This is a genomic window from Glycocaulis abyssi (genome assembly GCF_041429775.1).
GTDB lineage: Bacteria > Pseudomonadota > Alphaproteobacteria > Caulobacterales > Maricaulaceae > Glycocaulis > Glycocaulis abyssi.
On record NZ_CP163421.1, the window covers coordinates 1,522,969 to 1,570,000 of the forward strand.

At 55.9% G+C, this 47,032-nt stretch carries 39 protein-coding genes, 2 tRNA genes and 2 rRNA genes (2 of these 43 running past the window's edge); 13 read left to right on the top strand and 30 right to left on the bottom strand.

Features of this window, described 5'->3' with window-relative positions:
- A protein-coding gene (locus tag AB6B38_RS07420) for a hypothetical protein (protein WP_371392213.1) crosses the window boundary here: on the top strand, positions 1 to 111 show its final stretch. 1,668 nt of this gene lie to the left of the window's left edge; only the last 111 of its 1,779 coding nucleotides appear in the window; its start codon lies off the left edge, out of view; the stop codon is at positions 109 to 111.
- A 150-nt stretch (positions 112 to 261) separates the two neighbouring features.
- Positions 262 to 2,307, top strand: a complete 2,046-nt coding sequence (locus AB6B38_RS07425; RefSeq protein ID WP_371392214.1) for a hypothetical protein — start codon at positions 262 to 264, stop codon at positions 2,305 to 2,307.
- On the opposite strand, the gene AB6B38_RS07430 is transcribed toward AB6B38_RS07425, so the two are convergent.
- On the bottom strand, positions 2,276 to 3,163 hold the full coding sequence (locus AB6B38_RS07430) for a hypothetical protein (RefSeq protein WP_371392215.1): 888 nt from the start codon (positions 3,161 to 3,163) through the stop codon (positions 2,276 to 2,278). The genes AB6B38_RS07425 and AB6B38_RS07430 overlap by 32 nt on opposite strands.
- On the opposite strand from AB6B38_RS07430, the gene AB6B38_RS07435 reads away from it, so the two are divergent.
- Positions 3,162 to 4,339, top strand: a protein-coding gene (locus AB6B38_RS07435) for an IS3 family transposase (RefSeq protein ID WP_371392216.1) whose coding sequence is annotated in 2 segments (ribosomal slippage) — positions 3,162 to 3,414 and positions 3,414 to 4,339 — 1,179 coding nt in all. Because the reading frame shifts where the segments join, the coding sequence is not laid out codon by codon here. The two genes, AB6B38_RS07430 and AB6B38_RS07435, sit on opposite strands and share 2 nt — an antisense overlap.
- Here the strand turns inward: AB6B38_RS07435 and AB6B38_RS07440 are convergent.
- Entirely contained in the window at positions 4,265 to 4,843 is a 579-nt protein-coding gene (locus tag AB6B38_RS07440) for a hypothetical protein (protein WP_371392217.1), read from the bottom strand. The two genes, AB6B38_RS07435 and AB6B38_RS07440, sit on opposite strands and share 75 nt — an antisense overlap.
- A 449-nt stretch (positions 4,844 to 5,292) precedes the next feature.
- Between AB6B38_RS07440 and AB6B38_RS07445 the strand changes: the two genes are divergently transcribed.
- Complete coding sequence (locus AB6B38_RS07445; protein WP_371395064.1) at positions 5,293 to 6,483, top strand: IS481 family transposase; 1,191 nt, start codon at positions 5,293 to 5,295, stop codon at positions 6,481 to 6,483.
- A gap of 279 nt (positions 6,484 to 6,762) precedes the next feature.
- Here the strand turns inward: AB6B38_RS07445 and AB6B38_RS07450 are convergent.
- A tRNA-Met gene (locus AB6B38_RS07450) sits at positions 6,763 to 6,839 on the bottom strand.
- A 334-nt stretch (positions 6,840 to 7,173) separates the two neighbouring features.
- Between AB6B38_RS07450 and AB6B38_RS07455 the strand changes: the two genes are divergently transcribed.
- Complete coding sequence (locus AB6B38_RS07455; RefSeq protein ID WP_371392218.1) at positions 7,174 to 7,374, top strand: hypothetical protein; 201 nt, start codon at positions 7,174 to 7,176, stop codon at positions 7,372 to 7,374.
- A 20-nt stretch (positions 7,375 to 7,394) separates the two neighbouring features.
- Here the strand turns inward: AB6B38_RS07455 and AB6B38_RS07460 are convergent, their stop codons facing one another.
- The 8 genes from AB6B38_RS07460 to AB6B38_RS07495 all read right to left on the bottom strand — a co-directional run bounded on the left by AB6B38_RS07460 (position 7,395) and on the right by AB6B38_RS07495 (position 17,792).
- Entirely contained in the window at positions 7,395 to 9,890 is a 2,496-nt protein-coding gene (locus AB6B38_RS07460) for a S8 family peptidase (protein WP_371392219.1), read from the bottom strand.
- A gap of 9 nt (positions 9,891 to 9,899) precedes the next feature.
- Positions 9,900 to 10,868, bottom strand: coding sequence for an AAA family ATPase (locus AB6B38_RS07465; protein ID WP_371392220.1), 969 nt, complete (start codon positions 10,866 to 10,868; stop codon positions 9,900 to 9,902).
- A 418-nt stretch (positions 10,869 to 11,286) separates the two neighbouring features.
- The gene (locus AB6B38_RS07470; protein ID WP_371392222.1) at positions 11,287 to 12,597 is read right to left on the bottom strand and encodes a type II toxin-antitoxin system HipA family toxin; all 1,311 of its coding nucleotides are present in this window, start codon (positions 12,595 to 12,597) and stop codon (positions 11,287 to 11,289) included.
- On the bottom strand, positions 12,597 to 12,848 hold the full coding sequence (locus AB6B38_RS07475; RefSeq protein ID WP_371392223.1) for a helix-turn-helix domain-containing protein: 252 nt from the start codon (positions 12,846 to 12,848) through the stop codon (positions 12,597 to 12,599). The genes AB6B38_RS07470 and AB6B38_RS07475 overlap by 1 nt, the downstream gene beginning before the upstream one ends.
- 140 nt (positions 12,849 to 12,988) lie before the next feature.
- Complete coding sequence (locus AB6B38_RS07480) at positions 12,989 to 14,230, bottom strand: type II toxin-antitoxin system HipA family toxin (protein WP_371392224.1); 1,242 nt, start codon at positions 14,228 to 14,230, stop codon at positions 12,989 to 12,991.
- A complete protein-coding gene (locus AB6B38_RS07485; RefSeq protein ID WP_371392225.1) occupies positions 14,220 to 14,570 on the bottom strand; it encodes a helix-turn-helix domain-containing protein in 351 nt (116 codons plus the stop codon). Before AB6B38_RS07485 ends, AB6B38_RS07480 begins: the two co-directional genes overlap by 11 nt.
- Positions 14,571 to 14,848: 278 nt before the next feature.
- The gene (locus tag AB6B38_RS07490; protein WP_371392226.1) at positions 14,849 to 16,408 is read right to left on the bottom strand and encodes a Fic family protein; all 1,560 of its coding nucleotides are present in this window, start codon (positions 16,406 to 16,408) and stop codon (positions 14,849 to 14,851) included.
- 460 nt (positions 16,409 to 16,868) lie between these two features.
- Positions 16,869 to 17,792 (bottom strand): ArdC family protein, encoded by a 924-nt coding sequence (locus AB6B38_RS07495; protein WP_371392227.1) that lies wholly within the window; start codon positions 17,790 to 17,792, stop codon positions 16,869 to 16,871.
- 470 nt (positions 17,793 to 18,262) lie between these two features.
- Here AB6B38_RS07495 and AB6B38_RS07500 point away from each other — a divergent pair, with 470 nt between their 5' ends.
- The gene (locus tag AB6B38_RS07500; RefSeq protein WP_371392228.1) at positions 18,263 to 18,688 is read left to right on the top strand and encodes a hypothetical protein; all 426 of its coding nucleotides are present in this window, start codon (positions 18,263 to 18,265) and stop codon (positions 18,686 to 18,688) included.
- Here AB6B38_RS07500 and AB6B38_RS07505 read toward each other — a convergent pair.
- Together AB6B38_RS07505 and mobQ are read right to left on the bottom strand one after the other, a co-directional pair.
- Positions 18,683 to 19,123, bottom strand: a complete 441-nt coding sequence (locus AB6B38_RS07505; protein ID WP_371392229.1) for a hypothetical protein — start codon at positions 19,121 to 19,123, stop codon at positions 18,683 to 18,685. The genes AB6B38_RS07500 and AB6B38_RS07505 overlap by 6 nt on opposite strands.
- Before the next feature lie 87 nt (positions 19,124 to 19,210).
- On the bottom strand, positions 19,211 to 20,794 hold the full coding sequence (gene mobQ / locus AB6B38_RS07510) for a MobQ family relaxase (protein WP_371392230.1): 1,584 nt from the start codon (positions 20,792 to 20,794) through the stop codon (positions 19,211 to 19,213).
- Between the two features lie 204 nt (positions 20,795 to 20,998).
- Here mobQ and AB6B38_RS07515 point away from each other — a divergent pair, with 204 nt between their 5' ends.
- Positions 20,999 to 21,316, top strand: coding sequence for a hypothetical protein (locus AB6B38_RS07515; RefSeq protein ID WP_371392231.1), 318 nt, complete (start codon positions 20,999 to 21,001; stop codon positions 21,314 to 21,316).
- A 213-nt stretch (positions 21,317 to 21,529) separates the two neighbouring features.
- Here the strand turns inward: AB6B38_RS07515 and AB6B38_RS07520 are convergent, their stop codons facing one another.
- The 3 genes from AB6B38_RS07520 to AB6B38_RS07530 are packed head-to-tail and all read right to left on the bottom strand — an operon-like array spanning position 21,530 to position 22,319.
- Positions 21,530 to 21,862, bottom strand: a complete 333-nt coding sequence (locus AB6B38_RS07520) for a hypothetical protein (protein ID WP_371392232.1) — start codon at positions 21,860 to 21,862, stop codon at positions 21,530 to 21,532.
- Positions 21,859 to 22,083 carry a hypothetical protein gene (locus AB6B38_RS07525; protein ID WP_371392233.1) on the bottom strand — a complete coding sequence of 75 codons (225 nt, stop codon included), beginning with the start codon at positions 22,081 to 22,083 and terminating at the stop codon, positions 21,859 to 21,861. Before AB6B38_RS07525 ends, AB6B38_RS07520 begins: the two co-directional genes overlap by 4 nt.
- Entirely contained in the window at positions 22,080 to 22,319 is a 240-nt protein-coding gene (locus tag AB6B38_RS07530; protein ID WP_371392234.1) for a hypothetical protein, read from the bottom strand. Before AB6B38_RS07530 ends, AB6B38_RS07525 begins: the two co-directional genes overlap by 4 nt.
- Before the next feature lie 630 nt (positions 22,320 to 22,949).
- On the opposite strand from AB6B38_RS07530, the gene AB6B38_RS07535 reads away from it, so the two are divergent.
- The 3 genes from AB6B38_RS07535 to AB6B38_RS07545 are packed head-to-tail and all read left to right on the top strand — an operon-like array spanning position 22,950 to position 27,393.
- On the top strand, positions 22,950 to 24,974 hold the full coding sequence (locus tag AB6B38_RS07535; protein WP_371392235.1) for an AAA family ATPase: 2,025 nt from the start codon (positions 22,950 to 22,952) through the stop codon (positions 24,972 to 24,974).
- Complete coding sequence (locus tag AB6B38_RS07540; RefSeq protein WP_371392236.1) at positions 24,971 to 25,450, top strand: DNA phosphorothioation-associated protein 4; 480 nt, start codon at positions 24,971 to 24,973, stop codon at positions 25,448 to 25,450. Before AB6B38_RS07535 ends, AB6B38_RS07540 begins: the two co-directional genes overlap by 4 nt.
- A gap of 47 nt (positions 25,451 to 25,497) precedes the next feature.
- Positions 25,498 to 27,393: a DEAD/DEAH box helicase family protein gene (locus AB6B38_RS07545; RefSeq protein ID WP_371392237.1), complete on the top strand. Its 1,896-nt coding sequence runs from the start codon at positions 25,498 to 25,500 to the stop codon at positions 27,391 to 27,393.
- Between the two features lie 13 nt (positions 27,394 to 27,406).
- Here the strand turns inward: AB6B38_RS07545 and AB6B38_RS07550 are convergent.
- The 6 genes from AB6B38_RS07550 to AB6B38_RS07575 form a co-directional block, all read right to left on the bottom strand.
- A protein-coding gene (locus AB6B38_RS07550; RefSeq protein ID WP_371392238.1) for an IS3 family transposase occupies positions 27,407 to 28,584 on the bottom strand; the annotation gives its coding sequence in 2 pieces (ribosomal slippage) (positions 27,407 to 28,332 and positions 28,332 to 28,584; 1,179 coding nt in all).
- Positions 28,585 to 28,887: 303 nt separating this feature from the next.
- Positions 28,888 to 30,150, bottom strand: coding sequence for a DGQHR domain-containing protein (locus AB6B38_RS07555; RefSeq protein WP_371392239.1), 1,263 nt, complete (start codon positions 30,148 to 30,150; stop codon positions 28,888 to 28,890).
- Entirely contained in the window at positions 30,147 to 30,674 is a 528-nt protein-coding gene (locus AB6B38_RS07560) for a hypothetical protein (protein WP_371392240.1), read from the bottom strand. The genes AB6B38_RS07555 and AB6B38_RS07560 overlap by 4 nt, the downstream gene beginning before the upstream one ends.
- 14 nt (positions 30,675 to 30,688) lie before the next feature.
- Positions 30,689 to 31,528, bottom strand: coding sequence for a phosphoadenosine phosphosulfate reductase family protein (locus AB6B38_RS07565; protein WP_371392241.1), 840 nt, complete (start codon positions 31,526 to 31,528; stop codon positions 30,689 to 30,691).
- Positions 31,525 to 34,902, bottom strand: a complete 3,378-nt coding sequence (locus tag AB6B38_RS07570) for an ATP-binding protein (RefSeq protein ID WP_371392242.1) — start codon at positions 34,900 to 34,902, stop codon at positions 31,525 to 31,527. Before AB6B38_RS07570 ends, AB6B38_RS07565 begins: the two co-directional genes overlap by 4 nt.
- On the bottom strand, positions 34,902 to 35,861 hold the full coding sequence (locus tag AB6B38_RS07575) for a DUF4007 family protein (RefSeq protein WP_371392243.1): 960 nt from the start codon (positions 35,859 to 35,861) through the stop codon (positions 34,902 to 34,904). The genes AB6B38_RS07570 and AB6B38_RS07575 overlap by 1 nt, the downstream gene beginning before the upstream one ends.
- A gap of 156 nt (positions 35,862 to 36,017) precedes the next feature.
- Between AB6B38_RS07575 and AB6B38_RS07580 the strand changes: the two genes are divergently transcribed.
- Positions 36,018 to 37,208, top strand: coding sequence for a cysteine desulfurase family protein (locus AB6B38_RS07580; RefSeq protein WP_371392244.1), 1,191 nt, complete (start codon positions 36,018 to 36,020; stop codon positions 37,206 to 37,208).
- 74 nt (positions 37,209 to 37,282) lie between these two features.
- Here the strand turns inward: AB6B38_RS07580 and AB6B38_RS07585 are convergent, their stop codons facing one another.
- The 4 genes from AB6B38_RS07585 to AB6B38_RS07600 form a co-directional block, all read right to left on the bottom strand.
- Positions 37,283 to 37,729: a hypothetical protein gene (locus AB6B38_RS07585; protein ID WP_371392245.1), complete on the bottom strand. Its 447-nt coding sequence runs from the start codon at positions 37,727 to 37,729 to the stop codon at positions 37,283 to 37,285.
- Positions 37,722 to 40,475 carry a TraM recognition domain-containing protein gene (locus AB6B38_RS07590; protein WP_371392246.1) on the bottom strand — a complete coding sequence of 918 codons (2,754 nt, stop codon included), beginning with the start codon at positions 40,473 to 40,475 and terminating at the stop codon, positions 37,722 to 37,724. Before AB6B38_RS07590 ends, AB6B38_RS07585 begins: the two co-directional genes overlap by 8 nt.
- A complete protein-coding gene (locus AB6B38_RS07595; RefSeq protein WP_371392247.1) occupies positions 40,465 to 40,965 on the bottom strand; it encodes a hypothetical protein in 501 nt (166 codons plus the stop codon). Before AB6B38_RS07595 ends, AB6B38_RS07590 begins: the two co-directional genes overlap by 11 nt.
- A 294-nt stretch (positions 40,966 to 41,259) precedes the next feature.
- Positions 41,260 to 41,499, bottom strand: coding sequence for a hypothetical protein (locus tag AB6B38_RS07600; protein WP_371392248.1), 240 nt, complete (start codon positions 41,497 to 41,499; stop codon positions 41,260 to 41,262).
- Positions 41,500 to 41,934: 435 nt separating this feature from the next.
- Between AB6B38_RS07600 and AB6B38_RS07605 the strand changes: the two genes are divergently transcribed.
- Positions 41,935 to 42,126: a hypothetical protein gene (locus tag AB6B38_RS07605; protein WP_371392249.1), complete on the top strand. Its 192-nt coding sequence runs from the start codon at positions 41,935 to 41,937 to the stop codon at positions 42,124 to 42,126.
- A gap of 54 nt (positions 42,127 to 42,180) precedes the next feature.
- On the opposite strand, the gene AB6B38_RS07610 is transcribed toward AB6B38_RS07605, so the two are convergent.
- Positions 42,181 to 43,386, bottom strand: coding sequence for a tyrosine-type recombinase/integrase (locus AB6B38_RS07610; protein WP_371392250.1), 1,206 nt, complete (start codon positions 43,384 to 43,386; stop codon positions 42,181 to 42,183).
- A 284-nt stretch (positions 43,387 to 43,670) separates the two neighbouring features.
- Positions 43,671 to 43,747, bottom strand: a tRNA-Met gene (locus AB6B38_RS07615).
- 192 nt (positions 43,748 to 43,939) lie between these two features.
- Here AB6B38_RS07615 and AB6B38_RS07620 point away from each other — a divergent pair.
- Positions 43,940 to 45,142, top strand: coding sequence for a 2OG-Fe(II) oxygenase (locus tag AB6B38_RS07620; RefSeq protein WP_371392251.1), 1,203 nt, complete (start codon positions 43,940 to 43,942; stop codon positions 45,140 to 45,142).
- A gap of 120 nt (positions 45,143 to 45,262) precedes the next feature.
- Here AB6B38_RS07620 and rrf read toward each other — a convergent pair.
- Together rrf and AB6B38_RS07630 are read right to left on the bottom strand one after the other, a co-directional pair.
- A 5S ribosomal RNA gene (gene rrf / locus AB6B38_RS07625) occupies positions 45,263 to 45,377 on the bottom strand.
- Between the two features lie 92 nt (positions 45,378 to 45,469).
- Positions 45,470 to 47,032, bottom strand: a 23S ribosomal RNA gene (locus AB6B38_RS07630) (it continues 1,225 nt past the right edge of the window).

Consider the following 47,032-nt stretch of genomic DNA (forward strand, 5'->3'; position numbering starts at 1 on the left):
CCGGAAAGTGTCGATATAGCGGAGGTTCTCGCGAAGGATCGCCACCTCAAAGCCATGGCAGACCTAACTCCCAGCACGGCGGGAGCCGATGACCTTGGTGGCCTTGGCTAAATTCGTCCAGTCGGTCTGGATTGGTGGACGCGCCCTGCATGACAGGCAACTATCTGAGTTCGAGCCTACGGCGGCTTCCAACCGTCACGCAAATTGCCTAAACCCGACAGCCAGCGCAACGGAACGCGCGAACCGGAGCAAGGCTATCCAATGACGTTGAAAAGAATGGTGAATAGGGTGGGGCCTCATCCGGGCTTCAGGATAGCGAGCCGTCGGCCTTTCAACTCCAAACCGATCATCTACATCGAGCCTCAGCGCGATTACGCTCCGATATTTGATCGGATCCTGAACAAGCCAAGGTTCAAAGACGCACCCATCTACGTTCCCAGCCCGCACCACATGGAGCAAGTGATCAAGTGCGGCGAAGAACGTGGCTTGGCGATGCGTGAGCGCATGCTTCCCTATTCCACGATCAGCATGGACTTTGACGACTTCATCTTCAGTCTGGGCTTTTCGCTAGCACAGGATTTCTACGACATTGTCGTCAGCAGTTCCGGCCTGCTGTTCAACGACCGGCACCGGTTCCTGCATCCTGAAACCCGCTGGGCAACGATCATCACCTGCCTGGACCGTTTTGTGGGCCAGATGCGTCCGAGCATGGAATTCGAGCGTCTTCTGAAACTCTACGATGTCGATCACGTCTATCTCGTGCCTTCCCCGGCAGGCCGGACACCAATTCTCGAGGCAGTCGTTACAGACGTAATAGGCGATCGGCGGGTCAGTGTGCTGACCGGACACATCGTCAATTTGGCGGAGCGCAAGCATGGCCAATCCGCAGCCAATCCATTTGTGCTAAACCCGAAGCCCAGACGCTTTCCCGCTTATCAGTTCACCAGCAAGGATGTGAAGCGTAATAACATCGCCTTCATAGCCAATTTCCAAGACAAACAATACGATTACAGTCTGCTACCTATACTGCCTAAAATTTTAGAAAAATACAATGTTGTACTTATGAATTACATGATACACAATCGTCCACGCTGGATTGATCAAGAGCAATTTAAAGCAGCACTCGAAGAACGGCGCATCGAGTATTTCGAGAAAGTCGCCAAGACCTCCTTGATTAAGTTCGGAGCGCTGGAAAAAAAGTTCATGACCAGTGTCCTGCGGAGGTTCAACAGCAAGGTGCGCGCTTATGGCGATGAGGCAGCGCGCTATGCTGACCTGTTGACACTTTACCTAGCCAAAAGTGCTTTCCCGCTGCTCACGAACATCGCAGAAACCCGGACGAAAGCGCACGACATTCTGCGCCACAGCCATGCGCTAGTCCTGCTTCCTGGACGGACGCTGGAAGCGAACATCTTTACCGGATGCGCGCGGGCAAAGGGTATCCCTACTATCGAAATCCAGAGCGGCACCATCTCGCCGTTGAGACGATTCATCCGGCCACAGGCCGACGAAGTCCTCGCCATAGACCCGTTCTCACGTAGCGTGTACACGCGCTTCCTGGGCAAGGAGCCTGATAAGGTCATCGTGACCGGCGGACCGAAGCTTGAGTACGACCTTAGTCAGGTCCGGGGCATGAGCAAGCAGGAGGCACGGGCCAGCATTCCCCAACTCGCCCCGCTACAGGATGCACGCATACTTGTGCTCGCCTCCCAGCCTATCGGGGTGGATCATGCAACCACAATCGCACGGCTTGCCATCGAAGCCTGTAGCGGCACGCCTGACCTGTGGCTGGCGATCAAGCCTCACCCCAGTGAAAAAGAGAAGTATCTCAAGGCCTACCGCGAACTTGCAGAGGAAGTCGGTTTAGAGCGGTTCGTCATCCTCGAGGGCGTGCCCGTCCTGCACGCAGTCGTCGCAGCTGATATTGTTGCCACATACTTCTCGACAGTGGGCCTGGAGGCTTTTGCGTTGACCCGGGACGTCATCTGTATAAACCCTTTCGACTCCCGCCCGCCATTCGACCTGGTAGAGATCGGTGTAGCGAGCGAGGTAAAGACTGCTTCGCAGATGCATAGCCGCATCGAAGTTATGCTGGCCAATCCCGGAGAAGGCACACAAAGCGATGCGCTGCTCGACCGCATCCGCGACGGGCGCGCCATTGAGCGGGTATACGAACACATCCTGGAACGTGCGGCTGGCCATCAAACAGCCACCAGCCTTCTACGTCCACACATCTACCGGCGTAAAATGCGGTCATTGCTGAGGTTGAGTAGAATTACCGTCGGACGGCTTCTGAGCCGTAGCTGACGCAACTAGCCTGAGGTGAGCAGCGAAGAGGCGCTCTGCCACCACGCCATACACGCTCGCAAACGGATAGAGATTGGTGTCGGCAACAATCCATAAATCCCCTCACGGCATCTGGTTTGGCGGACCTCAGCGCTCTACAGGCCGCCATCAGATACCGGCTTACGAGACTCCATCCCAATGTCTCGGCGCTCAGCCCTACAGCAACGCGCCTTTTGATTGGCAGCGCTTCATCGGGGGCTACAGAGTGTGACTCTTTTTCCGCATCGCGGATGACGCGGTTGATATTCAGCAAGCTCTCGTAGAACGGAAGCTGAGCCACCGTAATGATGGTTTCCGACGCAATCCGGGTAATGGAACCGAGAAATATCCGGCCCAGCAGGATGAAGACGATCGCTTTCGCGACGACTTCCGGTGTGAGTTCGTACAGGATTATGCCCAGGGCCGCCAACAGCACGAGAATAACGGTAGCCAGATCTCCGATCAGACCTGTGCGGGCGCCCAGCATACGCCGGTGGCCATAAGTGACCGGGAAATCGGGCCCTATTTTCAGCGATACGTAGTCAGGTTGAGAGCGCCATATCTCCGCCGGATCGCTGCATAGCTCCACATCCGCGACCGCCGCCGCCGCTGCCTTGCGATGGGACGCGGCGCTGGCTCTGAGCCTCTCATTAAGTGCTACTCCGCTCATCACCATCAGCATCTGGCCAACGAAAAAGGGCAGGGTGACGCCGACGACAATAGCTGCCCAGAGGGGCTCGATCACGAACAGCGCGACACCGATTGCGATACTCGTTGACCCAGCCCCGTGAATTCCGGCCATTGAATGGTAGAGTCCATCGAAAAGAGGATGGACCATGCGCAAGAGCCGTTATTCGGAGGAGCAGATCATCGGCATGCTCAGGGAGCACGATGCTGGTGTGAGCACGAAGGAGGTCTGCCGCAAGTACGGCATCTCCGACGCGACGTTTTACAAATACAAGGCGAAGTTCGGCGGCATGACAGTATCCGATGCCCAGCGCCTAAAGTCGCTGGAGCTGGAGAACAACCGGCTGAAGCGGCTTCTGGCCGATGCGATGCTGGACAATGCGGCCCTGAAGGACCTCGCCTCAAAAAACTTCTGACGCCCGACGTCAAGCGCCAGGCCGTGCACCACATGGTGACCAGGCACGGGCTGAGCGAGCGTCGGGCGTGTGCCCTTGCAGAACTTGATCGCTCCACGTTCCAGTATCAGAAGCGTTCTGGTGGTGATGACGCCTTGCGAGCTCGCTTGCGCGATCTGGCAGGCGAGCGCCGCCGGTTCGGCTATCGTCGGCTTGGCATCCTGCTGGAACGGGAGGGTCTTTATGCGAACCACAAGAAGGTCTACCGGCTCTACCGGGAAGAAGGGCTGGCGGTCCGTCGGCGGCGTGGCCGCAAGCGGTCGGTTGGAACCCGTCGCCCGATACTGTTGCCTGCGGCGGCGAACCATCGCTGGAGCCTCGACTTCGTCTCCGACGCTCTAATCGACGGGCGGCGCTTCCGGACGCTATGCGTGGTCGACGACTTCACGCGAGAGGCCTTAGCCGTCGTGGTCGATACCTCGCTGTCAGGCGTGCGCGTGGCCCGTGAGCTTGATCGTCTGATCGAGCGGCGAGGAAAGCCGCGCATGATCGTCAGCGACAATGGCACCGAACTGACCAGTCACGCGATCCTGCGATGGCAGAAGGACAGCGGTGTGGAGTGGCATTACATCGCACCCGGAAAGCCCACCCAGAACGCGTTCGTGGAAAGCTTCAATGGCCGGTTCAGGGACGAGTGCCTGAACGAACACCTGTTCTCCTCGCTCGGCGAAGCGCGCGACCTGATCGAGGCATGGAGGATCGACTACAACACCGAGAGACCGCACACCGCACTCGGCGGGCTCGCACCTTGTGTCTACGCCGAGCGAACACGTCACCCCCGGCCCGGTTCGCTTGAGCTACGCGCAAGCGCCGCTCACCGGGCCTTGACCAACCACATCAACCCAGAAAGAAAGGCGAACAGACTCTACTAACTCACGGCCCGGATCACGGGGCTGGGTCATCGTTACCAAAGGCAACACCACGCCAAGGAGGCCCGCATACGCTAGGCTGGCATACCGGGCACCCGAACCTAGAGCGGCCACGATCGACTGGCTGGAGTAGTTGGCAAGCAGCAGACGATGGCGCGCGACGGGATTTGTCGCCGCCCGGCCGAGCTGCTTCACACCCAATTTAAAGTACGCAACGGTACGGCCAGTAATATAGCGGTCTGCAAGAAACGGCAGCAGCGCACTCGCAATAGCAAACACAATCAGAAAGCCGAATATCCAGTCGCCGGTGATACCCAGCTGTTGCAGCCGGCCTCCGCCGCCTTGCACGGCTGCGATAAGGGCCGCAGCCAGCCCGATCTGCGACGCTGATGACAGCACGCTAAACACCAGAAGAACAGCAACCACACCCTTGCTGCGCGACAATTCGCGCTGCGCAAAGCCAGCCAGCAAGCGGATCCTGTCCCCGGAAAGAAGGGATAGCTTCATTTTTCAGCGGCCTCCGGGACATCGGCGCAGATCGTGTTCAAGCAAGGCTCCTGCCAGCAGCCTTCCTGTTCCTTAGTGCCATTGTGCCGCTGTGTCGACGCTGCATTGCCAACCGCGTCGTGGCCAGAATATGGCCCGGCAGTAATACGGCCTGACGCACGGGGAACAGCCAGAAGGCGCTCTGCCGCGGCGGCGGTTAGCTCAGGAACACATAAAAATCCCGTTAGAGAGCAATAACTTGCGTGCTCGAGGCCAATAACTGCGTATAGGGCAGAGCCATTCGACCTTACCCAAAAATAAGGCATTGCTGAGGTGAACGCAAACGCCCCGGACGAGGGTCCGGGGCGTTTGCGCAAGCCGTTGGCATGGCCTGTGAGCGACCTGAGAGATAGGTGACGGAACGTACCGGACACATGGGTCACACTTTTGGCTTTGGGCTGGAGGTGGAGATGCCGTGGAAGGAGTGTTCGGTAATGGATGAGCGTGTTCGGTTTGTCGGCCGTCTTCTGGATGGCGAGAGCATGAGCGAGGTCTGCCGCCAGTTCGGCATCTCGCGCAAGACCGGCTACAAGATATGGGGCCGCTACAGGCAAGAGGGTCTGGAGGCGCTGTGCGACCGCTCGCGCCGCCCGGTGCGCTACGCCAACCAGCTGCCTGACCAGATCGAGCGGCTGATCGTGGAAGCCAAGCGCGAGAAGCCTCACTGGGGCGCCAGGAAGATCCGCGAGTTGCTGGTGCGCAAGCTGGCCGGTGATGTGCGCATCCCGGCCAGGAGCACCGTCCATGCGGTGCTTGACCGGCACGGCCTGGTCAGCCGGTCGCGCAAGCGGCGCACGGCCAACAAGGCCGTGGGCACGGCGCTGTCGCAGGCCTTTGAGCCCAACGATCTGTGGTGCGCCGACTTCAAGGGTGAGTTCAAGCTGGGCGACGGGCGCTATTGTTACCCCCTGACCGTCACCGACCAGGCCTCGCGCATGATCCTGGTTTGCGAAGCCCTTGAGAGTACCAAGGAGCGGCCCGTCATCGAGACCTTCGTGAGCGTGTTCAGGGAGCGCGGCCTGCCAGCCGCCATCAGAAGCGATAACGGCCTGCCCTTCGCCAGCCCCAACGGGCTCTACAACCTGTCGCGGCTGTCCGTGCTCTGGCTCAGGCTCGGCATCGCCATCGAGCGCATCAGGCCCGGCCATCCCCAGCAGAACGGCCGCCACGAGCGCATGCACCGGACCCTGAAGCAGGAAACTGCCCGCCCGCCGGGCATGAACGCCCTTCAGCAGCAGGCCCGGTTCGACGCATTCGTCAGCGAGTTCAATACAGAACGCCCGCACGAAGCCATCGCCATGAAGACGCCGGGCGAACTCTACACGCCCGCCTCAAGGCCATGGCAGGGACTGCAGGAGATCGACTACCCCCTCCACGACAAGGACATTCTGGTCACCGCATGCGGGCGCATCTGCATGCACCGCAAGAAGATCAACATCTCAACCGTGCTCGCCGGCCAGAAACTCGGAATCAAGGAAGTCGACGACGGCATCTGGCTCGTCAGCTTCATGACCTACGATCTGGGATATATCGACCTGGAACAGAAAACCCTGCAGACTATCGACAACCCGTTCGGCACGCGGGTGTCACCCATGTCTTAGGTACAATCCGTTACCTATGTCTCCGGGTCGTACACTGCAGTTTTTGGGTGCGGGGGCAGGATTTGAACCTGCGACCTTCAGGTTATGAGACTAAACGTGCGCATGCTATCCTGTTGTTTCTATTATTTTTCTTAGCCCATTATGGAAAAGTGTGTAAGAAAGTGTGTAAGACTATACCCACTTTCGCCCCCTGATTCGCGCCTTATAACACAGGGCTTTTCAGCGATTTTAGGCGAATGCCCGTTTCAGGTTTTGAATTATGGGAACCGAAAAAAGGCTTGGGTGCGGGGGTCGGATTTGAACCGACGACCTACAGGTTATGAGCCTGTCGAGCTACCGGGCTGCTCCACCCCGCATAAGCTCGCAAAGCTATATCCACCAAGGCTTTCGGACGCAACTCCTCATGTCATCTAATCGTCAGATAACGATGCCGGTGCCGCCTTTCCCAAAGCTTAATCGATAGCCGAATTCGTGACGGGATGCCCTCCCCTGGCCTTCCCGCCTTCGACGCCTTTTCAATTGAGCAAGCTGGCTCCAATCAGCTCAACCACGCAACGACCGCACGCGGTCGTCCTTCTCTAGCGTTTCGGTCCGAGAACAAACGGATGCATGGCGAGCCAGCCATTGGAGCGGATCGCCTTCCCATCAAAGGCCTCGATTGGCGGGGCCGGACAAACAAGGGAGGGTATCATGCCATCATATATCGACACTCAATCGCTCTACGCACTGGACGAAGCCGAGCTGCGAGCTCTTTACGAAATCATCTACGCGGAGATGCTGGCGATGCCTGAGGGCTCGCCAGCCAGATCAGATGCCCATGCGCTTCTGAACCGTATCCGCAACATGATTTTTGCCAAGCGCCGGACGCGTCACTTCTCGCCCAGCCTTTAGGCTGGGCACAGTTGTTGCGCCTAAAAATCGATCTCTACGAGCTGCGCGATGGTGTTGCTGATCGGGGTATGCAGGTCGATCTCTTGTCCACATGAATCGAGCGTGAGGACTAAGGCATAGCGAGCTCTGCGCTCGCATATCGCTGGATTAGTGCGCTCCTTCCACCAACCGGATATCGGCTTCACACAAAGAACGTTGCGAGCCGCGAGGTGGGCTCCAGTGCCTTTCCAAACATCGCAATGAAGAGAACCGGCGGAGATGCTGTTGGGGCCAAACAACCACTGCCCGGACTCGCCTGACTTCGGAACAGACTCGATGCCTGTTCGCTCCGATTTGTTGATCCTCCATTTGAACTGCCCGACCGTCTCGCTTGAACGCTTAAGATCGAACCGAAGGCCAAACGACTGGTAATTGGATGGATCAATAGCAGCCGACTTACCCGGATTGGGTTCAACAAAATATGAAAGCGCGATTTTGAGCGAAAACTCTTTATCGTAATACTCCTCGCTCTCCAGGATCGCTGATGGCCAAGGAAGGTCGAAATAATGGCATTCCTTCATCAGCCGACCTTTTTCGTGTTTCTCGAAAGGCTGGATTTCCCGTTGAGCGATGAGTGCTAAGTTGTTGGCCGCAGATGCTCGCGCACGTTCAAACGATGGAACACCGTAGCCAAACTTTCGAAGTAGTGCCTTGTGGTCTGATAAACGGTTGGAGCTTCCAAGCTCAGCAAGCATCGCAGGCGTCCACTCGGCGCTATGCACCATCAATGCCCTCAATGTCTCGGGCCATAAATCCGAATGCTCTGCGCTAAGGCGGGCAGCAAATCTCGCGGCTTGGGCGGTGGCGGCACTCGTTGCAGCAAACGTTTCTAGCGGCCTCTGATCGACATCAGCGCCGGTCGTCAGTAGCTCTAACGAGTCGCAATTGATAATTTCTCTTCCGCTGTCGGAAATAACGCGATTGCCAGCTTCAAACACGATCTCCGGCTTAATTGGCGTCTTGCTTGAGTTCCAGCCGAGCGAGGTTCTTGAGAAGGGGCTAACCTCGCCCACCGCTGCGTAAGCGCGGTGATTGGCGAAATAAGTTTCAGTGGGATCGATAACGGTTTTCTCGGTATATCCGCCAACGGTGATCGCATTCCATGCCTGAGCAGGGTCTTCGATAGGGAACTGACTGATGTCATCCAGCGCTGCTGGATCCATCGTCCGAATGTTCCCGGCTGATACAAAGACCAACCGCCGAGGGCGGTCTGCCTCATCCCCTGCAAGGCCGCCGTAAGCTGCGCGATCAATGCAGGCACTCCAGGTCGTGTTCCTGTCGCCGGAGCGGTCTTCATTGGTGATTGCGAGGGAGAAAACCCGGCTGTGCTCCGGATTCGCTGCTTCGGCAGTCGCTATTCCGTCGAGTGTGATAACGCCGTAACGGCTAGGTTCGTTTGGCGGGAAGCCGCCATCGGGAATAATCCTCACACTTTCCAGCCGGTGGCTTAACTCAATCTCCCTCTGATCTTGTAGAGCTGGGAACAAGTCGCCAAACAATGCCAAACCGGCCATGCCCGTTCCATGTGGCGCGTCAGCCAGATTGTCGGTGGTGTTCCACTCTGGCCGGACAGTCAACAATGAGGCTGCATCCAGCGCCGGTTCAATGAGGGGGTGCGCTCGATTTACGCCAGTGTCTAGCAGGCAAACGCGCGGCACATCAGTGCCTGGCCAAGTCACCCGTTCAGCGAGGTTCTCAACCCATTCGCGTTGTCGTTCGCGCTCATCCTCAACAAAAAATGCCGGCGTGTCAGAACCGCGCCGTAGTTCTTGGATGCCAGAGGAGATAATGGTGGCCAGTTCCATATCCACGCGGCGCGCGAAGACAGGGAGCACCATAGCCTCAGGAAACTGGAGCCATTGGTGATCGTCGGCAACAAAACAGTTCAAGCGCTGGAAGATTTGAGCGACTTCGCCGACGCGTTCTGGAGCACACCAAACTTCCCACCATAATTGGTCGTTTGCTGCGCGTGGCAATGCAGCGGGATCATCTGTCCAGAAATCTTCTAAGCGCGCCAAACGAATGGAATTGATTGGTGCCACAAAATCGCTCTTTGGCGGCTTTTGACCCTTTTCCGTGAGATCGCCGGTTGCGTACTCCTCGAAAATTTCCTCAACCGCTTGAACGCTTGCGTGGGGGATAAAGACAACAACCCGAACTGTGCCAGTCTCAGGATCAATCCGCACAGCGCCGATATGCATCCGGTTCGATTTACGCTCCATGATTGTCGGCTTGCTACCGGGATGGAGTGTCACCTCGTAAAATGCACCAGACGTCCGTTGCTCCTCACCTTGAATTTCGACGGATTGAGGTGCCTGGCGAAAAGCTGCTTGAATTTGCTGTCTGAGGAAACGCCCGTGTTCTTCTCGCGCAGGGGGCGTTGCACCACCAGCCATGCGCCGATCTGGCCGGGAGTAAACATTCACAGAAACATTATTGGATAGATCGATGTGCGGGCGGTCAAAATCCTGAGGCATTCAATTCTCTTACCTTGATTCAGGGTTTTTGAACGCCTCCTGCATAGAGCGTCGTTCAGATAAGCGACGCAGAAGCTGATCCGTGGTGATCGTGTCACGCTCATCAAGAATGGCAGACTTGACCGCATCCTCAGCAGCTTTGGAAAGCTCGGCCTGGCTAAGGCCTTGGGCGGCTTCAAGTACTTTTGTCCAAGACAGGCGGCCATGCTTTAACGGCCTCATGCCAGCCAAAAGAACGCGCTTAACCTCCTCATCCGAAGGCAATTGGAATGAGAGGATCGTATCAAAGCGCCGGATTAACGCGCGGTCGAGCAGTTCAGGGTGGTTGGTTGCGCCAACGATCAAGCTGTCAGTGACGCTTTCCTCTTCCATATATTGGAGAAAGGAATTCAAGACGCGCCGCATCTCGGCAACATCATTCGTGGCATTGCGCTTTCCGCCAACTGCGTCGAATTCATCAAAAAGGTACACGCCGCGCCGTTTCTGGGTTTCGTCGAATACCAGCCGCAATTTTGCGGCTGTTTCGCCCATGAAACGCGTAATGAGTGCCTCAAGCCGGATCACGAATAGCGGTAATTTTAGCTGACCGGCCAGCGCTTCGGCCGTCATTGTTTTTCCAGAGCCAGGAGGGCCGACAAACAAGACACGTCGAGCCGGACGCTTGCCGTGCTCGCGAAGCCAATCCCTTTTGGCTTGCTCCTTGACCACATCGTCAAGGCGAAGGCGGAGCTGAGCATCTAGAACGACATCCTTCAGGATATAGCGTGGCTCTTTGAGCTCAATTAGGCCTTCAAGATCACCGCGAGGCTGAGCGAATTGAATGGGGACAGGCGCACCCAGACGGGAACGTGCGGCGTCAACGGCTTTTCTAAGCGCATCCGCAGATGTTCGGCGGCCTTGCCTAGCTTCGGACGCAGCAATTTGCAGAGCAATTGAGTAAAATTGCTCGTCATCCCCCTCAGCTTTGCTATTCAGCATCGCTAGTATATGTTTAGAATTAGACATTTATTCACACTTTATTATCTTTTTATAATTGTACCTCGCCATGAATTGAGAAGAGGTTAACGGAATCATAACAAGTTTCCATTCCGTTCGCCAGAGGTTTCGCAGTTCGTGATGAACCCGCACCTCAACGGCCTCAGGCTCGAAGACTGCTTGCAGGGCTTTGTCCGCGCTAGGTGTCCAAGCCCATAACTCACTCGGACTTTTTACCGGACATGATGCCAGCCGAGGGCCTAGCGCCAAATTTATCAAGTCTATGATATATATAGCGATATTAGCGATTCAAAAGCGGACATAGAAGCGGACATGAAAGCGGCAGAATATCGGGGTGAAGGCCCAGCTGAGTCCAAGGGGTAATCCGCAGAGACAACTATGGCTCGCGCCTCGCGCCCTCTTACTGAGTTGCCCTTGTTATCCTTGTCCGCATGGCGTCACCAATCGGCTCAACAATTTCGGCTGGGAAGTTTTCTGGCATAGCTTTGATGGCACGCTCCAATGCGGCATCCGAGTGTTTGGCCAAATTGGCGAAGACCTCTTCCACCTTTTCCTCCGCTACGCCTGCGGCCTTGGCATTCTGCAAAAAATGGCGCGGGGTGATTTTGTCGAAGCGATAATAGCGATTGTCGCCTACAGCCATAGCGAGGCGAAACTCCTTCCGCTGAAGCTGCTTAGCCGCATAGTTCGGCTGCGTGGACATGATGTCGTAGAGCGGGGTCATGCGGTAACGACCACCTGGCGTAAGGAAGAGACTGAAATTCTTGGCGTGGCCGTCGGGCGCGCCAATCAGCCAGAAGACGATTTGTGCTTTAAGGAAGGCCAAGCGATCTTCGTCGGCGTAGTCACTCCCGTTGAGAAGGTTGAGGCATTCTCGAATGCCTGGACCGCCATCACTATTGTATTTGATGGTCGGCGGCACAGAGAGGGCCTGACAGAAGTCCTCCTGCGGCACGCGAAGCAAGCGGCCGTCACTGGCTTTCAACCGGTCGAACCGCTCAACCGCTAGAACACGCACCTTGTCAAAGGTGAGAATCTGGCTCTGTGCGACCTCTAAACCCAATTCCCGACACAGCGTGAGACAGAAATGCTCGTTTTCAACGCTGAGGGTCATATCGAGCCCGTTGGGCAGCTTACCGAGTTCCGGTTTCAGGATATGGGTGGTCGGTGTCGCGCCCTTTGGCAGACCCCAGCCATTATCCCAGAAAAGCGCGGTTTTCTCCTGCGCACCAGCAATCGAGATACGAAACTCGCGTTCACCATCGGGCCGAATGCCCAAAGGAGATGTGGCGAGGTTGCGAATAATGTCCGCAATATCTGCATCGCTGAGCGGCGTATATTCAGGTGCGGCTGGAGGCGCGATGTCCCCACCATCAGGCACAAATTGTAATGCGCCAACGCAGTCGCGGCCAATCTTGTTGAGTAGGCTGAAGGCATCGGTTCCTTCTGCCCCGACTTTCTCGGCGACCTTGCGCCGGATTTGGTCATTGTCAGGAAGAAGGTTATCAAAGAAAGCTGAAACCTCGGCACCCGAATAGCGCTCTTCCCGCAGCGGTAGCGAAAGCGAAACCGGAATAGCGCGCCGCTCGTCTGCGAGCCACTCCTTGCCATAGGCAAACGAAATGGCTCCATTGGCAGCGCGATCAAGAACGCCAACATGCCGCCCGTTGAGGGCGACCGAAAGGCGAGCACTCTTACGCGCGCGCGCCATTAGAAGATATCCTCAATGTCGCTGTGAGACCCTTTGGTGCGCGGCTGAATGACGGCCTCGAGGTCCAAGGCGCGCAGCAAGTCCATTACGGTGCTGAGCTTGACGGTTTCGAGGCCGTTTTCCACCTGAGAAACCGTGCCCTGCCGCACCCCGGCGCGCTTGGCCAGATCGGTCTGGGTAAGATTGCTCGCACGGCGAAAACGCCGCAATGCGACGCCCAATTGCTTCGGTGATCTGACGAGTTCCGCCATGGTATAATCCCCAATTGTTTTGAGCATTATACGTCACAGCGTATATTTCGTCAATATGCGTTATAGCGTATAAATTGGATTTATCGCCTAGAGCGTATAACTACGCGCCACAGCTAACTGGCTGACCAGATCGCTTTCAATCAAAACCCGCGCAGGGATTGAAGATGTGCCTCAATGGCTGTTCGCACCTGGGCGCTCATCGGCAGATGGGCTTTTTCCTGTGCCCAGACCTCATGAAAGCGCGCGGCGGTTTCTGTGGCCGTGTCGAGGATGAGCTTCTCTGGCAGTTCGGCCTTTGCGGCCAAATGAGCCAGCTCGTCCTTGCCAAATTCGTCAAAGCGTTTGGTGCGGCTGAATTTGAGCGCGAAACTCTCATCGCGGATATAGGGGATCGTTGACACGAAATCATAGGCGGGGGCGAGAGCCGCCCTCTTCTGATCGGGATAGATCAGCGACCAGTTTTTAATGTGCATGTCGGCATTACCGATCAGCACATTGAAGGTCAGGCGGCGAATAAACTCGGCCACATCCGCATTGCCCGCCTCAATCCCGATCACGCGCGCGATCTGCCGGATGGAGGCGCGCTTGTATTTCTCTTCTGGGTAAACGCCGAATATCTGCGCGAAATCCTCGATATGAACACGCGCGCCGTCAGCGCCCCGATCAAAGCGGGCAATGGCGAATGCCTTTCCTTTCAGGCGGCTATCACCAAGGCCAATACCGTCCGGCAAATTCCCGATATCAGCAAGATTCACCAGCTCGATGGGGGGCACGTCGATACCGATCAGCCCTGCCAACGTCATCATGGAAAACTCGTTTTCGGGCACGCCCTCAAACTCGCGTGAAGGCAGTTTGACGATCCAGTCACCGCCAAGCCCGCGCGCCGGTATGGTCAGCCCACCGCGCGCCTCCAAAAGGGCAGAGAATTTGAGTTGAACCCCTGCCAGCGAAAAACCGAAAGGCTGTGCGGCAGCCCCCGCCGTCACATCGGCGGGCTGATCCTCAACGCGAACAGGATCACCAATGGCTGGGGCGATACTGATTGCGCCGGGCAGATCAGCACCAAGAGCTTCAAGGAGCGCAAATTCGCGCACCGGATTGACGTTGGCGCGTTCGGCCAGATAGGCGCGCAAATGCCCTTCGGGCAGGAGATTCGAGAAGAAGGGAAGCGCCCGCGTCTGGGTCACCGGAAACTCGGTGGCCAATGCGCCATATTCATCCTTGAAGCCAAGGCTCAATGTCGCTCGCTCAGCGTCCTCAATATAAGCCTCATCGAAGGCAAAGAGGATCCGGTCACCGCCCAGATGGGTCAATGTACCGATCTGCTTGCCATGCAGGCTGACGCTGAGGATTGAGGGGAGTGTGCGAGCCTTAGTCATCATCGTCCCCCTCTAGCTGATAGGCGGACTTGGCACTCCACATCACATTGCGTGGCTGGTCACCGTTCTTGGCTGGCTTTTCTACCGAGCGAATGAGCGCCTGCACCGCAGGCAAGGCCTGTTTGGGCACAAGCTCTAGCTCTAGTTCCAACGTGCGTGAAATCGCAACAAGGCTCGAGAGGCGGATATCCACCGCGCCGCTCTCGATCTTCGAGATGTGGCTTTGAGGAACGCCTGTTAATTGAGCCAACGCCCTCTGGCTAAGCCCCTTATCCTCACGCGCTTGCTTCAAGCGCCCAGCGATTTTTTCCAGTAGATACGACATTTTGATCTGCTTTCTCATATCAGTTGATCGATATGATACGTTAAAGCATATCACATAAGCCGCCCGCCATCAAGAATTATATGTTTTTATGTATCATTCCCAGATATAGATATGCTATTGCATATCGTTTAGCCGCGCCCCTGTAACGACAAGTGAACCGACCCGACGGCAAGGCCGTCGGAGAGCCAATAAAAATCCAAAACCGCCTGACGATAACGTCGTTTCTGCACAATAACATCAGCATTGTTACTGTGCATTTAATTGTTAATTTTATGAATTTGGCAAAAAATCACCGATCACTTGGCTTCTGGAATTGCGGGAAGCGCCTCCCCGTTGAGCTGTGATTGCACGAGTTCAGCGATGAAGCGGCTGAAGGGTTCGATATTCTCATGCACGCTGGCTTGTTCTAGCGCTGCCATATACTCATTGCGGCGGCCGACAGGGATGACAGTCCAAGGGTAGCCGCCCCCCGCCAGCATGACATTCATCAAGAACCGCCCCATGCGACCGTTTCCGTCCATGTAAGGGTGGATATAGACGAAGATAAAATGGCCAAGCACGACGCGCACGGCTGGGCTGTCCTCGGCGCTTAAGAGCTCAAAAAAGACTGCCATGGCATCGGAGACCGCGCGCGGGGCGAGCGGCGTATGCATGGAGTTGCGGATAAAGACCCGCTCGCTCCGATAACCGGCCAGGTCAGCCGCCTCGATAATGCCAGCCGTGACACTAGGCCCGAAAAGTTCTCGGTACCATTGACTATGGTCTGCCTCCACAACATCGCCGGGTGTCGCATTAGTGAGAACGGCGCGCACGCTTTTTTTGACCGCTTCGAAGGCTTGCCAATAGCCGCGAGCGGCAAGGGCATCTTGATGCTCTCGGTCTTTGGCGATGGCGTCGGGATTCCAATCACCTGATCTGACGCGTTCGATCAGGTCGGGGCTTACACGGTATCCCTCAATGGAAAGTGAGTGATAGGCATCTGTGATGAAGGCATCTTCAACACGTTCAAGATAGGCCTCGACATCATTGGGTGTGCCAGGGCTATCTGGAAAAAGATCAACTATTGGGCTGCGTAGCTTCTGCCATAACAGCCTGATGCGGGTAGCCGCAGGAGAGACTTCCCGTCTTGGAATGTCGAAATCGAGCCGTGAGATGAAGGGATCTGTTTCGCGGACGGCGTAGCCAGCCTTCTCCATGGTGGCGATGATGTCATCGGCGAGGCGTCCACGGCCGATATTTCGGAGTGCTCCGGCGAGCCGTCCTGCGATCACGCTGTGACCACCAGCCAGCAGACGCGAAAGAATTTCTGATGAATCGCGTATCTGAGCGAGGGCAATGCGCAGGTCAGTCGCACGCTGTTCAAACACGGCAGGAGAAGCCGCAACAAGTGCCGCTGGCAAGGAGTAGAAGCGGATACCGTTTTCGGTTTCGATATCGGAGGCGGGTGGCAGCGCAACCCGCATATCATAGAGGGAAGTCTGATGCATAAGTTCGGTGGGGTTATTGCCTCCGCCGGGCGCGCGGATCACCAGTTGCTGAGGCACCGTCCAATTGCCTGCATGAAGCAGGAGCGAACTCTCTGGTGTCAGACACCAGTCATTCTTAAATCGGTCTGTTAGATAGCGAGCAACAAATTCCCAGAAGGTTGCATACCAAGCGGTCGTGTCGCCTGGGCGATCATTCGGACTCGCGGCGATATACCAGCCGCGCATCACTTCGATCAGAAAACCATTCGCGACGAGGCGCTCCCTGTGCGTGCGAGAGAGATCGGCTGAACGCACCACCATGCCTTGACGGTCTTGAAGCGCCTTGAGGGCTTCAAGGGAGCTGGCTAGTTTTTCCTGTGGCGTCGCCATATCGATATACCTGTTTTCGGGTTTCAGGGCGCACGCATTTTCGGACTTAGCGCCGCGCCTAATTTCGTATTTAATGTTGTATCATTTTTCGGTTTTAATGTCACGAAAAATTCAATATGTTGTTTTAATGTATTTTTTCTGGCAACTTGGCCTTTAGAGCTGAGGCCTGCTCGGCCTGAATCGTGCCGCAGAGTGCAACAGCCTGCCCCGCCACAAAGAACTGCTCCAAGAGCTTAATGAGCGTCAGGCACAACAGCGTCAGGATCAGGAGCGATAGATGATATGGCGCAGATGATCGCTTAGAGCGATGCCTAGCGCTAAACTATTGATTTATATAGCCATGCCCCTGCGAAATTATAAAAAACTTACCTGCGAAATTACAAAAGTTTTCCCGCGAAATTATAAAAAACATCTCCGCGAAATTACACATTTAACGCTAAAACAGCGAAAAAAGGCGGCCTCAGGCCGCCTTGGTAACGCTTTGAAGCTTCTCCAAAAATTCGCCCGCTTTCGCGGCTTGCGCGGCGGCGGTGAAGATAGCGCGGTTGTCGGCTTTGAGCACTTTGAGCCAATGATCGATATAGGCGGCGTGATCGGGACGCGGCGTTAGCGCGATCCCCAGATCAGCACACAGGAATGCCGCTCCCAGCTCGGCCACAAGCTCTTCCATCGCATAGGCCTCATCGCCGAACCGTTCTCCAAACTGGCGATCACAGCGCTTGGCATGGCCTGTCCAATGGGTCAGCTCATGCAGGAGCGTCGAGTAATAGCACTCGGTCGCAGAACTTGTCGGCGTGCCCAAGAAACGAGACGGTTCGGGCATCTGGATGCTGTCGGATGACGGGCGGTAATAAGCGCGATCTCCGCCATGGGAGATCTTCGCGCCGGTCGAGCGGATAAAGGCATCGGCTTGGTCAATCGCTTCGACGGGATTGATGGCCACGGGCGGTTCGGGACGTTCATAGCCGTCCACCTGGTCGGCATTGAAGACGTAGGAGGCACGGGCAAAGCGGCGCTTGCCATCGGTGGTCTCACCGGTCTCGGTATCAACGTCTTCAGCGTCATATTCCTTGTAGAATATGACGAGTGAGGCTTTCTCGCCCTTGCGAACCTGAGCACCCTTGGCTTGCCACTGGCGATAGGTGCCCCACAGGCCGGTTGAGAATCCGCGCACTTCGGCGGCGACCCAGAGCGAGAGAACATTGATGCCGCGATAGGCGTTGCCGGTATCGGCATTCAGGGGACGGTTGAGCCCCTCGCCGGTGCGGTGCCAGGGCATTTGCCAATCGCCAGCGCCTTGCTCGATGGCTTCGATAATCTGGTTGGTGATCTGGGTGTGAATATCCGGCCGCGTGCTCGCGGATTTGCGTGATGGTCTGGCCATATCGGTCTCTCCTCTTTTGTGGTTTCGGGACAAACCGCGGCTCGCACCTGCGAACCTGCCAGCGGGCTGTCCGTTGACTGTTGGGAGAGAGGCGGGCGACACGGCGGGCGCACTGGCGAAGCCTTCACAAGAAGGCGAAGCGCCGCAGCGAAGCGCAGGACGCGATGGGTGGGGGAGTTTGTTGAGGCGCGAGGAAGACGCAAAGCGTCGGGGAAGAAACTGCCCTGCCCCGCGTTGCCGCCCTTGGCCGGACGGCTGCCTTAAACAGGCAAGGATCAGGACAGACCGCGACAGGCGGGACGCAATTCGACTGTCTTGGGCTTACACCAGCAAATGGGGGGGAATGGCCGAGTGGTCAGGCACCGATCAATAGAGCGGACGTTGCAAACATCAGACACGCCACCTAGTCTGACGCCATGGTTGATAATGGATCAGATTCGCAAGCGATGCCTGAACCCAAGGGGAGTATCATGCCGTTGGAACCTGTGAGCGCTCTTTCTATCATTGCATCAGCTATCAGCATTGCGGCGTCGATTAAGCAGATTATGAGCGACAGTCGTGTGGATTTCACACAGGCTCTTAGGATTTTCGGAAAGAAAGCGACACCTAAACAAAACGCGCTTTTGCAAGACGCCAAATTTCGCGACTCTATTTCTGGGCTGTTGGTAATTTCACCAAAACTACTTAAGCAACTCGAAGAAGAGGCCAAGGCTTGCGAAGATTCTTATATCAAAGACAGAAGAAAATCAAAAACCAATCTCGATAAAGAAAAAGCCGAACTGCGCGCAACACAATGTATTTGCAACACGCTACGCGCCATTATGAGACACAACGACGGAAACCTTCCATCGGATGAATTTGCAGGATATTGGAAATCTTACAATTGTGAATTATAATTTATACTTTTTATAGCATTTAGAAGCGTGACCTTTTTTCCCTAATTTTATTTCACGCCCCACATTCAAGGTCAACAAATCCTCTATAGAATTTCCAGTTCTTGTTATTCTTTTACCATTTTTATCACATCCGACGCTCCACCGGCCATAGCCATAAATAGTAACCACGTAGTGGTCAATGTTATTCCCAGTTTTACCTGACCCTGGTAACAACCAATTGAATGTCAATATCGGCTCTGGGTTCGTCGTTATTCCGCCAGATATCCAAGGCTCCGAACAATCCGCAGGCAGGCTGCGTAAAAACCGCGTGGCGTCATCAATTCCGGACAAAGCACGAGGGTCTTGAGGATCACGTTCTGTAACAGAGGCTCCCATAATTAAAAAAGCTCTATCTTTAATAAAATCAATTTGCGTCTGTAAATTTTTATTACTCATATTATATTGATTAACAAATTATTTTTTACTTATGAAGGCAAATATAGATGCTTAATTCTCCGCTTTAAGAATTGGCGATTAGATTGCCTAGCGGCCAGGGTTGCCACGATTGCGCTCATTCTGGCGTTCGATCTCACGCTCGCGTTCGCGCTCGCGCTCTTCTTTAAGGCTCTGTTGGCGCTGCTGGTCACGCTCAAGGGATTGCTGGCGCATCAGGGCGATTTGCCGGTCGGCAAAATGACGGGTTTGTTCGTCGCGCATGAGGCGGCGCGCATCGGCGATGGTCTTTTTCTCATCCCATGACAGAGCGTTCCAATCGTCATTGGACAGGCCGCGCGCAGCCTGCTGAAGCTGGCGCTGGGCGATCAGCCGTTCGGGGCTGGGTGTTTTTTCCAGATCGGTGCGCCGCTCGGCGAGTTGGCGCAGTCGCTGCTTGGCTTGTTCGACCTTCGGCTTTTGCCGCGCCAGCTTGCGGCGCAGATATTCGCCCTTGCGGGCTTTCTCCGCGAGAATGGGCAGAGAGAGCAACGCCTCTTTGCGCTCGGCGCTCTTCCACAAAATGGCGATACGCCGTCCTCGTAACGCGCCAAAATGGGCAGGCTTGCGCATCATCTCGCGCGCGATCTGCGCGGGGGATTTCTTGCCCTCGGCACAGCGCTTCTTGAACAGCGCCTTGGCCTGTTCGGGGTTTTTGAACACGCTGGCGAACCCGCCTTCGACGGCCATATCGAGCCTGTCGAGATGTTGGGAGCGCTTGTCATGGGCGTAGATCGTCCGGCGTTCCTTGGCGATCTCATGACGAATGGCGTTCAACTCGCCATGGCTTTGATCGGCACGCTTGAGAGCTTTCATCGCCTGTTTGAGGGCGGCTTTATCCGGCTTGGCCTCGCCGAGGGATTTGATCAGCTCGGGACGTTCGATCAGAACGTCCAGCTCTGCGCGCCTTTCTTCGAGCTGGCTTCGCTCGGCGTTGCGCCGCCGCTTTTCTTCGTTGGCATTGGCTGCGTCCAGGACAACGCCTTCTCGGATCATTGAGGTGACGTCGGGGCCTTCATGCTGGGTAGGCTCCCGATCCTGACCCTGAGCTTCCAGTGTCCGGTGATCGACGCGCTCAGGACGGCCAGCCCGATCAAGGGCGGCGTTACAATGATCCGCCCATGATGACCGCCAGTGGTCGAGAAGGCTCCGATCATTCCATTCACGGGCTTTACGGGTAAAGCCTTCGGAACCGACCTCACGTAAGGTCAGCATGGCATGGGCATGGTGGTTGCGCTGGTCGCCATCGCGATCAGGCAGATGGATTGCAAAATCGGCCACCATGCCGCGTGAGACGCATTCCTTTTCGAGGAATTCCCGCACGAGCTGTTCGCGCTGGCTATCGGTCAGCTCGTGCGGCAACGCCATGGTGATCTCGCGCGCTGTCTGCGAGTTCACCCGCGTCTCACGGGCCTCGACCGCGTTCCACAATTCTTCGCGGTCGCGGCACCAGTCAGGGGCGTGTTCGGGGGCGATGATCTCACTATGGAGCACCCCGCCTTTTCGGGAATAGTCATGCGTCGTGCCGGTGCGCTCATCATTGAGCGCCTCGCCGGCGCGATAGGCAGCCGCCGCGACAGAGCTGCGCCCTGCCGAGCGTTTTATGACCGATACCCGAAAAGAATATATCGCCACGCCACCCCCTGACTGGTCGGGTCGCCGTGAAGAGCTTCAGCTTGAAACAAGACCCGAGGAAGCCCTCTCGGCGACTGAGAGACGCACACAAACCGAAACGGTTTGTATAAGTGCGCCATTACCTACTTTTATGGAAATTATAGCACAGATCGGGTACAATAGTGGTTAAGAGCTAGGCGGAGCCGGATTTACAAGGAGGTACCCATGAAAATCGGTGGCTTCGGTGATGGACGGATTCGACGTTTGATCGAAGAGAGAGCCCGCATCGATGCGCAGATTTCACGGCATACTTCCCGGCAATGGGAGACGAGGCGAAAGCGCGAGTTACGGCGCTTCCTCGTCGCTGGCGAGGTCGTGCTCAGGCACGCCGCCCGCGATGAAGCCTTCGCCAAGACTCTCTTCAATCTGCTGAGTGAGGTGCTCAAAGGGCGCGACCGTGCGCTGTTCGAGCTGAATAGCGATGTGCGTAATGCCTTCGCTTCTGCCTCGGCGGATTACCGTGACGAGAGTCCGGACGGGTAGGCAGTGACCGTTTAAAGCGCATACATATGTATGCGCTCAGACCGCGCCACGCGGCGCGGCGGGGGCGTTCGTGTTGCCATCCGAACCGCAAACCCCGCACAGGCTCATACAATGTTATGTGCCGACCCACCCGAGCCGTTGCTCCGTGGGGCTTTCCGGACGCTCAAACCGCAAGCGGCTTTCACGTCCGGAAAAAACGCGCCGTGATCTGCATCACAGCGCGTCGAACAGCGAGGGCTGTTCGAATTCGGTCTGGATCTTCAGCCAGTGAGGCGCGTAGGCCTCGCGCTTGATCCAGGCCAGAATGTAGGCCTCCGGCCCGCCAGCTTCTTCGATGATGGACGGGTGAATGAAGTGCGAGCGATAGCCGGTCTCGGTGATCGGGATCGGCGCGCTCTCGGGCGCAACAGTCCGTATTTCGAGATGGCCGACCTGATACTCGCTATCGACATATTTCTGACGGTTCAGCCAATCGGGCTCATAGCGCACCTCGATACGGCGACCTTCCCATTCGATAATATGGGTCTCGACGTGACGGGGGCTCATGCGAGCCTCCCGTCGTGATCGGCGAGTTGCATCTCGTCGGTGATGCTCACGAAGAGCGGGCGGATGATGACCTCGCCGTCGGTTTCTTCGACGACTGCGATGGCGGAGGCTGGTTCTCCGTTCACAAAGCAGGAGACAAGGGCGAAGTTTGCGAAGGCTCCGGAAAGCAGCGCGTTGAACGCGCTGCGATGCTCGAAGCGAATATTGGTCGAGCGGCTCATTTGCGGCCTCCTTTCGAAGAGGATTTCGCGGGAGCGGAAGCGGATACTTCCTTGGGCTCGATCAGGCGCATCACGATGCGGCCGGAAACGGGCAAAGCCTCTAGCTGAAGGGTGAAGCCTTTGGCGTCCTTGTTGGACCAGGCGGCACCGATTTCTGTCCAGCGGGCAGTGTCGCCATCGCCTGAGACGGTGAAGAGCCTGTGGGTAGGCCGTGAAGGGTTGGATTGATCAGACATGTTTCTTCTCCTTTTGAGATTTGCCAGCGGACCATCCGCCGGCCTCATGGGGAAAAGAGCGACCAGGACTATCGGTCGGGGATCAAACGCCTTTAGCCCGCGCATGCGGGGGCGGAGCTGCACAGAGCAAACGGAGTGAGGAACGAGCGAAGCGATGCGGCGGAAGCGAGCCGCGTTGAAGCCCGACGGGACTGGTCGATAACCCCATGAACTGAGGCACGGCGACGTTACGCTCAGCAAAATCGGGAGGGGAAGGCTCGATCAAACTATGACCTAGGGCCCTCCGTTCAAAGTCAACGGCGAATCTGGAAATATGACTAGCTAGGGATAGGAGCCTCAGCGGTCGAAAACAATACCAAAAAGGACAATTAACATAATTTTTTCAAAGAGTTAATTTCCCTTCTGAGGCTTGCATTTTTGTTGACGGTCTGTAATTCTGTAATTTGGATATGAAAGGATTTTCGATGCCGAGTGACACGGAGGCAGCCCACACGAAGAATGATCTGATAGTTCGTGAAATCATTGAACTTGAGCGCAGCTATTTCTTTGAAAAGCGCAACGTGAAAACTGAACGCCAAAGAAAGCTACGCGAAACCATCGAACGCCATACAAAGATGGGGGCGGACTCGAATGATTCTTGATGAAATTAGACTGAAAGACTTCAGGTGTTTTTACGGCGAGACGTCTATTAGTTTTTCAGAAGACCCCGAGAAAAACGTCACAATAATTTACGCAGAGAACGGCGTTGGCAAAACAACACTCCTGAACGCCCTGCTTTGGTGCTTCTACGGAGAAACTACAGCGCGGTTTGAAAAACGCGAAGATATTCTCAATTACGACGCCAAGAAGGCGGGGCGCACAGTGGCTTCCGTAGAAGTTTTATTCGAACACAATGACAAGAACTACATCGCAAAACGATTTTCTAATATTAATGCATCCTCAGGCCGAGAATTCGTCGTGGCGCGGATTGATGATGGTAGCCATATTATGCTCGACTCGCCGGACACATTTATCAACACTGTGATCCCACGCGATATGGCATCGCATTTCCTGTTTGATGGCGAGCATGCGGAAGTCTTTCTTGGTGAGAACAATCGTGGTTCGATCAGAAGCGCAGTTCGTGATATTCTCGGCTGCTCACTTATTGAGACAGCTATAGAAGACCTTCAGGCTGTCTCAAATCAGTTCCGAAAGCAGATTCCTTCGACGGCGGCCACTAAGCGGATCGAAGATCTCAGTAGTAAACTTGACGATCTGACCACACAGATCGAGGCAGCTAAGACCAGCATAGCCGAGCTCGAACGCAAGCGCGAGCAGACTGATCAACAGATCAAAGACATTGATACAAAGCTTCGAAACACAAGCGCTGCTAAAGAGCTACAATCAAGCCGTGACCGCTTGAACGGCCAACTAGCCCGCGCACAGAAGCGCCAGAAAGAATATGCCGACGAAGTATATAAATGGCTAGGCGAGAATGGTCGCTTCATCGTCTCCAAGAGGATCGCCGAGGAAACGTTCACTTTCCTAGATGAAAAGCAGCACCGTGGCCGGATACCCTCACCTTACAACGAGGAGTTCGTCAAAGACATTCTAGAAGCTGAAGAGTGTATTTGCGGTGCAAAGCTGGAGCCGGGAAGTCGCGAGAGCAAGAAGGTAGCAAGCCTTCTTGAGAAAGCGGCGAACCAGGTCATGCGTGACCGTGTGTCCAAGGTACGGGCACGACTTGCAAGCTTGAAAGGGGAACGCGCCAAAGCGCCGGGACGCCTGACAAACGCCAAGCGCCGTCTCGCAGAAGCCAATGACGAGTTCTCAACGACCGAAGCGCAGCTCGCGGAGATAAGTGAAAAGCTCAAGGGTATAAATTTCGACGACATTGCCGAACGCGAACAGAGACGCGGCGAGCTGCGGGAAGAGCTGCGGGAAATTGATCGTAAGATCGGGTCCCTCAGCACCAACATTAGCGTGGCGGAACGCGAGCAAACAAAGATCGACCACGAGATCACCGAGCTCGCCAAGCAAGACAAGCAAACCGCCATCTACGGACGGCGTCGAAATCTCTGCGAGAAGATCAAGGGGGAGCTTGAAGTCCAGCTTGTCAGCGAAGAAGAGCAGGCCCGCAAAGTGCTGCGCTCGGGCATCCGTCGCATTCTTCAAGCCACGACGCGCAAGGCCTTGAATCTGCGCATGACGGACGACTATGTCATCAGCCTCGTGAACGCGGATGGTACAACCCTTCCAAAATCGAGCGGTGAAAACCAGCTGCTCGGCCTCGCCTTCACGGCCGCGCTGGTTGAGTTCGCAAAGCTACGCCAGAACGCCCAGGACTACCGACTGTTGCCTGGAACTGTCGCGCCACTTGTGCTCGACTTTCCCTTTGGCCAACTCGACGACGCCTACCGCGCGACCACTGCCGAATTCATCCCGAAGATGGCTCGACAGGTCGTACTACTCGTCTCGAAATCACAAGGGTACGAAGATGTACTGAATGCGGTCAGGGATCATCTTGGTGCAGAGTATCTGCTCGTCCGCCACAACAAGGAGCCGCAAGGCGACCGCAAGCCAGAAAGCCGGTATTTCAAGGGCAAGGAATTCAGGACCGCCATATTCGATGCAGAGTATGACGGGACCGAGATTGTGGAGATTACAGGCCCATGAGCAGTCGCGCCCCGAACATCAATAGAAGCAAAATTCATGAAGACATGGTCCAGCGGCTTGCCATGCAGAAGCTTCCTGGCACCGACCGGACGCTCTTTCCGACAATTCGGGAGCTGCTCTGTTTTGCCGCCCTGCTCGGTTACTCTGAGAACCGCCGCCTACCGCTCGACAAGGACAAGGGTGTCGAAGATGTCTCCTACCAGCAATTCGAGCGTGGCGATGCCGAAGACCTTATCTTCCTGATTGCTCTTGCGGAGACGAAAGACGCCGAAGTGCTTAAGGACGGGGAAGAAAGTCGTTGCGCAGAAATCTTCGAGGAATACGCCAATGGCGGCCTCCAGATCATCCGCGAGGCAATGCTACGCGGAGGCGGCGAGTATCCCGACCGCGATATACTGGAGCTGCTCAAAGACCGGGGATTTTTGAACATTGATGATCAGGAGCCTGATATCTCAGGGATCACCTTCGAATGCTGAGGGGGCTAACATACAAGGGCGTATACAAGTCCGATCAGGATCACATATTGGAAGATTTTTACTTCCCGACTCTCTCAGTTGCGACAAAATATGACCGGGCTGTCGGATTCTTCTCCGCATCGACGATCAGCTATGCTGCACAGGCGCTCTCGGTGTTCGTCAAGCGTGGCGGACAAATCAGACTGATCTTGGGCGCATTCTCAGAACGCGGTGATCTTGAAGCCGTGAAGCAAGGTTATCGGGAGAAGGAAATCGCCGACAAAATCGGCACCGAGCTGCTGTCGACGATCTCGAACGTAAGCGACGAGCTATTTCAGAACCGCTTCGAAACCCTGTCCTGGCTTGTTGCCCATGGCCGACTCGATGTGAAAATCGCCTTGCGCGAGAGAGGGATGTACCACGACAAGGTCGGAATTATTACCGATGAGGTAGGCGATCAGGTAGTCTTTGCTGGCTCGGCAAACGAAAGCACGCATGCCCTGCTTCCGACACATAATTACGAGTTGATCAATGTCTTTCGGACGTGGGTTCCAGAGCATGCTGAGTTTTATGACCCGCATATCGAGAGCTTTGAGCGACTCTGGAAGGACGAAAGCCAAGGAACCGCGGTCATCGACATGCCGACGGCCGTCCGCGACAAACTCATTTCGGTTGCCCGTTCTCTCGAATACACCCCCGACCCCGAAATCGAAGCAGCAATAGCGGCGCGCGTTCTTTCACGCACCGGGAGCGTCGTTAGCTCAACTTCGGGCAAGCCGCGCGAACCGGCGACGATCAACGGCCAGCCTTTCAAGATGCGCGACCATCAGATCGCTGCCCTCGCTGCTTGGAAGGCCAAGGGTGACTTTCAGGGAACTTTCGACCTCGCCACGGGCGCAGGAAAGACTATTACGGCGATCCACGCCATCGTGAAACTCTCCGAAGCGATTGATGGTCTTGCCTGCGTTATTGCCGCGCCCTATCAAAACCTCGCCGATCAATGGGTCGATATCCTCTCGAACTTCAACATTTACCCTGTGAAATGCTACGTTTCCCGCGCGCAATGGGAAGACAGGCTGCGAAACATGGTCCACGAGCTGACCATGGGGAGCCGCAAGTTTGGGGCTATCGTTGTGGTCAACCGGACGCTCAAAAGCCCTGAATTTCAAGAATGTCTTTCAAAAATCAGTGGCAATCGCCTTCTTTGGATCGGTGACGAGTGTCACCACCATACTTCAAAAGCGTATGAGGGTTTTCTACCGACGCATGCCCGCTACCGGATCGGCCTGTCCGCAACGCCGGAGCACTATCTTGACGAAGAACGCAACGAGCGCCTGAACGAGTTCTACGGCAATATCGTGTCGAGCTATACGCTCAAGCAGGCCATCATGGATAAGGTACTCACACCTTACGTATATTATCCGCACATTGTGGAATTCACCGAGGCTGAAGCTGACGAGTTTGTCGACTTGTCGGAACAAATAGGCCGCATCATGGCGCGGCAGAATGGCAAGGCGAGCGAGATGTCGCCGCAGCTCACAGGGCTGCTAATGAGAAGGGCACGCCTTGTCGGCTCGGCAGCGAACAAGCTACCTACGCTTCAGGCAGTGCTGACGGGCGGGAAACCGACACAACACACACTGTTTTATTGCGGCGATGGAACAGTCGAGTCCGATGAAGAGCAGACTGGGGCAGTAGACAGCGTCAATGAGGGCAGAAGGCAAGTTGAGGCCGTAAGCGCGTTGCTCCACGGGATGTCTTGGGACGTTTCCCGATTCACATCGCGCGAGTCCCGGAAAGACCGTGACAACATTCTAGAGAATTTTAGGCTCGGCATCATTGATGCAATGGTGGCGATCCGTTGCCTCGATGAAGGTATTGATGTCCCAGCCTGTAGCACGGCTTACATTCTTGCAAGCTCGCGCGACCCACGCCAGTTCGTCCAGCGTGACCCAGCCCCGTGATCCGGGCCGTGAGTTAGTAGAGTCTGTTCGCCTTTCTTTCTGGGTTGATGTGGTTGGTCAAGGCCCGGTGAGCGGCGCTTGCGCGTAGCTCAAGCGAACCGGGCCGGGGGTGACGTGTTCGCTCGGCGTAGACACAAGGTGCGAGCCCGCCGAGTGCGGTGTGCGGTCTCTCGGTGTTGTAGTCGATCCTCCATGCCTCGATCAGGTCGCGCGCTTCGCCGAGCGAGGAGAACAGGTGTTCGTTCAGGCACTCGTCCCTGAACCGGCCATTGAAGCTTTCCACGAACGCGTTCTGGGTGGGCTTTCCGGGTGCGATGTAATGCCACTCCACACCGCTGTCCTTCTGCCATCGCAGGATCGCGTGACTGGTCAGTTCGGTGCCATTGTCGCTGACGATCATGCGCGGCTTTCCTCGCCGCTCGATCAGACGATCAAGCTCACGGGCCACGCGCACGCCTGACAGCGAGGTATCGACCACGACGGCTAAGGCCTCTCGCGTGAAGTTGTCGACCACGCATAGCGTCCGGAAGCGCCGCCCGTCGATTAGAGCGTCGGAGACGAAGTCGAGGCTCCAGCGATGGTTCGCCGCCGCAGGCAACAGTATCGGGCGACGGGTTCCAACCGACCGCTTGCGGCCACGCCGCCGACGGACCGCCAGCCCTTCTTCCCGGTAGAGCCGGTAGACCTTCTTGTGGTTCGCATAAAGACCCTCCCGTTCCAGCAGGATGCCAAGCCGACGATAGCCGAACCGGCGGCGCTCGCCTGCCAGATCGCGCAAGCGAGCTCGCAAGGCGTCATCACCACCAGAACGCTTCTGATACTGGAACGTGGAGCGATCAAGTTCTGCAAGGGCACACGCCCGACGCTCGCTCAGCCCGTGCCTGGTCACCATGTGGTGCACGGCCTGGCGCTTGACGTCGGGCGTCAGAAGTTTTTTGAGGCGAGGTCCTTCAGGGCCGCATTGTCCAGCATCGCATCGGCCAGAAGCCGCTTCAGCCGGTTGTTCTCCAGCTCCAGCGACTTTAGGCGCTGGGCATCGGATACTGTCATGCCGCCGAACTTCGCCTTGTATTTGTAAAACGTCGCGTCGGAGATGCCGTACTTGCGGCAGACCTCCTTCGTGCTCACACCAGCATCGTGCTCCCTGAGCATGCCGATGATCTGCTCCTCCGAATAACGGCTCTTGCGCATGGTCCATCCTCTTTTCGATGGACTCTACCATTCAATGGCCGGAATTCACGGGGCTGGGTCAAGCGCCGTGGCCGCATCCTGCGCCGCTCGCCAGGAAAGGAACGGGCACTAATTCATGATTTCATTGTAGTATTGCCGGATGGCTATGAAACAGGGTCGGACTATGCCAAGCGCCTGATCAAATCCGAGCTTGGCCGCGTTGCTGAGTTCTCTTCCCTATCCGAGAACCGCTCAGAAGCCTACCATACGCTTGCTCCCGTGTTGCGGGCCTATGATCTCGAACATATGGTCTAAAGACGATTCCTATTCAACAGGGTCAGGTAGTTCGATATTTTCATCGCCTGTTTCCTTCCTGTATCTTTCGAGCAGAGTCTTTTCCGGCATTGTTGACGAGCCGAGCATATATAAGAGAAGCTCTCTCAAGGTCACCGAACTACTATTTGATATTCGCTGACTGGATGAATTCCACATCAAACCCTCATATGGGGCTTCGGTGAGATTGCCAGGAAGCTTCCCGCAGACCTTCATCGCATCATTAAGCGACATATTCTTGGTGAGGCGGGCAACAACTTCCGTCATGATCTTTAACCCAATCGGCCGGAAAAGGACGTGGCCACCGTGGCCTCCACGATGCGTGAGAACAACAGCTTCAGTATCCTTGGCACGGAAAAAATCGTCGAGAGGCTTGAACTGCTTTGAGATGCCTTCGAAGTAACGCTTCGCAAAATCGAAATAGCGTTGAAGTTCTTCATCCACCGGACGGGCACGCTTTAAATCCGCTTTTGACTTTTTTAGGTCGGTGTTTGCAGACGAGAAAAGAACCTCCAAAACGTCATATAATGCACCGATAGTTGTAAGGCTTTTTGTATTTTTTGAAGACAAGTTATTACTTGCCACGAATGCAACGCGATCTCCATGAAAATATTTAGTCTCTTCGATAAGCCTTCTAACACTGATGGCTATCACATCATCTTCGTCAAGAGCGATAATGTCTCCCTTAGATACAGGCTTTGCCGTCTTATTAAGTGTCGTGAAAAGACGCCTCGTTCTCTCCAGTCCTTTTGCATCGGACTTATGAGCAACAAATATGACCGACACTTCATCGAGTGGGTCCTGCTCCAGCCCATCTTTGATAGCCTTCTTGATACCGGAGAGGCGGTGTTGTCCATCAAGTGCGAAGAGCCTCTCCTCACCATTCAAGGTCAGGAAGCCAACCGAACTGATCGTTTCTTCTGATACCTTTTGAACGAAGTCAGCTTGGCCTTTGCTACTAAGTGTATCAATTGAACTCCAATTCGGCCTTCCGCCGTACGTCGCAACTACCAAGGAGTTGAAGAATCGTTCGTCTTGATTCTGAATATAGTCAGCTATTTGCTTGCTGCGTACATTTTTTAAACTTCGCTGTATCATATCTGACAACTTCTTATTTTTATGAATTTCGTCTGCATAACTGACGCGCTGCGCAATCTCGTCTAGTGGCATCAGACATGAATAGTAGACCCAACTACCCATGACCCCACGGAGAGCTGGAAGGACGATCTCTTGGTTCTTTTTCTTGGTTGTCATCTAAACGCCCTCCTTTGTGCTTTTATTGTCGCTTCAACATCTCCTTCAGCCATTGGCGGCAATAGCGCACCATTAAGCTGCTTCTCGATTTCTTCGAGTTGATCGGATGTAGTCTCGGGCGATACTGGTGCGTAGTAAAATCTGAGCACAGCGCGCCAAGAGCTTATCATTCTGGCAATGCGTGCCCTTTTCGCGACTTTTTTCATGTTGAGATAGTCACGGTACCGCTCTCTCAGTGATCTTTGGGATTTTCGCCCCGCGATGCCGATGTAGAGAACGTAGCAGTGCGGCGGAAGAGACGCGACTTCCGAGCAGATTGCGAATGCGTAAATCCCTCGGCGATCACTTGGCACATTTTCAATATGTTCGTCGCCGTACGGAATTGATTCCCAATGGAGATCGTTCTCCGGAGATGGAAATTTGGAGATTTGATTTGGCGAAAGTGTGAACTGAATATGGTACTTAGCTATCGCATTCGCTGCGCTGTCTACAAAATCATCAATTTGGTCAAAATCTATCGGCATTTTTCATTCTAGAATTATTTGTGGCATGCAAGGCAGCCTTTTGACTGCCCGAATAGCTCATCGATATCGATGTCCTCGCCAACGCTTCGTAATGGATTGGTTTGGCGCTTGGCCTTCACGCGCTCAAGTCGCTTCTCGTAGTCTTCCTTGATCTGCTTTACCCGCTCTGGCCGCGTCAACTCGTCCAGTGACTCCCCCTGCGACCAGGTGAACGGAGAGCCCTGTTCGACGGCGTCCTTTTCGTATGACTTCGCTTCCTCGAATGCCTCAGGGTGCTGCTCTTTCAGTCGTACCCACTCAATTTTTTGCTGGTAGAAGCAAAAGGTGCAGCCGCTCCGCGAGCGCCAGTCGTAGTATCTAGGCAGCCCAAGCCCCGCCGATTCCAGAATGTCGTGAACGCCCGGCTTGTCGATCCCGGCATCCTTGAACGGCAACACGATCTTGAGCCGTTCGTTCTTCGAGCTGTAGCCTTCCCGATACTCTTCGTCCGAACGTATCGCGACATAGCTGTAGACGGTATTGCCTTCCTCCAGAATTGGCTTCAGCCAGAGCTCAAAGGGCCTGAGCTTAAGCTGCCGGGTACACCATCGGGTTTGAGGCGACGGCAAGAAGTTATTGTACTGCTTGAGCCAAAAATCAAAGTCCCTGTCCGGATTGAGGCGCAAAATGGCTTTGCCCAGGAATCCTTCGAGACGTCCAAGAAATTCGTAAACCTCGGGAAGCTCCTTGCCAGTATCCGTAAAAAAATATTCGATATCCAGTTCAGGGCGGTGCTGACGCATGTAAACAGCCAAGGCGGCACTATCTTTGCCTCCTGAAATGCCGAGAACGTGCTTTTCCAATGCGTTCGTCACGACACAGCCCTTTCTGCCTCGTCCTCCAAGTTCTCCGGCATGTAGCGAGCACTGAGTTCAGCAAGGGCGGCTAGCAGCAGACGGCGGTTCTTCTCGTCTCCGGCGTCAATGACGCTTTCAAGACGGGAAATGATATCGTCGATTTCTTTTCGGTCACCCTCCGTTACCTCGAATTCTGCATGGACCGGCGCAGGTCTTCCGTTGACGCCGATCACGACGGCCATGGCATGCCGCTTGTCCACACGACCTTTAACGCGCGCGAAGTTCTCGGATCGAATGAACTTCTGCGCGAGGTCCGTTAGCTCTACAGCGGCACTATCAAGGTCTGGATCAGTCCAGTCCCGCGGCGGCTTGTTCGCGGCCAAGCTTGCAATGCCCTCAACGTCTGCCGCCTTCGCCTCGAACGAAGCCAAGCGGCTGACGAAGGCATTTAGCCGAAAGTCGCCACTGACCTGCATGACGTTTTCTGCCCGCGCCCTCAGTTCGGCGAGTGCTTGCGGGGACATATTGGGAACTTGCAGCTCACCTAGCATCAGCTCCGTCAATCGCCGTAGCATTGACGGATATGACGTCATAAGCTCTTCGAGGCCATCGCGAACATCGTCTACTAGGGAAGTAATCGCCTTTTCATTATCAAGCACACCTCGCTCGCCGAACGCAGCAGGTATGTCGTCAAAAAGAAACTTATTAGGGTCATTTGCAAGCTTGAACAGATCACGGACGCGGATTGCATTGGCGGACAACTGCGACGTACGTTTTGTCCACGGTTGAAGCCGGTCATAGATCGCAATCAGCCCGCGGGCGACATCGATGGGCGCTAGGTGGGCTAGACTGTTCTCTGCATCTAATTCGCGAACAACCTCGGCCATGCTCGACAACAAACGCCTCGACAAAGCAGACAAATCCATCCAGCGAAGCTGGATGTCTCCAGGGGCTTTCGCCAGGATTTCGACATCGATGTCTTTGAAACGAGCCTGGAACACGCCTTCACGGTAGAGGGCAACTTCTTCACGTCGAGAGAGAATGAAAGCGACCACAAGCACGGGCATCACACCGTCTTTGATTCCGAAAGGCGGAGCAGACCAGAGATCGTATATCTCGGATACACTCACCGTGCGGTCCTCTGCGTCCCGCAAAAAGCGGACAGTCGCTTGCCACAGCGGCGAAAGGCCGAATTCATCATTTTGGGGCGGTTCGCAAAAACGCCAAATGCCGTTTTGACAAACATGCAAGCCTGTTGCCTCCAAAAGCGAAGCGTACAGACCGCCTTCAGCGGGGAAGCCCTCAATGCCTAGCCGGGCACGACCCTCATGCAACACCATCGCCCGTAACAAAGCGTTCTGAGCCGCAACGGCGTTGCTTGATGGTTTTACCCGATTGAGCAGCTCGTTGTTGAGGCGCGGTGATTGCGGGAATCTGCGTCCTGCAAGTTCTGAGGCGACATTATTGAGCTCGGCATGAAGCCATTGCTGGGGCTGTCGGTTTTTCTGATACCAGGTCGCATTGTCGAAGGCGCGACGGATTTCTTCTTCAAGTTGCCCCTGTAGCGCGGCATAACGTGCCTGCACCTCACGTTGCGCGACAGCATCGCCTGCAAGATCAGGATGCTCCTCTTGCACCTCAGCAAGCGCAATGAGTTCCCGCGCAAGGTCAGTTATGGCCCAGGCCCGTTGCGACAGGCCAGTCACAATGTCCCAATCGCGAGACTCCCGCGCAGCCTCACGACAGATCTTCTGCGCCGTATCGGCGGTTTCACCTTCTGTCGGAACGGCAAGAAGGAACTCGCCGATTGTACCGCTCTTCGGAGAGTACGACCGTGCATGATCGATCAGACTGCTTAACGAAGCGATCTCGACGTCGAACCAGCGCAATGCGCCAGTTTCATGATAGTGCCTTTTTGCAAGAACCGGCTGCAGTCCCGCCAGCCGCTGCATCATGGATAGATCGACCTCCTGCACATGATGCATGGCTTCTTCAACAGCGCGGTCGATGTCAAAATCGCTACCGGCATAGATTGCGTAGGCGTCGGCAAATCTGCGGAAGATTACGAGCGACCAGGCTTTCAACTGGTCAAGCGCAGCCGTGATCCTCTTCGATGACACACCACCTACGCAGGCACCTAGAAGCTCGACAGTCGGAAGCAAACCGGAACGCTCTTTGAACAAGTCTATCAGTGCGATGGACTTGAGGAGCTGGATGTGAAGCGCGTCACCCCCGAGGGCCTCGCATCGTTCGATAGCTTCGGCCGCCATTGCCCATCGATGCCCATCAGGGGATGCGAGAATTGAAGGTTCGAGGTTGACACGCAGATAGTCCCACAGGCGATCTGGCTCGTAGAGGGTATCCTCGTCGTGATTACGAATGAAATCCTGAAAGCCGGAAGGTTCAGCCGAGTTCAGGAAGCCGAATATGCTGCGTTGGTTTTGTCCGAAGCGTCGCCTCGAGATCGGACCCAACAGACAAGCGACAACCGGATGGAGAGGCCAGCAACTCTCAAGCGCCTGAGGCAGGTGTTCAGAGGCCGTAGGGCGTTGACGCTTAACCTCTGCTGCCACCAAGGATGCGAGCTTGCCCGCCTTGACGGAGCCGCGGCCATTTTCAATGGCGCGAGATATAAGCTCGATCTGCTCTTCTCCGGCGGCGTTTACCGGAAGATCGATGTAACGGCCTTGAATCTTCGACCACTCGTCCCGCATTTCCCGGGATAGCCTATTTGCGTATTCTTCGAACGCCTGGTGCAAAATGCCAATGACAATGAGGCGCCCGTTGCTGCGCGAGGCGGCTTCGGCAAGAAGCTGGAAAAGGTAGACGTCAGTTCCCTCTTGAGCGGCCGATTCAAGGAACTTTCCCATTTCGTCAATAAAGAGAACGATACCGCCTTCGCTTCGCGGATGCCTTTGTGACAGCTCCATTAGCGTGGAAACGACTGCATCATCCGTCCAGCCTTTGCGCTTCGAGGCACTGGCAAGGCCCCTCCCTTCAAGCGCTTCGCCAATAACACGTGCAGCATCGTCGCGACGGCCGACCACAGGAATTGTAATCCATCCCCTTGTCCGCAACGGCAGCGCCGCGCGAACTTTGCTGGCAACGTCCCTGCCAACTGCAACTTCCACCGCTTCTTGAAGCTCGTTATTCCCGTCCAAGAGGGCGCTAAGAGCTACAACCAGACTCGACTTGCCGCTGCCGTAAGGTCCCGTCCAGGTAAATGCGGCATGACCAGTTTCAGCAACGTGTTGACCAACGGCAAGCAAGACATCTGCGGAAGACTTAGGGCAGACATAGCCCTCAAGTGCGGCAATGTCGTCGTAATCGGCATCAATTCGGATTGAGCGTTGAAAGCGTCGGGCAATATGTACGGTATCGGCAAGCACCATCACGCCGCCTCTTCGGATTTCTTAGGTTGATAGTCGAGGCTTGCGTATCTGAGCGCAGCATCGGTGCCCAGGGACACCCCCCGTATGACTTGCTTGAGGCCCGCCGTTTCAGACCAGCGGAATGAACCGGCCGAAAAGTCCTCAATGGCTATCAGCCGATCAGCAACCTCGCCCTCGTCAAGCAGGAACACTCTGCCGGGCGAGCCGGCCTCGTGGGCAATAGCCTCAAAAGAAAGGGTTTTTGCACTCGTATATGATCGCCAAAAATCGATCAATGCGTAGAGAAAAACACCATCCCCCAAAGTCGACTTGGGACCCCGGACAAAGCGGAAACCGTCGCGGCGTCCGAGCGCCTTGATCAGACCGAGCTCGGCAAGCGGTGACTCAAGTGTATCTTCGGGCGATGCGCTCGACGCTGCAGGCCGCGCGACATAAGTTCGTAGAAAACAATCAACATCCCGCTTGATTGTACTCTCGGACACCCGCGGCCAATTCCGTTCTTTTGCAACCTTTTCGAGCCCCTTGACGAGACGCTCACGCTCGAAGGTCAGGCCGGAAAAATTATTGAAACACCAATACCATGTGGTCTTGTCAGGCCGCCCGGCGAGATGCCAATGGATCAGCCATAGACTCGCAGGGTGCTCCATAAACGGATCGAGACCCTCCGCACCGAAGAGGCGCGCTCCAAGGCCCGTGGCGCAAAGCTCGTTTGGCCTCTCACCCTCTGCAATTATACCGCAGCAGGTGGCCCAATGGCGCATCGAAGACACCATGTTTTTTCCGACGCCTAAACGCGCGATGGCATCGTCACGTGTGAAAGCCGCCTTGCTGTCAGGGTCACCGGTGCGTTCCGCAACGGCGTCATACGCCTTCTTCAGCCATCCATAGCGAAGCGGAAAGGTCTCGTGACCCGAAAATTGGGGTTTGTAAGCGTCCTGAAAAATTGGTCCTCGTGGCATGCCACCTTCTTCCTGGATATATTGTCCAGCTCGACTTTAACCTACAAAATATGGTATGGTCAAACTTATTTCTGGAGGTTTCGTCCAGAAAGTCTCTAACGCGCTGTCAGCGGGCAATGTAGAGCCTAACATCAAACCAAGGGCATGAATTATAAAATGAAAATAGACGGGACTATCTATCTTGACCATCAGGCAACCACACCACTCGATTCGGAGGTTTTCGAAGTGATGAAGCCATATTTTGGCGAGTTGTTCGGCAACCCACATTCGGCGGATCACGCTATAGGCTGGCGTGCGGCAGCTGCCGTGGAAATGGCAGCCGGGCAGATTGCCGCAATGATCGGGGCGGACGCCGACGAGGTGTTCTTCACATCTGGCGCTACTGAGGCCAACAACGCTGCACTGCTTGGCGTTGCAAAGCGCGCAGCTGGGGGCAATCGTAACCGCATTCTACTCGGTGCCACCGAGCACAAATGCGTCCTAGAAGTTGGCCGCGTCGTGGAAAGGGACTTGGGTTATCGAGTGAGCCATATTCCCGTGGATGCTGCGGGGCGGATTGATATGGACAGGCTTGACTCTGAACTCGGAGTTGACGTGCTGCTGGTCTCAATCATGGCAGTAAATAATGAAATTGGTACAATCCAGGATATAGAGACAATAAAAGGGAAGATATCACACTATGGCTGCATCCTTCATTGTGATGCGGCGCAGGCACCTTGCGCTATCGACATGTTGGAGCTCGGTCGGCATGTCGACATGATGAGTCTTTCTGGGCACAAGATGTATGGACCGATGGGAATCGGAGCGCTCTTTATCCGACGCGACCTACAGCAAGACGTTGAGCCATTGGTTTATGGCGGTGGCCAGCAAAATGGACTGCGGTCCGGCACGCTGCCCACAGCTCTTTGTGTGGGACTTGGCCATGCATCATTTCAGATGACGTTGGAAAAGGCGCGCGCCAATCGCGAATCCCTCGCACGGCGCAGAGACCGCCTGCTCAATCACCTGCTCAAAATGCCGTATCACGTTGCATCGAATGGTTCCTCAGATTCGGCACATCGTCATCCGGGTAACATCAATGTCAGAATTCAAGGCGTTGTCGCCGAGGATTTGTTAGCGCGCGTGCAGCCCATGCTCGCCGCTTCTACTGGATCAGCATGCACAAGCGGCATACCCGAGCCTTCTCATGTCCTCAGAGCAATCGGATTAAGCGAACAAAGCGCTGCTGCTTCGGTTCGGCTTAGCCTTGGCAAAAACACTAGTGACAGTGACGTGGACGAGGCTGCCCAGATTATTCGTAAGGCCTTGGACGATATTTACAATAACGGCCTGCTTCAAAGCGCTTGAAGCCTCTTGCCCTATAACTACATCCGCATCTTAGCATTACCATTTCATTATGAGCTAAAGCGATAGGTGAAGGTTTATTCTCTCTGCGCCAAGCTCTCGGCCATATAGGCGGGTTGTCCGCTTTGGAGTCTGACTTCCAACCATGTGCGACCTTCATTGTTGAAGCGGCGATAGGCGGTGACCCGCTGGCCACGCGCGACATTGCCGATAACGGTGGCACGCCCGCGTGCGGTTGAAGGCTCTGAGCGGATCACGCCATTGGTCGTCACCACATAGACCCCGATTCCTTCCACGTCCGGAGAGCTTGCCTGCTCGGCCTCGGGCTGACCAGAGGTACGATCCTCGCCGCTGCGCCGCATCGCGGCAAGCCGCGCGCAAAACTCATCATCGGGATGGGCGGCGCAGAACCGTGTCAGGAAGGAACCGCTGGGCGGCTGAGTGTCGCTCACCGCCGCTATAACCATGCCGCTCGGCGTCAGGACAAGCGAGACAGATATGATGAGCGCGCGCCTCTCAATCATAATCATGCTCCAGCCGGATGATATCCTGACGCATCGCGCCTGCGCGTTGCACAAGGGCATAGGCATGCCAGCGCCCCATGCCGATCATATCGGCCGGCGTGAGGGCGTCTTGGGACTGGTTGCCCTCGGCGCGGTATTTGCGCTCTAAATCTTCCGCACGCCAATGAGCGGCCTGACGGGCTGAGGTCTGGGCGATGGCCAGCGATTGGGCATCGCCACCGCCGAACAAACCGCCCCCTTGCGGGATAAAGCGCAGATCGGGCGCATAGACAGGGCGCACGCTGGGCTGGCTCATCTGGCGGCTGGCCGGATTGACCAGCATCAGAGCGGCTTTGAGCATCAGCATGAAGCCGTTCTTGATCGGAAACTCCTCATCAGGATCAGGGGTGGCGAGTGGATCCCACTGATCCACGAGCACGCGATGCTCGATGCTCTCGCTCTGGCCTTCTTCAAAGACGCGATTGCGCTCGAACTTGCCCGCGCACCAGCAGGCATAGTCGATGGTGGCGCGGTCTTCAGAGCGCAGGAATATCTTGGAGCGCGCCTGTTGGAGAAAGTTCTTGGCGGCGGCCTCGCCCATGGCTTGCTCCAGGGCGGCGACGGTCTGAGTGGCGAATATGCCGATCAGCCCCGTCGAGCGAGCGACATTCCAGAAGGTCGCGTCACTTAGACCTGAGGTCGGATCAACCGTGACGATCTCCTGTACCTCGTCCATCATGACGACACAGGGGCTGTCCTGAGGCCGCTTGCCTTCGGCCTTGAAGGCGGCTTCGCGAAGGCGCGCCTCGCGATAAAGGCACGTCTTGAGCAGGATGTTGACCAGGCGGGCGGGCAGCCCGTCCTCGACATTGGACAGGGCGCTCAGGACAATCTTGCCCTCAAGCGCACTCGTGAGGGGTATTGTGTCTTCAGACAGGCCGGAGACAAAGCGCTTGCGCAGAACCGGCGCACCAGAAAACCCGTCCATGAGCTGGCTGACACTGGCGAGAATGCCGCTTTGCGTGCGTTCGGCCATGTCCTTCCATGCGCCGGAGAGATAATCGCGGCTGGCGCGCACCTCATCGGAGGTGAGGATCGCGTAATCGGCCGGAGACAGGCCGGTCTTGCCCTCGCGTGCAAGCTCCAGCTCCTCTTGCAAGGCCGCCTTGATCGTCTCAAGCGCGTTACTGAGCGTCTCGGGGGCGAGAAGCGCCTGATACGCCCACCAGAGCGAATAGGGATTGAGGGGATCGTCCCCGTCCGCACCTGTTGCAAGCCGTTTGCCGGCTTCGGTGCGGGCATAGGCCTGTCCGATGGTCAGGGCATGGCGCATGACGGTGGCGGCCATGTCCGGCCAGAAACTATCGCTGGACGCGCCGCCAAGCTGGGTCATGACAGAGCGCAGCACGCCTGCGGTCTGGGTCGGTGTCAGACCAGACACAACGTCCACGCCAAGCTGATCCTCACCCGTGCCGATGATGACCACATCCTTGGTGCGTTTCATGGATTTGGCGATTGCCAGCGCGTCATTCCACAGCACGCCTTTGGCATCGCAGACATAGAGCCCGAAACTCTTGCGCGCGATGAACTGGCGCAAAAGCGGTTTGAGGATCGCGGTCGTTTTACCCTCACCCGTACCGCCCATGACCAGCGTGTGCTGAAAGACGGAATCTCCATCAAGGCAGAGTGTCTGATCGCGCATCGGCGCGTTGAAATCTCCCCGCAAGCGCATAGCGCCCGTGGTCTTGCCGATCTGAAACAAGGGCGTGGCTTTGAGATAGCCCGCACTCATCTCGACCTGCTTGCAATAGGTGATGTGGGCGATGGCGCGCGCTTCGGCGCGATACGGCCAGCGCACAAGGCCGTCTTTGGTGATAAGCTGATAGGGCTTGGCCTTCTCGCGTCTAACGGTCTCGATGACGGCGAAGGCGACCAGCAGACCGGCACCGGCTGCGAATAGCAGCCAGGCCAGCGAGAACAGGATCAGGCGAATGGCCAGCTCAACCACAGTGGCCAGTGTCATGCCGGTGGCCTGCCACAGATAGGTGAGCCGCGAGGCGGTGATCTGCGAGCCGTCCGGCCAGCTCTCCAATATGCGCGGCTCTGCGGTGAAGGCTGACCAGTAGGGCGCGACCAGAGCGCCAAGCCCGCCCAGCACAAATGCCAGAATGGGCAGGATGCTGAGCAGAAAGGCGGCGGTCAGCCCTGCCATGGCCGCATGGGTGAGCAAGGGCGCAGTAAGATGGCGATCCGCCAGCCATGTGACGGGCAAGCCGCCGATCAGCCTGCCATCTTCCCAGACGGGGCGGCGAATATCCTCGGGTACGTCTTCATAGAGGAACGGATAATCTGCCTCTGGCCAAATGGAGCGCGCCAGCTCGGCGCTGCGGCGGGCGAACATCGCCTCCAGCCGGTTTTCCTCGGCGCGCTTGTCCTTGTCCTCATCCTTGCCGCGATCAGCGTCCTTGATCTCGGGCTCGGCTTTCTCGCCCGCATAATGCACGGCATAGACGAACCATCTAGCGAGGAATCGCAGGATCGGGGATTTGGAGACGAGCCACAGGGCGGGTCTCCAAAACACCAGGGCGACAAGGGAGAGAAGCGCCAGCACGATGGCGGGAATAACGCCGATCAGGCTGAGCGCGATCTGGCGCAAGAACTTGATGCGCAGCACCACGAACAGGCCTGCGGCCAGCGCGAGAACGCTCAACACAATCGGGATTAGCGCGGCGGCACCGGCGCCGCCTGTCATCAGCTCACCTTCCATTGCGATGCTCCGCCAAAGCGCGGCGCGGCAAGAGCCGCTCCATGGTCACAGGCACGCTGGCCGGATCAATCGCTACCAAAGGCGAAGGCGGCACATAGGAGCTATCAAAGCGCAGCGTGTAGCCATGCCACTGGCCGTCCACTCGCCGAAACACGCCAATCCAGCGCACGGGCGGACGAGCGATGCGCTGGGCGCGCATCTCGCGCTCATCGGAGACGATTGCGCCGATCAGATAGAGATTGCCGCGCCTATAGGCGCGAAGGCTGGTGACATCCCATGGCTCACGCCAGAATCCCTCACGGTTCACGTCCGTGAAGTCGATATGTTCGGGGAGCCTGCCGGTTTCGTTCAGGCTCTCAGTGATAAGCGGCAATATGCGGTTGATCTCATAGGCCGGAGCCAGTCGGGTTCCCGTCTCGGCGTCCAGCTCCACCGGCGGCAAAGCGCGGAAAAAGCGCGTCACCGCCTGCGCCGTTGCCTGTTCAGGCATTGATCGGCGCTGGTCGTAAGTGAGGCTTCGTTCAGTGCTGACTTCGCGTGAAGTGGGTGGGGCAATGGCAAGCAGCCCCACCAGACCCAGGGCGGACGCAAGGGTTGCGACCGCTAACCACCATGGCATGACCGTGCGAAGCTTCGCCGCGCGGACATGACCATCAGAGACGAGCACCCGCCAAAGCATGCCCCCTCACTATCCGTTCAATCAGCAAAGGAGAGTTTGCCCTTCACACCACACAGTGGCAACAACGGATCACTAAGCTTGGCTTGACCCCAAAAAGCTTGATGCCTAGCGTAAATCAGCGGATGGCACTTTTGGTTTCGGTGTCTTGAGTTCGGACTTCGATATACGATTGGCGAGGGCGAACATCGCTAAAGAGCCGACAAACAGTACGGGAAAAATCCAGAAAATGTTGAGGAACATGGCTGGCCCCATAACGTATGCATGCGAAAAAGCCATCCCAAAGCTAAAAATTCCAGACATTGACAAACAACCAACAACATCAGATTTTGAAAAACGTTTAAACAATGAAATCTCCTAAAAAATGCAAAGTGTAAATTAAATGATCTCCACCAAGGCAAAATATATTTTTGTTTATCCGAGCTTATTAATATTTAGCATAATATTGAAAATAGCTTATTTGTCAATAACTATTATCGACACTACATCAACCACGGCGGATCAGATTAGCGTGAATGTTGTTTTTAGCACCTGGCTCGATGCCACAATACTGAATTCAACAATAGCCATAGAGCGAATAACGTCAGGAAAATGCGGTCAATTCTCAATATTGATATTTTCGGTAGGCTTATTGGCGATCCCGTTTCTAACTTTTGTATCAATACCAGTTGCGATTAATTTATTTAAGCTGGAGCTGTGGCTATCATTGGCAATAGCCACTTCTATATCATTATGTGGGTACGTGCTGTTTGCGGGAGCGGCAATAAATACAGAGGGTCGAGGATGAGCGATCAAAACAATAGCGCCCTAAAATACGTAATGATAACCGCCTTTGTTGCCATTATTGTTATCATTTTATTTTGGGCAATATTCAATATATTGTCATTTCTTGTGGAGCATGGATTAACAATTTTAATTGCATCAACTTTCATCATTGTTGTAGTTATTGCGCTTAATGCCGCTCGAACAAAGTAGTGCGTCATACGCATTCGTCAGATTCAGTTTTCTGATTTTAACGCTGTGATCTAGCTATTCAGCCGGTTCCCGTTCGGCGTCCTCGTCCAGAATTTCCGCCGCGATAGAGCGGTTCCTCTTCTTGGGATCGCGCCGGACGTTTACCGCCGCCGTATCAATCGTGTCCTTGATATGGGCGGCGTAGAATCTCTCGATCATCTCCACGCTGGTGCGGCAATTTTTGGCCACCTGATAGATGTCAGCGCCCTCCATCAGGCGCAGACAGATATAGGTGTGCCGCAGGCTGTAGGCCGTGCGGCGCTTGCCGTCCCGCGTCGTCTTTAAGCCGGTATTGCGCAGGATCGTGTTGAACATCCGGATGTGGTTGACCGGAAACACCTTGTCTTGTGGCTCGGGCTTGTGCCGTTGCACCAATCGCCGATAGGGCATGACCGCGCCAGGCATGGATTTGCAATAGCCCATGCCGCGCTTGCCGCGCACCTCGATCTCAAGAATGACCTCATCGGTAGCCGCGTCTTCCACGATGTCGATATCGCGATGCTCAAGATTGGAGGCCTCATCCGGTCGAAGGCCGGTATTGGCCATGAAGAGCACAAAATCGTGCAGATCCTCGGCGTGCTTCTTATCCTGAGGACGCGAGGGGTTCTGCGCGTTCTCACGCGTGGCCTGATAGAGCTGTTTGTACTCCTTCGGACTGAACCAAGGCCGATGCGATATCTTGCCTTGCGTCTTATAGGGCATGGACAGATCGGGCAGACGGTCGAGCCAGCCATGCCGGATAGCCGTCTTCAGCACCTGCCGGAGCGTGACGATCTCGTTGTGGAGGGTGTTGCGCGCTGGCGGCTTGCCGCCTCGCGCTGTCTCAATGCGATGAAGCCTGTACTCCTGCACCTTTCCGGACGTCACCTCGGACAATCCGAGATCACCCAGAAACGGCAGTAGGTGAAGCCTCAGCCGGTCTTTGTGCCCGCGCACCCAAGCGGGGCTGCGCTGGCCTTGAGTGATGGTTTCATATTCGATCTGAAACTGGAGCGCTGCCTGGCGGAAGGTCTTCTCGGCATTCTTGAGCGTGCCGTCTTTCATCTTGCCGCGAAGGGTCAGATACCATTCCTCGGCGAAGAGCTTGGCCTCAAAGAGGCTTTCTTGTCCGGTGCTGGCGCGCCTGTTCTTGCCGTCCAAATAGGCCGAGCACTGCCAGAAGCGTGAGCTCGGTCGCTTATAGAGATTTACCTTTCCGTCTAAGATCGTGTCCTTGTCCATAAAACCACCTACCGCGATGTAAGTTACACAGTGTCACACAGCCTAACTAGCTGAAATAACAACATTTTTGACTTACACACTGGGCGCTGTTGTTTCACAGTTTCATTTTTGTGCGCACGGTCTGTGACAGAACCTGATTTTCAGGCTTCGGATTTGAACGCACTCGGGCTTGGCCGAAGTGTGTAAGACATGTGTAAGGGTATCACGGGGTGATTCTGCGGGAAAAGATAAAAATGGCGGGGGCTATTTTCTATTATATTTCAATATCTTAGAAGATATTTTGTTGGTTGCGGGGGCAGGATTTGAACCTGCGACCTTCAGGTTATGAGCCTGACGAGCTACCGGGCTGCTCCACCCCGCGTCAATGCCGGTTTGACCCCCGGCGATGGGGAGCGGTGTAACTAACCAACACAGCCGGAGCAGTCAACCGGATGTATCCGGTCTTGAACAGCACTGGAATTCACAGCGCAGCCAGCTAGTCTGCCGGCTCAGAGACCTTACGCAAACATCCTCCATGCCTTCGCTCTCAAGCAAGGCTATAGAAGCTGGCAGAATGGACGACACGCGCGCATCACGTCAGCTCCTGCAGGCCGCTCTACGCTCTGGCGATGAGCGGGCACGCCTGCCACTGGCGGGCATGCTGCTTGATGGCCGTGATGGCCCTATCGACCCTGACGGGGCCATAGAAGTGCTTGAACCGGCAGAGCCCGGCAATGCCATTGCCCGGCGCATGCTGACAACGGCGATGGCGCTGCGCCCCGGCGGATTTCCAGATGCCGTCCGCAGACGGCTGGAACATGCGCGTGCAGGCGATCGCGATGCAGCGGTACAGATGGGCGTGCTGCTATTGGACAGCCACCCGGCCCAGTCTCTTGAGCTGCTACAGGGCGCAGCCCGGCAGGGGGCGGGTCTCGCAGCAGCAGCCCTGCTTCATCACGCCAAAAACCACGAAGGGCTCTGGCCAGAGCTGGAGGACTGGCTAAACGCGCTGATGAGCGCGGGCTATCCACTGGCAGGCCCGTTGAAGACCGCAATGGCGAACATGGCGCGCACGTCACATGCGCCGGTCTTGCCGGCGGACACAGACGGGCTGGAACACCTCGACCCCGCTTCGCGAGCGGCAAAGGCTTCACCGGCACAGCTCGGCGAGACGCCCCGCATACAGTCCCACAGCGCCGCGGTCGGTCACGCATTGTGCGACTACCTTCTGGCGGCCGCCTGGCCCACCCTCAGACGGGCGGAGGTTTTCGATCCCGTCACCGGGCGCTCCAGTCAGGATGCACACAGAAAAGCCTACTCAGCCAGTATTCCGCGCTCCTTCCAGGATCTCGTTGTCGCCCGCATTGTGGCTGACATGGCCGCTTGCACCGGCACCACCACTGCTTTTGCAGAGAACCTTGCAATTCTGCTGTATTATCCGGGAGATGAGTACAAGCCGCACCTTGACTGCTTCACGTCCGACGAAGGCTGGGCAGGTGCCGAACTGACGGCGCAGGGCCAGCGCCGGGCCACCACCTTGGCTGCGCTCAATAGCGGGTATGAGGGTGGAGAAACGCGGTTTCCGAGGCTCGATCTGAGCTGGCGCGGCGAAAAGGGCGATATGCTGAGCTTTGAGAATGTAACCCGTGACGGGACCCCTGATCCGTTGAGCCTTCACCAGGGATTGCCGGTGACCGCCGGCTGGAAGGCGCTGGCCAGCCTGTGGGTACGCGAACAGGCCCCCGGCGCGGCCGGGATAGCCGAGCGCACTAGCTGACACGCAATGCGCTGACAGCTCCGGGCAGGGCAGCGTTCCAGGCAAACAAAAAACCCCCGCCGAAGCGGGGGTTTCAATTTGAATTGATCAGAAAAAGGACAACTGGCGTCAAACGGGCGGACCGGGCGGCGACCTACTCTCCCATGCCTTAAGACATAGTACCATCGGCGCTGAGGGTCTTAACGGCCGTGTTCGGGATGGGAACGGGTGGGGTCCCCTCGCTATAACCACCCGGTCGGCGCGTTTGACGCGGTTTCACAGAGACATTTTATCCTGACATATGACGGGCATCATGATGGACGAGGCGATCGCCATTCATGAGCCACGCAAATCAAGCCTATCGAGCAATTAGTACTGGTCCGCTCCACGCATCACTGCGCTTCCACTTCCAGCCTATCAACGTGGTGGTCTTCCACGGCTCTCAAGGGATACCTGGTTTTGAGGGGGGCTTCCCGCTTAGATGCTTTCAGCGGTTATCCCGTCCGCACTTAGCTACCCTGCTATGCTGCTGGCGCAACAACAGGTCCACCAGAGGTGCGTCCATCCCGGTCCTCTCGTACTAGGGACAGCTCCTCTCAAGTATCCGACACCCACGGCAGATAGGGACCGAACTGTCTCACGACGTTCTAAACCCAGCTCACGTACCGCTTTAATTGGCGAACAGCCAAACCCTTGGGACCTGCTCCAGCCCCAGGATGCGATGAGCCGACATCGAGGTGCCAAACAATGCCGTCGATATGGACTCTTGGGCATCATCAGCCTGTTATCCCCGGCGTACCTTTTATCCGTTGAGCGATGGCCCTTCCACTCGGGACCACCGGATCACTATGGCCGTCTTTCGACTCTGCTCGACCTGTCAGTCTCGCAGTCAGGCAGGCTTATGCCATTGCACTCAACGAGCGATGTCCGACCGCTCTGAGCCTACCTTCGCGCGCCTCCGTTACACTTTGGGAGGCGACCGCCCCAGTCAAACTACCCACCACACAGGGTCCCGGACCCGGATAACGGGCCGCGGTTAGACGTCAATAAGGATAAGGGCGGTATTTCAAGGATGGCTCCACATGGACTGGCGCCCACGCTTCAAAGCCTCCCGCCTATCCTACACATATCATCACTAACGCCACTGTGAAGTTGTAGTAAAGGTGCACGGGGTCTTTCCGTCTGACCGCGGGAACCCCGCATCTTCACGGGGAATTCAATTTCGCTGAGTCTCTGTTGGAGACAGTGGGGAAGTCGTTACGCCATTCGTGCAGGTCGGAACTTACCCGACAAGGAATTTCGCTACCTTAGGACCGTTATAGTTACGGCCGCCGTTTACCGGGGCTTCAATTCGGAGCTTGCACCCCTCCTTTTAACCTTCCGGCACCGGGCAGGCGTCAGACCCTATACGTCGTCTTGCGACTTCGCAGAGCCCTGTGTTTTTAGTAAACAGTCGCCACCCCCTGGTCTGTGCCCCTGGACACTGGTTGCCCAATGCCAGGCTCCCTTCTCGCGAACTTACGGGAGTAATTTGCCGAGTTCCTTCAACAGAGTTCTCTCAAGCGCCTTGGTATGCTCTACCAGTCCACCTGTGTCGGTTTGGGGTACGGTCTCAATGCGGAAGCTATTTCCAGGAACACCTTCACTGCCCACCCAATCCAGTAAGGGTAGACAATTTCCAGTATCCGTCACTTTCCGCTGGCTCAGGAATATTAACCTGATTCCCATCGACTACGCCTTTCGGCCTCGCCTTAGGGGCCGGCTTACCCTGCGCTGATTAGCATTGCGCAGGAACCCTTGGACTTTCGGCGAGGGAGTCTCTCACTCCCTTTATCGCTACTCATGTCAGCATTCTCACTTCTGATACCTCCAGGCTGCCTCGCGGCAACCCTTCACAGGCCTACAGAACGC

Coding starts and splice junctions, on each gene's coding strand:
- AB6B38_RS07425 (WP_371392214.1), top strand. CDS start 262: ATGACGTTGAAAAGAATGGTGAATAGGGTGGGGCCTCATCCGGGCTTC.
- AB6B38_RS07430 (WP_371392215.1), bottom strand. CDS start 3,163: ATGGTCCATCCTCTTTTCGATGGACTCTACCATTCAATGGCCGGAATT.
- AB6B38_RS07440 (WP_371392217.1), bottom strand. CDS start 4,843: ATGAAGCTATCCCTTCTTTCCGGGGACAGGATCCGCTTGCTGGCTGGC.
- AB6B38_RS07445 (WP_371395064.1), top strand. CDS start 5,293: ATGCCGTGGAAGGAGTGTTCGGTAATGGATGAGCGTGTTCGGTTTGTC.
- AB6B38_RS07455 (WP_371392218.1), top strand. CDS start 7,174: ATGCCATCATATATCGACACTCAATCGCTCTACGCACTGGACGAAGCC.
- AB6B38_RS07460 (WP_371392219.1), bottom strand. CDS start 9,890: ATGCCTCAGGATTTTGACCGCCCGCACATCGATCTATCCAATAATGTT.
- AB6B38_RS07465 (WP_371392220.1), bottom strand. CDS start 10,868: ATGCTGAATAGCAAAGCTGAGGGGGATGACGAGCAATTTTACTCAATT.
- AB6B38_RS07470 (WP_371392222.1), bottom strand. CDS start 12,597: ATGGCGCGCGCGCGTAAGAGTGCTCGCCTTTCGGTCGCCCTCAACGGG.
- AB6B38_RS07475 (WP_371392223.1), bottom strand. CDS start 12,848: ATGGCGGAACTCGTCAGATCACCGAAGCAATTGGGCGTCGCATTGCGG.
- AB6B38_RS07480 (WP_371392224.1), bottom strand. CDS start 14,230: ATGATGACTAAGGCTCGCACACTCCCCTCAATCCTCAGCGTCAGCCTG.
- AB6B38_RS07485 (WP_371392225.1), bottom strand. CDS start 14,570: ATGAGAAAGCAGATCAAAATGTCGTATCTACTGGAAAAAATCGCTGGG.
- AB6B38_RS07490 (WP_371392226.1), bottom strand. CDS start 16,408: ATGGCGACGCCACAGGAAAAACTAGCCAGCTCCCTTGAAGCCCTCAAG.
- AB6B38_RS07495 (WP_371392227.1), bottom strand. CDS start 17,792: ATGGCCAGACCATCACGCAAATCCGCGAGCACGCGGCCGGATATTCAC.
- AB6B38_RS07500 (WP_371392228.1), top strand. CDS start 18,263: ATGCCGTTGGAACCTGTGAGCGCTCTTTCTATCATTGCATCAGCTATC.
- AB6B38_RS07505 (WP_371392229.1), bottom strand. CDS start 19,123: ATGAGTAATAAAAATTTACAGACGCAAATTGATTTTATTAAAGATAGA.
- AB6B38_RS07515 (WP_371392231.1), top strand. CDS start 20,999: ATGAAAATCGGTGGCTTCGGTGATGGACGGATTCGACGTTTGATCGAA.
- AB6B38_RS07520 (WP_371392232.1), bottom strand. CDS start 21,862: ATGAGCCCCCGTCACGTCGAGACCCATATTATCGAATGGGAAGGTCGC.
- AB6B38_RS07525 (WP_371392233.1), bottom strand. CDS start 22,083: ATGAGCCGCTCGACCAATATTCGCTTCGAGCATCGCAGCGCGTTCAAC.
- AB6B38_RS07530 (WP_371392234.1), bottom strand. CDS start 22,319: ATGTCTGATCAATCCAACCCTTCACGGCCTACCCACAGGCTCTTCACC.
- AB6B38_RS07535 (WP_371392235.1), top strand. CDS start 22,950: ATGATTCTTGATGAAATTAGACTGAAAGACTTCAGGTGTTTTTACGGC.
- AB6B38_RS07540 (WP_371392236.1), top strand. CDS start 24,971: ATGAGCAGTCGCGCCCCGAACATCAATAGAAGCAAAATTCATGAAGAC.
- AB6B38_RS07555 (WP_371392239.1), bottom strand. CDS start 30,150: ATGACAACCAAGAAAAAGAACCAAGAGATCGTCCTTCCAGCTCTCCGT.
- AB6B38_RS07560 (WP_371392240.1), bottom strand. CDS start 30,674: ATGCCGATAGATTTTGACCAAATTGATGATTTTGTAGACAGCGCAGCG.
- AB6B38_RS07570 (WP_371392242.1), bottom strand. CDS start 34,902: ATGGTGCTTGCCGATACCGTACATATTGCCCGACGCTTTCAACGCTCA.
- AB6B38_RS07575 (WP_371392243.1), bottom strand. CDS start 35,861: ATGCCACGAGGACCAATTTTTCAGGACGCTTACAAACCCCAATTTTCG.
- AB6B38_RS07580 (WP_371392244.1), top strand. CDS start 36,018: ATGAAAATAGACGGGACTATCTATCTTGACCATCAGGCAACCACACCA.
- AB6B38_RS07585 (WP_371392245.1), bottom strand. CDS start 37,729: ATGATTGAGAGGCGCGCGCTCATCATATCTGTCTCGCTTGTCCTGACG.
- AB6B38_RS07590 (WP_371392246.1), bottom strand. CDS start 40,475: ATGGAAGGTGAGCTGATGACAGGCGGCGCCGGTGCCGCCGCGCTAATC.
- AB6B38_RS07595 (WP_371392247.1), bottom strand. CDS start 40,965: ATGCCTGAACAGGCAACGGCGCAGGCGGTGACGCGCTTTTTCCGCGCT.
- AB6B38_RS07605 (WP_371392249.1), top strand. CDS start 41,935: ATGAGCGATCAAAACAATAGCGCCCTAAAATACGTAATGATAACCGCC.
- AB6B38_RS07610 (WP_371392250.1), bottom strand. CDS start 43,386: ATGGACAAGGACACGATCTTAGACGGAAAGGTAAATCTCTATAAGCGA.
- AB6B38_RS07620 (WP_371392251.1), top strand. CDS start 43,940: ATGGACGACACGCGCGCATCACGTCAGCTCCTGCAGGCCGCTCTACGC.